This window comes from Gordonia sp. LMA484, assembly GCF_058129505.1.
Map to the genome: position 1 here is coordinate 3,564,039 of NZ_CM176700.1, position 57,284 is coordinate 3,621,322.

54 protein-coding genes and 1 pseudogene (1 of these 55 only partly in view) are annotated in these 57,284 nt (G+C 66.7%); 25 read left to right on the forward strand and 30 right to left on the reverse strand.

All coding sequences use genetic code 11. The features are described from left to right. Nucleotides 1–49: 49 nt before the first annotated feature. The 3 genes from AC4AMJ_RS15695 (at nt 50) to AC4AMJ_RS15705 (ending at nt 4,671) form a co-directional block, all read left to right on the forward strand. Complete coding sequence (locus AC4AMJ_RS15695; protein WP_489913179.1) at nt 50–1,177, forward strand: DUF5938 domain-containing protein; 1,128 nt, start codon at nt 50–52, stop codon at nt 1,175–1,177. Nucleotides 1,178–1,184: 7 nt separating this feature from the next. Then, entirely contained in the window at nt 1,185–2,729 is a 1,545-nt protein-coding gene (locus tag AC4AMJ_RS15700; RefSeq protein WP_489913181.1) for an AMP-binding protein, read from the forward strand. A 556-nt stretch (nt 2,730–3,285) separates the two neighbouring features. After that, nucleotides 3,286–4,671: an alpha/beta hydrolase family protein gene (locus AC4AMJ_RS15705; protein WP_489913183.1), complete on the forward strand. Its 1,386-nt coding sequence runs from the start codon at nt 3,286–3,288 to the stop codon at nt 4,669–4,671. A gap of 9 nt (nt 4,672–4,680) precedes the next feature. Here the strand turns inward: AC4AMJ_RS15705 and AC4AMJ_RS15710 are convergent, their stop codons facing one another. Then, entirely contained in the window at nt 4,681–5,355 is a 675-nt protein-coding gene (locus AC4AMJ_RS15710; protein ID WP_489900211.1) for a winged helix-turn-helix transcriptional regulator, read from the reverse strand. Between the two features lie 86 nt (nt 5,356–5,441). Here AC4AMJ_RS15710 and AC4AMJ_RS15715 point away from each other — a divergent pair, with 86 nt between their 5' ends. Both AC4AMJ_RS15715 and AC4AMJ_RS15720 read left to right on the forward strand, forming a co-directional pair. Next, entirely contained in the window at nt 5,442–6,251 is an 810-nt protein-coding gene (locus AC4AMJ_RS15715; protein ID WP_489913185.1) for a methyltransferase domain-containing protein, read from the forward strand. Nucleotides 6,252–6,319: 68 nt separating this feature from the next. Next, nucleotides 6,320–6,544 (forward strand): hypothetical protein, encoded by a 225-nt coding sequence (locus tag AC4AMJ_RS15720; RefSeq protein WP_489900209.1) that lies wholly within the window; start codon nt 6,320–6,322, stop codon nt 6,542–6,544. A gap of 7 nt (nt 6,545–6,551) precedes the next feature. Here AC4AMJ_RS15720 and AC4AMJ_RS15725 read toward each other — a convergent pair whose 3' ends face one another. Continuing rightward, the gene (locus AC4AMJ_RS15725) at nt 6,552–7,466 is read right to left on the reverse strand and encodes an alpha/beta hydrolase (protein ID WP_489900208.1); all 915 of its coding nucleotides are present in this window, start codon (nt 7,464–7,466) and stop codon (nt 6,552–6,554) included. A gap of 74 nt (nt 7,467–7,540) precedes the next feature. Here AC4AMJ_RS15725 and AC4AMJ_RS15730 point away from each other — a divergent pair, with 74 nt between their 5' ends. Then, nucleotides 7,541–8,719: an MFS transporter gene (locus AC4AMJ_RS15730; protein ID WP_489913188.1), complete on the forward strand. Its 1,179-nt coding sequence runs from the start codon at nt 7,541–7,543 to the stop codon at nt 8,717–8,719. On the opposite strand, the gene AC4AMJ_RS15735 is transcribed toward AC4AMJ_RS15730, so the two are convergent. Together AC4AMJ_RS15735 and AC4AMJ_RS15740 are read right to left on the reverse strand one after the other, a co-directional pair. After that, on the reverse strand, nt 8,708–9,844 hold the full coding sequence (locus AC4AMJ_RS15735) for a TDT family transporter (protein ID WP_489900206.1): 1,137 nt from the start codon (nt 9,842–9,844) through the stop codon (nt 8,708–8,710). The two genes, AC4AMJ_RS15730 and AC4AMJ_RS15735, sit on opposite strands and share 12 nt — an antisense overlap. 102 nt (nt 9,845–9,946) lie before the next feature. Beyond that, nucleotides 9,947–10,267, reverse strand: a complete 321-nt coding sequence (locus AC4AMJ_RS15740; RefSeq protein WP_489900205.1) for a putative quinol monooxygenase — start codon at nt 10,265–10,267, stop codon at nt 9,947–9,949. Nucleotides 10,268–10,429: 162 nt separating this feature from the next. On the opposite strand from AC4AMJ_RS15740, the gene AC4AMJ_RS15745 reads away from it, so the two are divergent. Further along, the gene (locus tag AC4AMJ_RS15745) at nt 10,430–11,854 is read left to right on the forward strand and encodes an aldehyde dehydrogenase family protein (protein WP_489913190.1); all 1,425 of its coding nucleotides are present in this window, start codon (nt 10,430–10,432) and stop codon (nt 11,852–11,854) included. Nucleotides 11,855–12,290: 436 nt separating this feature from the next. Here AC4AMJ_RS15745 and AC4AMJ_RS15750 read toward each other — a convergent pair whose 3' ends face one another. Together AC4AMJ_RS15750 and AC4AMJ_RS15755 are read right to left on the reverse strand one after the other, a co-directional pair. Continuing rightward, entirely contained in the window at nt 12,291–13,712 is a 1,422-nt protein-coding gene (locus AC4AMJ_RS15750) for a carotenoid oxygenase family protein (RefSeq protein ID WP_489913192.1), read from the reverse strand. A gap of 71 nt (nt 13,713–13,783) precedes the next feature. Next, a complete protein-coding gene (locus AC4AMJ_RS15755) occupies nt 13,784–15,064 on the reverse strand; it encodes a lipase family protein (RefSeq protein WP_489913194.1) in 1,281 nt (426 codons plus the stop codon). Nucleotides 15,065–15,222: 158 nt separating this feature from the next. On the opposite strand from AC4AMJ_RS15755, the gene AC4AMJ_RS15760 reads away from it, so the two are divergent. Then, nucleotides 15,223–16,776: an alpha/beta hydrolase gene (locus AC4AMJ_RS15760; RefSeq protein WP_489913196.1), complete on the forward strand. Its 1,554-nt coding sequence runs from the start codon at nt 15,223–15,225 to the stop codon at nt 16,774–16,776. Between the two features lie 15 nt (nt 16,777–16,791). Here AC4AMJ_RS15760 and AC4AMJ_RS15765 read toward each other — a convergent pair whose 3' ends face one another. Together AC4AMJ_RS15765 and AC4AMJ_RS15770 are read right to left on the reverse strand one after the other, a co-directional pair. After that, nucleotides 16,792–17,625 carry an alpha/beta hydrolase gene (locus AC4AMJ_RS15765; protein ID WP_489900802.1) on the reverse strand — a complete coding sequence of 278 codons (834 nt, stop codon included), beginning with the start codon at nt 17,623–17,625 and terminating at the stop codon, nt 16,792–16,794. A 26-nt stretch (nt 17,626–17,651) separates the two neighbouring features. Beyond that, a complete protein-coding gene (locus AC4AMJ_RS15770; RefSeq protein WP_489900199.1) occupies nt 17,652–18,056 on the reverse strand; it encodes a hypothetical protein in 405 nt (134 codons plus the stop codon). Between the two features lie 129 nt (nt 18,057–18,185). Here AC4AMJ_RS15770 and AC4AMJ_RS15775 point away from each other — a divergent pair, with 129 nt between their 5' ends. Both AC4AMJ_RS15775 and AC4AMJ_RS15780 read left to right on the forward strand, forming a co-directional pair. Further along, a complete protein-coding gene (locus AC4AMJ_RS15775; RefSeq protein ID WP_489900198.1) occupies nt 18,186–19,157 on the forward strand; it encodes a pirin family protein in 972 nt (323 codons plus the stop codon). A 26-nt stretch (nt 19,158–19,183) separates the two neighbouring features. Further along, entirely contained in the window at nt 19,184–19,648 is a 465-nt protein-coding gene (locus AC4AMJ_RS15780; RefSeq protein ID WP_489913198.1) for a MarR family winged helix-turn-helix transcriptional regulator, read from the forward strand. A gap of 437 nt (nt 19,649–20,085) precedes the next feature. Here the strand turns inward: AC4AMJ_RS15780 and AC4AMJ_RS15785 are convergent, their stop codons facing one another. Beyond that, a complete protein-coding gene (locus tag AC4AMJ_RS15785) occupies nt 20,086–21,015 on the reverse strand; it encodes an LLM class F420-dependent oxidoreductase (protein WP_489913200.1) in 930 nt (309 codons plus the stop codon). Nucleotides 21,016–21,041: 26 nt separating this feature from the next. Continuing rightward, nucleotides 21,042–21,953, reverse strand: a complete 912-nt coding sequence (locus AC4AMJ_RS15790; protein WP_489900801.1) for a cation diffusion facilitator family transporter — start codon at nt 21,951–21,953, stop codon at nt 21,042–21,044. A 181-nt stretch (nt 21,954–22,134) separates the two neighbouring features. Between AC4AMJ_RS15790 and AC4AMJ_RS15795 the strand changes: the two genes are divergently transcribed. From AC4AMJ_RS15795 to AC4AMJ_RS15810, 4 genes are read left to right on the forward strand one after another with little or no spacing between them, the layout of a single operon-like run. After that, entirely contained in the window at nt 22,135–23,043 is a 909-nt protein-coding gene (locus AC4AMJ_RS15795; RefSeq protein ID WP_489900195.1) for an ABC transporter ATP-binding protein, read from the forward strand. 51 nt (nt 23,044–23,094) lie between these two features. Continuing rightward, nucleotides 23,095–23,853 (forward strand): ABC transporter permease, encoded by a 759-nt coding sequence (locus AC4AMJ_RS15800; protein WP_489913202.1) that lies wholly within the window; start codon nt 23,095–23,097, stop codon nt 23,851–23,853. Between the two features lie 20 nt (nt 23,854–23,873). Continuing rightward, nucleotides 23,874–24,992, forward strand: a complete 1,119-nt coding sequence (locus AC4AMJ_RS15805) for a sensor histidine kinase (RefSeq protein ID WP_489913204.1) — start codon at nt 23,874–23,876, stop codon at nt 24,990–24,992. Then, on the forward strand, nt 24,989–25,603 hold the full coding sequence (locus AC4AMJ_RS15810; protein WP_489900192.1) for a response regulator: 615 nt from the start codon (nt 24,989–24,991) through the stop codon (nt 25,601–25,603). The genes AC4AMJ_RS15805 and AC4AMJ_RS15810 overlap by 4 nt, the downstream gene beginning before the upstream one ends. 13 nt (nt 25,604–25,616) lie before the next feature. On the opposite strand, the gene AC4AMJ_RS15815 is transcribed toward AC4AMJ_RS15810, so the two are convergent. Next, nucleotides 25,617–26,120: a mycothiol transferase gene (locus tag AC4AMJ_RS15815; protein WP_489913205.1), complete on the reverse strand. Its 504-nt coding sequence runs from the start codon at nt 26,118–26,120 to the stop codon at nt 25,617–25,619. A 49-nt stretch (nt 26,121–26,169) separates the two neighbouring features. After that, nucleotides 26,170–26,955, reverse strand: a complete 786-nt coding sequence (locus AC4AMJ_RS15820; protein WP_489913207.1) for an alpha/beta hydrolase family protein — start codon at nt 26,953–26,955, stop codon at nt 26,170–26,172. 115 nt (nt 26,956–27,070) lie between these two features. Between AC4AMJ_RS15820 and AC4AMJ_RS15825 the strand changes: the two are divergent. Then, nucleotides 27,071–28,476, forward strand: a pseudogene (locus tag AC4AMJ_RS15825) (YibE/F family protein). Between the two features lie 58 nt (nt 28,477–28,534). Here the strand turns inward: AC4AMJ_RS15825 and AC4AMJ_RS15830 are convergent. Then, nucleotides 28,535–29,440 carry a serine hydrolase gene (locus tag AC4AMJ_RS15830; protein WP_489913209.1) on the reverse strand — a complete coding sequence of 302 codons (906 nt, stop codon included), beginning with the start codon at nt 29,438–29,440 and terminating at the stop codon, nt 28,535–28,537. Nucleotides 29,441–29,586: 146 nt separating this feature from the next. Next, nucleotides 29,587–30,294, reverse strand: a complete 708-nt coding sequence (locus AC4AMJ_RS15835; RefSeq protein WP_489900187.1) for a hypothetical protein — start codon at nt 30,292–30,294, stop codon at nt 29,587–29,589. On the opposite strand from AC4AMJ_RS15835, the gene AC4AMJ_RS15840 reads away from it, so the two are divergent. Then, entirely contained in the window at nt 30,293–30,526 is a 234-nt protein-coding gene (locus tag AC4AMJ_RS15840) for a hypothetical protein (protein ID WP_489913211.1), read from the forward strand. The two genes, AC4AMJ_RS15835 and AC4AMJ_RS15840, sit on opposite strands and share 2 nt — an antisense overlap. On the opposite strand, the gene AC4AMJ_RS15845 is transcribed toward AC4AMJ_RS15840, so the two are convergent. Next, the gene (locus tag AC4AMJ_RS15845; RefSeq protein WP_489913213.1) at nt 30,520–32,010 is read right to left on the reverse strand and encodes a serine/threonine-protein kinase; all 1,491 of its coding nucleotides are present in this window, start codon (nt 32,008–32,010) and stop codon (nt 30,520–30,522) included. The genes AC4AMJ_RS15840 and AC4AMJ_RS15845 overlap by 7 nt on opposite strands. Before the next feature lie 61 nt (nt 32,011–32,071). Next, nucleotides 32,072–32,755, reverse strand: coding sequence for a TetR family transcriptional regulator (locus tag AC4AMJ_RS15850; protein WP_489900184.1), 684 nt, complete (start codon nt 32,753–32,755; stop codon nt 32,072–32,074). A gap of 172 nt (nt 32,756–32,927) precedes the next feature. Here AC4AMJ_RS15850 and AC4AMJ_RS15855 point away from each other — a divergent pair, with 172 nt between their 5' ends. From AC4AMJ_RS15855 to AC4AMJ_RS15875, 5 genes are all read left to right on the forward strand, one after another. Next, on the forward strand, nt 32,928–34,007 hold the full coding sequence (locus AC4AMJ_RS15855) for a ferredoxin reductase (protein WP_489900183.1): 1,080 nt from the start codon (nt 32,928–32,930) through the stop codon (nt 34,005–34,007). A gap of 3 nt (nt 34,008–34,010) precedes the next feature. Further along, the gene (locus AC4AMJ_RS15860) at nt 34,011–35,219 is read left to right on the forward strand and encodes a fatty acid desaturase family protein (RefSeq protein ID WP_489913215.1); all 1,209 of its coding nucleotides are present in this window, start codon (nt 34,011–34,013) and stop codon (nt 35,217–35,219) included. Nucleotides 35,220–35,257: 38 nt separating this feature from the next. Next, nucleotides 35,258–35,680, forward strand: a complete 423-nt coding sequence (locus AC4AMJ_RS15865) for a hypothetical protein (RefSeq protein WP_489913217.1) — start codon at nt 35,258–35,260, stop codon at nt 35,678–35,680. A gap of 26 nt (nt 35,681–35,706) precedes the next feature. Beyond that, a complete protein-coding gene (gene recQ / locus AC4AMJ_RS15870; protein WP_489913219.1) occupies nt 35,707–37,527 on the forward strand; it encodes a DNA helicase RecQ in 1,821 nt (606 codons plus the stop codon). 66 nt (nt 37,528–37,593) lie between these two features. After that, nucleotides 37,594–38,103, forward strand: a complete 510-nt coding sequence (locus AC4AMJ_RS15875; protein WP_489913221.1) for a DUF4395 domain-containing protein — start codon at nt 37,594–37,596, stop codon at nt 38,101–38,103. 84 nt (nt 38,104–38,187) lie between these two features. Here AC4AMJ_RS15875 and AC4AMJ_RS15880 read toward each other — a convergent pair whose 3' ends face one another. From AC4AMJ_RS15880 to AC4AMJ_RS15915, 8 genes are all read right to left on the reverse strand, one after another. Continuing rightward, entirely contained in the window at nt 38,188–39,801 is a 1,614-nt protein-coding gene (locus tag AC4AMJ_RS15880) for an HNH endonuclease signature motif containing protein (protein ID WP_489913223.1), read from the reverse strand. 97 nt (nt 39,802–39,898) lie between these two features. Next, the gene (locus AC4AMJ_RS15885) at nt 39,899–40,456 is read right to left on the reverse strand and encodes an RES domain-containing protein (RefSeq protein ID WP_489913225.1); all 558 of its coding nucleotides are present in this window, start codon (nt 40,454–40,456) and stop codon (nt 39,899–39,901) included. Continuing rightward, on the reverse strand, nt 40,457–40,849 hold the full coding sequence (locus AC4AMJ_RS15890; RefSeq protein WP_489913227.1) for an antitoxin Xre/MbcA/ParS toxin-binding domain-containing protein: 393 nt from the start codon (nt 40,847–40,849) through the stop codon (nt 40,457–40,459). It lies immediately after the preceding gene. Between the two features lie 54 nt (nt 40,850–40,903). Then, nucleotides 40,904–41,860, reverse strand: coding sequence for a Ppx/GppA phosphatase family protein (locus AC4AMJ_RS15895; RefSeq protein ID WP_489913229.1), 957 nt, complete (start codon nt 41,858–41,860; stop codon nt 40,904–40,906). Beyond that, the gene (locus AC4AMJ_RS15900) at nt 41,857–42,399 is read right to left on the reverse strand and encodes a DUF501 domain-containing protein (RefSeq protein WP_489900172.1); all 543 of its coding nucleotides are present in this window, start codon (nt 42,397–42,399) and stop codon (nt 41,857–41,859) included. The genes AC4AMJ_RS15895 and AC4AMJ_RS15900 overlap by 4 nt, the downstream gene beginning before the upstream one ends. After that, nucleotides 42,396–42,938: an FtsB family cell division protein gene (locus AC4AMJ_RS15905; RefSeq protein WP_489913231.1), complete on the reverse strand. Its 543-nt coding sequence runs from the start codon at nt 42,936–42,938 to the stop codon at nt 42,396–42,398. Before AC4AMJ_RS15905 ends, AC4AMJ_RS15900 begins: the two co-directional genes overlap by 4 nt. Nucleotides 42,939–43,095: 157 nt before the next feature. After that, nucleotides 43,096–44,379, reverse strand: coding sequence for a phosphopyruvate hydratase (gene eno / locus AC4AMJ_RS15910; protein WP_489900170.1), 1,284 nt, complete (start codon nt 44,377–44,379; stop codon nt 43,096–43,098). A 121-nt stretch (nt 44,380–44,500) separates the two neighbouring features. Further along, entirely contained in the window at nt 44,501–45,253 is a 753-nt protein-coding gene (locus AC4AMJ_RS15915; RefSeq protein WP_489900169.1) for a lytic transglycosylase domain-containing protein, read from the reverse strand. Between the two features lie 177 nt (nt 45,254–45,430). On the opposite strand from AC4AMJ_RS15915, the gene efeU reads away from it, so the two are divergent. Genes efeU through efeB form a run of 3 tightly spaced genes read left to right on the forward strand, consistent with a single transcriptional unit; the run spans nt 45,431 to nt 48,863 of the window. Then, nucleotides 45,431–46,345, forward strand: coding sequence for an iron uptake transporter permease EfeU (efeU, locus tag AC4AMJ_RS15920; protein ID WP_489913234.1), 915 nt, complete (start codon nt 45,431–45,433; stop codon nt 46,343–46,345). 35 nt (nt 46,346–46,380) lie between these two features. Further along, nucleotides 46,381–47,550: an iron uptake system protein EfeO gene (efeO, locus tag AC4AMJ_RS15925; protein WP_489900800.1), complete on the forward strand. Its 1,170-nt coding sequence runs from the start codon at nt 46,381–46,383 to the stop codon at nt 47,548–47,550. Next, nucleotides 47,550–48,863, forward strand: coding sequence for an iron uptake transporter deferrochelatase/peroxidase subunit (gene efeB / locus AC4AMJ_RS15930; RefSeq protein ID WP_489900167.1), 1,314 nt, complete (start codon nt 47,550–47,552; stop codon nt 48,861–48,863). Before efeO ends, efeB begins: the two co-directional genes overlap by 1 nt. A 114-nt stretch (nt 48,864–48,977) precedes the next feature. On the opposite strand, the gene AC4AMJ_RS15935 is transcribed toward efeB, so the two are convergent. The 5 genes from AC4AMJ_RS15935 to AC4AMJ_RS15955 form a co-directional block, all read right to left on the reverse strand. Further along, a complete protein-coding gene (locus AC4AMJ_RS15935) occupies nt 48,978–49,901 on the reverse strand; it encodes a nucleoside triphosphate pyrophosphohydrolase (protein WP_489913236.1) in 924 nt (307 codons plus the stop codon). Between the two features lie 156 nt (nt 49,902–50,057). Further along, nucleotides 50,058–53,648 (reverse strand): transcription-repair coupling factor, encoded by a 3,591-nt coding sequence (gene mfd / locus AC4AMJ_RS15940; RefSeq protein ID WP_489913238.1) that lies wholly within the window; start codon nt 53,646–53,648, stop codon nt 50,058–50,060. Between the two features lie 34 nt (nt 53,649–53,682). Beyond that, nucleotides 53,683–54,180, reverse strand: a complete 498-nt coding sequence (locus tag AC4AMJ_RS15945; protein ID WP_489913241.1) for a GNAT family N-acetyltransferase — start codon at nt 54,178–54,180, stop codon at nt 53,683–53,685. Nucleotides 54,181–54,308: 128 nt separating this feature from the next. After that, nucleotides 54,309–55,358 (reverse strand): phosphotransferase family protein, encoded by a 1,050-nt coding sequence (locus AC4AMJ_RS15950; protein ID WP_489913243.1) that lies wholly within the window; start codon nt 55,356–55,358, stop codon nt 54,309–54,311. 3 nt (nt 55,359–55,361) lie between these two features. Further along, nucleotides 55,362–56,477, reverse strand: a complete 1,116-nt coding sequence (locus AC4AMJ_RS15955) for an Rv3169 family protein (protein WP_489900162.1) — start codon at nt 56,475–56,477, stop codon at nt 55,362–55,364. An 89-nt stretch (nt 56,478–56,566) separates the two neighbouring features. On the opposite strand from AC4AMJ_RS15955, the gene AC4AMJ_RS15960 reads away from it, so the two are divergent. Beyond that, a complete protein-coding gene (locus AC4AMJ_RS15960) occupies nt 56,567–57,169 on the forward strand; it encodes a TetR/AcrR family transcriptional regulator (protein ID WP_489900161.1) in 603 nt (200 codons plus the stop codon). Between the two features lie 45 nt (nt 57,170–57,214). Here the strand turns inward: AC4AMJ_RS15960 and AC4AMJ_RS15965 are convergent, their stop codons facing one another. Further along, nucleotides 57,215–57,284, reverse strand: partial view of a TetR/AcrR family transcriptional regulator gene (locus AC4AMJ_RS15965; RefSeq protein WP_489913245.1) — the end only. The gene runs 626 nt beyond the window's last position; 70 of the gene's 696 nt are visible here — the last part of the coding sequence; its start codon lies beyond the right edge, outside the window; its stop codon occupies nt 57,215–57,217.

Below are 57,284 nucleotides of genomic sequence, written 5' to 3' on the forward strand. Positions count from 1 at the left end.
CCACCTCCCCACCAAGCAGTCATCCCACCAGACCCAGGAGAGATCAGTCATGTCCACCGACAAGCGCGTCGTCGTCTACGGAGCCTCCGGATACACCGGCCGACTCATCTGTGAATATCTGCGCGAGTACAACATTCCGTTCCTCGCCGCCGGCCGCAGCCATGGACGGGTGAAAGGAGCCGTCGATGCGGTCCCCGGAATCGACACCGTCGATCACGAGATCGTCGAGGTCGAGCACACCGCAGCCGCTCTCGCCGAGGCCTTCCGCGGCGCCGACGTCGTACTCAACACCGTGGGACCTTTCGCGCGGTGGGGGCATGAGGTCGTCGCGGCCTGCCTCGAGGTCGGTGCACACTACACCGACACCAACGGCGAACAGAACTGGATGATCGATGCCGAGGCCCGCTACGGCGCCGACTTCGCCTCGCGCGGACTGCTTCTCACACCCGGCCTGGCACAGATGTACTCGATCGGCGAGATCGCCGCCAACATATGCCTGGAGAACCCGGGTCTGGACACCCTCGACATCCAGGTCTTCTGGAAAGGTCATCCGACGGTCGCGTCGACCAACACCATCCTCACCAATGCCGCCTTCGCCAAGGCGTATTACCTCGAGCAGAACGAGTACGTCGAATGGCCTGCGGAGGAGGGGCTCTACACCGTGAGCGTGCCCGGTCAACACGAGCTGGGCCTGGCACTTCCGTGGGGCGGCACGTCACATCCCGTGTGGTTCAAGAACGATCCGCGCGTGGCGAACGCGAAGGCACTCGGCGGCGTGTTCAACCGTCCACTCATGCAAGGGGTCCCGCTGCTCGTCGCCGCCGCGCTCGAGCAGATGGAGGGCAAGTCGGAGGAGGAGAAGTACCGGATCATCGACGAGCAGTCGGCGGCCATCCGGAGCGAGATGCCGCCCCGGGAGAACCCGCGGATCAACACCTCGCTCGACTCCGTCTACGCGTCGGGTCCGCTGGGACGCGCGCATTGCGTGATCCACGGCAACTGCAACTACAAGCAGACGGCCCTGCTCAATGCGCACGCCGCCGCCGAATTGCTGCAGGGTCCGCCACGAAAGGTCGGATTCGCCTCGAGCTGCCAGGCATTCGGGCACCGCGAACTGCTGGGCACCCTCCGTGCCTTCGGGCTCGTACTCGAGCCGATCACGACGATCCACCGCTGAGCCGACGATGCGCCTCGCGGACTATCTCGACAAGGGCGCCTCGTTGGGCCGCGAGGCCCCCTGCCTCACGACCGGCGGGGTGACCGCGACCTACGATGAGGTTCAGGACCGGTCGGTGCGGATCGCCGGCGCGTTGCAGCACACCGGGATCACCGCGGGTGACCGGGTGGCGGTGCTGTCGGCCAACGATCCCCTCGCGCTCACCTGTGTCTTCGGGATCTCGCGGGCCGGTGCGGTGTGGTGTCCGGTCAACCCGCGCAACGAGGCCGACGAGAACCGGCAACTGTTCGATCTCTTCGGCTGCCGGTTTCTGTTCTTCCAGGCAAGGTTCGCCGAGCTTGTCGATCGGATTCGACGGGACCTGCCGCGGCTGGAATGGCTGGTCTGCCTCGACGACGAGGTCGATTGGGCCACCCCGTTCGCGGATTGGTTGTCGGAGAATCGGGCCGAGCCCGACGAAGAACGGCGGCCCGAACGCGGGCTGTGCATGCTGGCGGGGACCGGCGGAACCACCGGAAAACCGAAGGGAGTCCGGCTGACCGAGGACAACATGATGACCTCGACCGCGCTCGCGTTGATGAGCTACCCGTTCGGCGATCGGCCTCGCTATCTCGCCCTCGCCCCGCTCACCCATTCGGCCGGGGTGCTCACATTTCCCATCCTCAGCCTGGGTGGTGAGGTGGTGATCATGCCCGCGCCGGACATCGGTGAGTTCCTCCGACTCATCGAACATCACCGCATCACACATGCGTTCCTGCCGCCGACGGTGATCTACGGCGTGCTCGATCATCCCGACCTCGACGCACGTGATCTCTCGTCGTTGCGCTGCCTCTGGTACGGGGCCGCACCGATGTCGCCGACCCGCCTCGAGGAGGCGTTGACCCGGATCGGACCGGTGTTGGGTCAGTTGTTCGGACAGACCGAGGCCCCCAACATGATCGCCACCCTGGCGCCGGCCGACCACTTCCGGTCCGACGGAACCGTTGCCGCCGAACGACTCTCCTCGGCCGGCCGGCCGACACCGCTGACGACCGTGGCGATCATGGCCGCCGACGGCTCGCTACTGCCCCACGGCGAGCGTGGTGAGATCGTCGTCCGCGGACCGCTGGTCATGGACGGCTACCACGAGAATCCCACGGCCACAGCCGAGGTCAATGCCTTCGGATGGCATCACACGGGCGACATCGGCTATCTCGACGACGACGGTTTCCTGTTCGTCGTCGACCGGGCCAAGGACATGATCATCACGGGCGGGTTCAATGTCTACTCGGCCGAGGTCGAGCAGGCGCTGCTCGCCCATCCGGCGGTGAAGGATTCCGCGGTCGTCGGACTCCCCGATCCCAAGTGGGGTGAACGGGTCACGGCGGCGGTCGAGTTGCGTGCCGGACAGGATGCGTCGACCGAGGAGATCATCGCGTTCGTCAAGCATCGGATCGGTAGCGTCAAGGCGCCCAAGGACATCGAGATCTGGACCGAGCTCCCGCGGTCGAAGGTCGGCAAGATCCTGAAGAACGAGGTACGGGGCACCCTGCGGGACGCGCAGACCGGCTGAATCGGCGATTATCCCGCCGCACACCGTGACCAAATGCTCGACACCCGGCGGTGTGCGTGATCTCACAGCGAGTCGTCAGTGAGTGCCATGACTCCGATTCCCGGTCGCGATCACAGCTCGAAAACCATTGCGCACGCATACTTGTGCCGGGTTCGGGAAGTGAACACAGAGAGTTCGTCTACCCGAAAATGCCTCTCGCAGAGACTATTACGCAGGGTCGCCTAACTGGATCCGCGCCGGGAAACACGGGAGGATTCAACTATGCCGAAGAAAATTGGTGAAGTTCAACCCCCTTCACCAACGGTGCCAGTCCGGCGGTCATAGCTGCTACGACACATTACTCGACATGTAATCAACTGCGATGCAGCATGATCGGCGCCCGTCGATCATACTGCCGACCAGGCATCCGGGGATACATTCTCGACACTTGTCGAACACAGGCGTGCGAGCACGCCGAAAGGAAGTGGTAACAGTGGGCACGAGAGTCGGCAGGCACCGCGTGAACACCCGACGGGGAGCGCGCCGTGTGCGCCGCTCGCGGGTCACCATCACGACGATGGCCACCTGCGCGATGTGTCTGGGTATCGTCGTCCCCGCGGCCGTTGCCGGCGCCGGCACCCCGTCGGCGGTCGACCGCCTCATCGAGGACGGTACGGTCTCCGACGCATCTCAGCCGGACAACACGCTCGATGACTTCAGTTCCCTTGCCCCCGAAACGATCATGGTCCTGACACCGGGGACCGACGACACGACCATGTTTCCGCGAAGCAATCCCTTCATCGGAACTCGGCAAACACTGGTCGTCACCTATCCCGAGTCCATGTGGCCGATCATCGCCGGCAAGTCTGGCACCCTTCCCTTCTTGTCGCCCACGTACGACGAATCCAAACAACTCGGCACCGAGCAGACCATCACGACCATGAACGCCCTCTCGGCGAAGGACACATCCGGCCCCACCGTCGTCTACATCGGATACTCCCAGGGGTCCGACGCCCTGGGCAACGCCGTCGAACAAGCACACAGCGACATCGACCCGAGCCGGACCCAGGTCATCCTCGCGTCCGATCCGCGCAGCCCGTGGGGGATCAAGGCCTGGGCAGCCGACGTGCCACTGCTTCCTCAGGTCGCGTCCCTGATCGGGATCACCGTCGACGGCGCCCGCGACCCCGATGCGTCCGGGGACGTCCCGGTGACCTCGCTGATCATCGTCGGCGATCCGGTGTCGAACTTCCAGTGGGTGTGGTATCGGCCGATCGCATCGCTGATCGTCGATGGCGCCGGATTCATCACGATCCACTCGGGCAACGGAAGTCAGACCTATGGCGACCTCGCCTCACTCGGCGATCCCACGGTGTACACCAGCGCCGGCACCACCTACGAGATCTACCAGGGGCGTCATCCGTTGACGCTGCTGACGCAGCTCATCTTCGACGAGTTGGGGCTGCCCTACACTGAGGCCGACCTCGACACCTGGGATGCATCCGCCGAGGCATTTTACCCTATTCAGACACCCACTCCTGCGAATGCGGCTGTGCCCGTGCAGGATCGACCGGATCTTGCGTCCCCGGCTACCTCGCCGACGACCACCGTCGACGACGTCGCGCAGACCGCGCCGTCCGACTTCGGCGCGGACTCACCGGTACCCGCGGCCACGCCTGAGCCCGAAGACCCCGTGTCCGCCGCGGTCGCCGGCACTCAGCCGAGCGGGAGCGTGAACCAGGACGCATCGCCGGTACCCGGTGACGACGAGAGCGTCGTCCGCTCCGAATCCGACTCCGACTCCGCATCGGCGCCACCGGCGAGCACCGATGATAAGCCCGATACTCCGACCGACGTGGGCAACACAACCCCTGACGACGTCGACCTCGACACGACCGATGGGAACGCTGCAGACACAGGTGCCACCGGGTCGTCCTCTGAACCCGCGTCGAGCATCGCGTGAGCCCTGCGCCTACCCGGACCTTGAGAACCGTGGTTCGTGCAGATTCCACGACGGCAGTTTTCGGGCGACCGTGGCGTCACCATGCACCTCGATACGGCCTGTTCGCAGCGCGTGGCGCCACGAGAGCGCACCCCGGTGCCAATCGATGAAGGCCGCCGACTCCGCACGGACGTGCACAGCCGGCTCGCCACCCGGATCCGTGTAGCAGACCTCGGCGGCACCGTTGTCCACCAGAAGCCAGAACCGTTGGTTGCCCCTCGGCTGATCCGGGAAGACGAAGGCGATCACGAGGCGCTCGTCCGGCAGTGCTGCGTGATCGAGTTGAACCTGGCACCAGGCCCACAACGCGAAACCGGGATCAGTGTGCTGGGGGCCGATGTCGACCCATCGCTCACCCCACTCGGACAGGGCCGAGACGACGTCCGACAGGTCCCGGCCCGCCTCGGTGAGTCGGTACAGATTTCCCCTCCCGGCGGGTTTGGGAGTCACGGTGATCACGCCGGCACGTTCCATCTCCTCGAGACGCGTCACCACCATCGAACGCGACATCTGGGGAACGCCTTCGGCGATCGCGGTGAAGGTGTCCGCGCCGAACATGAGGTTACGGACGAGCAGCGGGGTCCACCGCTCCGCCAGGATCTCCGATGCACGTGCGATCGGGCAGTACTGGCCGTAGGTGCGCACACTCTCATTGTCGGTCTGGCCATCGGTGCATGTCGAGTTCGAATTCCGGACTTCCTCTGCAGTGCACTTCCGCCGACGCTTGATACATGATGAGTGAAGCGGACACGGGACAGGTGACGCCAGAGGCGGCAGAGTTGTACGAACAGTTCTTCGTACCCGCCCTTTTCGATCAATGGCCACCGTCACTACTCGATCTCGCCGAGGTCGAGGTCGGTCATGAGGTTCTCGACGTCGCGTGCGGTACAGGCATTCTGACGCGACACGCGCGATCACGGGTCGGCCCCACGGGCCGCGTGGTGGGGCTGGACGTGAACCCGGGCATGCTGGCCGTCGCCGGTCGCGTCGACCCTGAGATCTCCTGGGTTCCCGGACGTGCCGAGTCACTGCCGATGGCTTCGCACACGTTCGATCGCGTGCTCTGCCAGTTCGGTCTGATGTTCTTCGAGGAGCCGCCCACCGCTGTGACCGAGATGGCGCGCGTGGTCCGACCCGGAGGGCGGGTCTGCGTAGCGACCTGGGCAGGCCTGTCGGAGACCCCCGGTTACGCCGCGATGATCGCCCTGCTCGACGAGCTGTTCGGTGCTGCGCCGGCCGAGGCCCTCACGGCCCCGTTCACCGTCGGCACCACCGATCGGCTCCGCGACATCGTGGCGACCGGATTCGCCGATGTCGAGATCCATCGCCTTCAGGGGCTGGCGAGGTTCTCGTCCATCGATGCATGGGTCACGACCGACGTGCGCGCCTGGACCCTGCGCGACCTGATCGACGATGAGCAGTTCGACGAGCTCCGGCGGCATGCACAGCAGAGGCTTCGGGTCTTCTGCGACGAGTCCGGGGCGGTCACCTTCGCCGCGCCGGCCCTGGTGGCGGTGGCCACGCACCCGCTGACCCACTGACCACACGAGCCGCAGACCGAATCGGCCCTCGGGTCCGACCGCGTCTCCGGGCCTGATCTACTCGTGGGATGACCACCCTCCACCCGACGACGGTTCTGGCGATGGCGGATGCGGATGCCGCCGTCCTCACCCTGGGCATCGCCCTGTACGCCGCGGTCATCCTGGTGGCGATCGGTGTCGGACTGCATGCGGTTCAACACCGGCGTCGCCATCGCGCGATCGTCGCGGCGGTCATCGTCGGCCTACTCGTACTCGCCGGCGTCGTGGTCGCGGTCCTCAGCAGTATCGCCTAGCGCGGCGCTATTTCCGCACGTCGGCGAAGGCCGCGCGCACGGCGTCCGCCTGCATCCGGAAGAACTCCTTGGAGACCGGGGCCTGCGCCTGAACGAGATCGAATCCGTGGAAGGCGCCGTTCACCACCTCCACCGCACAAGCCACCCCGGCGGCCCGCAGTCGCTGTGCATAGGCCAGATCCTCGTCGTGGAACAGATCGAGGTCGCCCACCCCGATCCACGCGGGCGCCACCCCGGTCAGGTCCTCGCACCGCGACGGTGACACCTCGGCCGGGTCCGCATCCCCGAGGTAGGACGCCCACCCGAATCGGTTGGAACTGCTGTTCCACATCCGGAAGCGACTCTCGATGCCCGAACGTCCGTCGGCGCCGGTTCGGTCATCGAGCATCGGGTAGACCAGCAGCTGCAGGACGGGGGCGTCTTCCCCGCGATCACGAATCCGCAGGGCGAGCTGCGCGGCGAGCCCACCTCCCGCGCTCGCGCCACCGATCGCGATCCGTGTGGTGTCGACGCCGGCGAGGCCACGTGCCACGTCGAGGGCTGCATGGCAATCGTCGAGCGCTGCGGGGTAGGGATGCTCCGGTGCCAGCCGATAGTCGACGGACACCACCACGGCGCCGAGGTTCTCACTGAATCGCCGGCACAGCGCGTCATCCTGCGCAGCCGAGCCGATCACATAGCCACCTCCGTGAATCCACACCAGCGCAGGCAACGCACCGGCGACGCCCGCGGGGCGGAAGATGCGCACACCGCCGCCCGAGGACAAGGGACGTACGTCGACGCCTTTCGTTCGCTGCAGCCGCATCATGCCGTTCTGGAGGAACCGGATCACGGGGAGGACCCGCGGCCCCACCAGGCTCCGGGGCAGGAACCGTGCCGAACGCTTGAGATCCGGGTGAAACTCTCGCTGGAGCGTGGTCATCGACGACGCCTCCCTTTCGGAATCGTGGTGGCGGATTTCGTTCGGCAAACATATAACCGGCAGAATCTCGCTCGATGAGCATCCACGAAAACGGCCCGAAACGGCTTGCGCTACCAGCGGTCCTCCTGGTGCTGTTCACGACAGGATGGGGCGCCAACCACTTCGCGTCGATGATCCCGGTCCTCAAGTCGGACGAGGGACTGTCGGCGACGGTGCTCGACGGCGCTTTCGGCATCTATGCCCTGGGATTGCTGCCGGGATTGTTCGGCGGCGGGTCACTGTCGGATCGGGTCGGCCGACGCCCCGTCGTGCTCAGCGGCGCCATGCTGGCCGGAATCGGGAATCTCATGATGGTCGGATGGCACGACCAGGCCGGCATCCTCGTCGGCCGGCTCATCGTGGGCCTCGGTGCCGGTCTGACGATCAGCGCGGGCACGGCATGGGCGGCCGACCTGCGCGGTCGCGCCGGAGCGACACTGGCCGGTGTCGTGCTCACGATCGGATTCGTATTGGGTCCGGTCATCACCGGTCTGCTGGCCGAGTTCGCTCCCCACCGGCTCGCACTCTCGTTCGCGGTCAGCGGGATCGCGTCGATCGTGGTCGCGACCGCGGGGGCGTTTGCAACCCCCGCGGACCCGCCGCACCGCGCCGGCGCCGTGATCGACGACGCCGACGACAGTGGACGCTCGATGGCAGTCGCCCTGTCATGGGCCGTACCGATGGCGTTGTGGGTGTTCGCGCCGGTGACCGTGGCCGTGGTGGTGATGGCGGCGCGGATCAGCGACCGCCACGACGGCGCATGGGTCCCGGGCGTAGCGGCCGCATTGTGCCTCGGCTCCGGGGTGGTGATCCAGTTCGTCGTACGGCGGATTCATGCGGGTCCGGTGTCCGGCGTGGTCGGTGCCGCATTGGCGGCGGTCGGGTTCGTGGTGGCCGCGGCGGCGGGCTCGGATCCCGGCATGCCGTTGTTCGTCCTCACCGCGATCGTGCTCGGCCTGGCCTACGGTCTGTGCCTGCGCGACGGGCTGATGGATGTGGAGTCGATGACCCCACCGCGACGTCGCGGAGCGGTCACCGGGGTGTTCTACGTCGCCTGCTATCTCGGGTTCGGCCTGCCGGTGCTGCTGACGAGCATCACTCCGACGGTCGGGGTCGTCGCGCCGATGGTCGTCCTTGCTGGGGTGGCCGCCGTTGCGTCGGTGTCGCGTGCGGTGCGCCTGCGCCGCCGCACGGCGGCGGGGTCACGCTGGTAGGAAGACCCGTCCCCGGTATGCCCCGCGCGCGGTGCGGATGGCGACCACGGCCCACGCGGCCACGAGCACCCCGTACAGCACCACGGCGAGATCGCGGATCGGTGTCGCGCCGAGGGCGATGCCCAGCGCGCTGAGGCCGGTCACGCAGGTCCCCACCGGGAAGGTGAAGCTCCACCAGGTCAGCGCAAACGGCAGACCACGACGAATGGTGCGCACCGTGATCGCGGTGGCCAGCGCGAACATCGCGACGCCGAAGCCACCCATGGCGAGTCCGTACACGATGCCGAAGGCCTTCAGGCCCAGCGCGATCGGCGCATCGTCGCCGGTGAAGACGAGGCCTGCCTGCGCACCGAGAAGGTTTGCCGCGGTGATGGACTGACCGATCATGCCGAGGGTGATCCACACCGTCGGGGCCGACCGGGACACCGGCACGCCGCCGTGGATCAGACGCGTGTAGATCATCGTCATGGTCATCAGACCGAGGCCCAGACTCATCCCGAATAGTGCGTAGCAGCAGGCCAGCATGTCCAGGCGAAGGACGCCTCCGGGCAGATGGCCGACCAGTGCCGCGCCCGTCGCCGCCGACACCATCGGCGGCACCACCGGCATCAACCACGCCGGCAGCGCACCGAGTTCGTGTTTGCGCTCCGCCGTCATCATGGCGAACGGCACCCCGACCGCGGTCAACACACCGATGGCGGAGCCCGCCACCCAGAGCACCGCCCCGGCCCAGAGTGCCACCGTCGAGCCGAGCAACGGCGCCCCGAGATGAACGGCACCGGCGCCGACGGTGAGCATCGCCATCGGCACCGCACCGTAGAACTGCGACATCACCGGATCCGCGGCGTAGCGCCGGGCATTCTCGCCGTGCCGCACCCAATGCGTGACGAACCCTGCGCCGATGGTCAGCAACATCACCGACGCGAGGACCCAGATCGTCGTCGCGAACGCGGTCACGACACCGGACTGCACCGGCAGGGTGATCGCGGCATTCGCGACGATGCCGGTGCCCATCACAGCGGCGAACCAATTCGGGGTGAGATGTTCGAACACCTGGCGGGGATGGTCGAGGTCGCCGAGAAGTCGCCGGGTGGTCGTGGCGCGGCGGTCGAGCGTGATGGTCATGTCTCAACTCTGACCGAGCGGGGCCGATCGCGGCAGATGGCTCGACCTTGTGCACCCACAACGCCGCCTTGTGAGCGGGTGCTGGTCGTGGGGTGCGGCGGGTCAGTCGACTGCCATCTCCCCCAACTCCGACCAGCCCTCCTGATCGATGCTGAAGTTCACGATGTCCGGGGTCCTCTCGAGGTACTTCGGGAGTTCCTTCGTAGCGGTCTGGAAATGGTCACTGGTGACGTGCGCCTGCGCCGAATCGTCGTCGAAGGCCTCGACGAGCACATACGTGTTGGGGTCCTCGAGACTGCGTGACCACTCGAACCATCGGTTGCCCAGCTCGGCACGCGTGGCCTCGGTGAATTCCGCGACGAGCTCAGGCCAACTATCCGCGAATTCGGGCTTGACCGGCCATTTTGCGACGATGAAGATCATGAGCCCAGCCTAGTGCGCAGATTCCGCGGCGCAGCCTAATCACGCGTTAGGGCTTCCCTATATGTGACAACGTAGTTTTTCAGACATGCCGGACACGGAGCGCCTGAACGGGCATAGTGTGGTGTCGACAACACCACCGCGTAGTTACGGAGGCAAGCAAGCATGCGCGAGATCACCAAGTTCTACATCGACGGCACCTGGGTGGAGCCGGCCGAACTGAACATCATCGACGTGATCAACCCGGCCACGGAGAAAGCAGCCGGTCACGTCGCGCTCGGCAACGCCGCCGACGTCGACGCCGCCGTCGATGCCGCACGCAAGGCATTCACCACCTGGAGCCAGACCAGCGTCTCCGACCGCGTCGACGTACTCAACGCCGTCGTCGCCGAATACCAGAAACGGATGGGAGACCTCGCCGCGGCGGTGACCGAGGAGATGGGCGCCCCGAACGGCCTGTCCAATAACGTCCAGGTGCCGATCGGACTGGCCCATCTGATGACCGCGGCTGCTCAGCTGCCCACCTTCAGCTTCAGCGAGGACCGCGGGACGTCGCGGATCGTCAAGGAGCCGATCGGCGTGTGCGGGTTCATCACACCGTGGAACTGGCCGCTGAACCAGGTCATGTGCAAGGTGGCCCCGGCGCTGGCGACCGGCTGCACGATGGTGCTCAAGCCGTCCGAGGTCGCGCCGTTCAGCGCCGCGATCGTCGCCGAGATCTTCGACGCCGCCGGGGTTCCGGCAGGTGTCTTCAACCTGGTCAACGGCGATGGGCCGGGCGTCGGCTCCGCGCTGGCGGCCCACCCCGGCATCGACATGGTGTCGTTCACCGGCAGCACCCGCGCCGGCATCGAGGTCGCCAAGAACGCGGCGCCGACCGTCAAGCGGGTCGCCCAGGAGCTCGGCGGCAAGAGCCCGAACATCATTCTCGACGACGAGGACTTCGCGAAGAACGTCGCCGGCGGCGTGGCCGCGATGATGATGAACTCCGGTCAGTCGTGCAATGCCCCGACCCGCATGCTGGTTCCGGCCGCTCGGATGGACGAGGCGGCCGAGGCCGCGAAGTCGGTGGCCCCCACGCTGACCGTCGGCGACCCGAGCGGGGAGGTCCGGCTGGGCCCGGTGGTCTCCGAACCGCAATTCGAGAAGATCCAGGGTCTGATCAACCGTGGTATCGAGGAGGGCGCGCAGGTGGTGTTCGGCGGTCCCGGCCGTCCCGACGAGCTACCCACCGGTTACTACGTGCGGCCCACCGTGTTCCGCGACGTCACCAACGACATGGACATCGCCCGCACCGAGATCTTCGGACCGGTGCTGGTGATGATCGGCTACGACACGCTGGACAACGCCATCGAGATCGCCAACGACACCGACTACGGCCTGGCCGGCTATGTCTCCGGCAAGGATATCGACGAGGTCCGCAAGGTGGGCTCTCGAATCCGCGCGGGTTCGATCTCGCTCAACGGCGCCCAGCTCGACCCGGTTGCACCGTTCGGCGGCTACAAGCAGAGCGGTAACGGCCGCGAGTGGGGCGACTACGCGTTCGACGAGTTCCTCGAAGTGAAGTCGCTGCTGGGCTACGAAGCCTGACCACGGCGGGTCTCGATACGCGACTCACTTCGTTCGCTGCTACTCGACCAGCGGTAGGAGGCACCCTCCGCTGGCCGAGACCACCCTCCGCTGATCGAGTAGCCGGCGAGCGGCAGCGAGTCGGCGTATCGAGATCACCCGTGCGGCACCCACCGCTGCTCGAGCGGCAGCAGGGGCGAGACCACCCTCCGCTGATCGAGTAGCCGGCGAGCGGCAGCGAGTCGGCGTATCGAGATCACCCGTGCGGCACCCACCGCTGCTCGAGCGGCAGCAGGGGCGAGACCACCGACCGCTGATCGAGTAGCCGGCGAGCGGCAGCGAGTCGGCGTATCGAGATCACCCGTGCGGCACCCACCGCTGCTCGAGCGGCAGCAGGGCGAGACCACCCTCCGCTGATCGAGTAGCCGGCGAGCGGCAGCGAGTCGGCGTATCGAGATCACCCGTGCGGCACCCACACCCCGTGCAGACCGGCGGGCACCCGGATCGGCATGGTGATGGTTGCCAGAGGTCCGGCGGACGGGTCGTCGGCGCTGAGCACATAGAAATACGACGTCATGTCGGTGGGATCGGTTCCGAACGCTCCCCAATAATCGTGTTCACTCCCCGGCATGTAGATCGGCTCGCCGATGGCAACGCCTGGACGCCAACAGGTTTCGCTACCTTTGGCCAGATCGTGGAACCACAGGCTGTCGAGATCGCCGGAGTCGCCGGCGCTCTTGCCGACCGTGGCCACCCGCGAATGTGCCCGCGTGAGTTGCCGGTCGTCGACCCGTGGGAACTCGACGTCGACGCTGCCACCGATGGTCGTGCGCGAAATGGAGCCACGATCGGGATCGAGCACCGCACGCACCAATGACGACGTCGGCGGCTCGAGCAGGTGCGCGAAGCCGCCGGGGTAGGTCCACTCCACATAGTCGACGGTCACGGTTCCGGTGTCGGCGCCATCGGCGTCCTTCGTGTCGAAGGCGTTGGCGAAGTGCCACACCCACATCGGCTCGGAGTCGACCCACCGGATGGCCCCACCGTTGCGGGGGATCAGCGCGATGCGCGTGCCCGACTCCGGCTGCCATTGCAGCAGGGCTCCGCCGCTCATCACCGACGCGAAGTCGAAAGCCAACGGGCACAGAAAGAGCACGACGTAGCGCGATGTCAGCGCCATGTCGTGGATCATCAGGGTCTTGTCCAGACCATCCACCGGGGTCGGCGGCCGGACGGTGCGGCCGTCGGGCCCGATCACCGACCACGTCACATACGGCGCCTCGAAGATGTAGTTGAACAGCACGAGTTCGCCGGTCGTCGGGTCGATCTTGGGATGCGCGGTGCTGCCGACGGCCATCGCGCCGTCGCAGTCGTCGCGGCCGATGGTGCCCAGGTCGGCGGGATCGAGGCGATATGGTTGATCGGCTTCGGCCATGGCGAGCAGTCGACCGCCGTGTTTCACCACGTTGATGTCCGGCAGTTGACGCAACGTCCCGGCCAGGTCGGGACCGACCTCCTCGGCCGAAGGCGTGTATCCGTCGGTGATCCCGGACCAGATCGTGTGCCCGACCTTCTCCTCGGCCAGCACCATGGGGGTGCGGACGAATCGGTTCCGATAGTGCGCTGCGCCGTCGGTGATCTCGAGGCGGTGCACCATCGCGTCGCCGTCGAGTGGAAAGACGTAGGAGCCGATCGGATCGAAGCGCGGGTTGGGCCCGTTGCGCAGATAGCTCCCGGCCAGATCCGCGGGTATCTCCCCGACGAACTCGAGATGTGCGAAGTCCACCTCTTGTCGTTGCGGCGCGAAGACACCGGAAAGGTGGGCGTGATGGGCCATGTCGATAGGGCCGGGACGGGATGATGACGGCGCGACGGTCATGGGATCACCTGGGATCGGAGGGCATCGGTCGTCGACAATCGTCCCCCCGCCGGCCGGTTCGCGTCCTCACTTCACGGAGAACTCCGGTCGTCGTGTCGACAGCCACCGGTCGGCTGTCCGGCGAAGCGCTGGTCGAGGAACTGTGCCGCGTCGCGTTGGAACGGTATGAATGCGGCCCCATGAGCGTCACCGCGATACAGCCGGAATCGCGTCGGCACACCCTGTGCGCAGAAGCTCCGGGCCAGGCCTGCGACATCCGCGGTCACCATGACCCCGTCGCCGATTGCGTCCTTCTGTCCGACCGCGAGCATCATGGGCACCCGTGGCCTGCCCACCGTTCCCATGACGTTGCGCGCAACGGCCGATCGCACGGACGGCACCTGGAGGAACCCGTGGTACGGCGGGCGCACCATCTGCGCTTCGGTCAGGCCCGGATAGTCGTTGGCGAAGTCGGCGATGCACTGATCCCGCACCGTGTTCGCCAATCGAAGGCCGTACGGGGACAGGAATGACGGAAGGTCGATTCCGTACGCCCGTTCGTAGGCGACGAGGAGCGCGGGCATCACGCCCGCCCATCCCGTGCTGCCGCTGACGTAGGGCAGGTTGTGCGCGAGATTCACCGGCACCCCACCGGCGGCGGCACCCACCAGTCCGAGTTCGGGCGCGTAGGTCGGAGCCAGCTCGGCCCCGAAGCCGGTGGGCACCGAACCCCCCGAGTACCCGATCATGGCGACCGGCGTGGACGACGGCATCCGCAACACGCGTTCGGCCGCGCGGACACCGTCGAGCGCCAGATATCCCGATTGCCGGCCGATCGTCCACTCCTGCTGTTGGCCCTCGTAATCCGGTACGACCACGGTGTACCCGGCGGCGAGGTATCCGCCGATGGCGGCCTCCTCGAATCGCGCCGACCGGCTCGGGTTGTTGCCGCGGAGTGTGTACGACGGATCGCACTGTGCCCCCAGCGCGTCGTAGGCCATGTGGAACGAGAGAATGCGGCCATTCGATGTGGCGGGCCGCAAGATCGTTGTCACCCCCGCGATCGGGTCTCCCATATCCCCGGTGCTGCGATAGAGGACCTGGGTCGACGTCACCGGAACCGTCACGCCCTCCGCGACGAACTCGGCCGGGCGGGTGCGTAGGACCGCTCCGGGTTTCCGTGAGCTCAGGTCGGGACCGGGCCGGTAGAAGGGGTCCGCAGTCGGCAGCGGTGTCGCCCACGCCGGGATCGCCGGGCTGCACACTCCGAGCGCGATGAGAACCGCCGCGCCGACCGCCATCAGAATCCGCGCCGGCCCGCCTCGTCGCGCCACAGCAGTCTCCGTTCCGGCCGATTCTCTGCGATCGGCCATGGTGAATCTTCCCATCTCACAGCGATTTCACAGCCAGAACGACGAAGCAGCCGTGTAACACCCAGCGGTCGTCTCACGACAGAACAATCATCACGGAAGTCCTCCGCGAGGGAGGCGCGTGCGTCGGGGGAAATCACGAGCGTGTCAGGAGCCTGTCCATGCCCAACCCACCGGAATCACCGGATTCGACCTTGCTCACCGATGGGTGGCAGATCACCCCGGACGCGCCGGATTCACCACGTCCCCGCCGCCCTCGCCGAAGCCGACGCCGGCGGCTGGCCGGGATCGGCGTCGTCGTCGCGCTGAGTCTGGGTCTGTTCGGGGTCGGTTCCCTGATCTCCGGCGGCAACCAGGCGTCGGCGCTGACCGGCCATCCCGAAGTCCTGCGTGAGGGCTGCACCTGGGACAGTTCGGGCAACTACGTGCAGAACTGCAAGGTCTGGTCGGCGTCGCAGAACAAGTACGTGATCGTGCAGATCCGCGCTTCCAACGGCAGTGACAACGGCGTCTACCTGCTCGACGGCATGCGCGCCGGCGAGGAACGGTCCGCCTGGACCACCGATGTACAGGCCGCGAAGGTGTACGACGCCGCATCCGACACCACCCTGGTCATGCCCGTCGGTGGCGCGTCGTCGTTCTACACCGACTGGGACGGCGGGGCCGGAGACACGAACACCACCATCAAGGAGGAGACCTTCCTCACCGAGGAACTCCCCGACTATCTGGCCGAGAACTTCGGCGTCAGCAAGAGCAACAACGCGATCATCGGCCTGTCGATGTCCGGCGGACCGGCGGTGACCCTCGCTGAACGGCACCCCGAGCAGTTCAAGGTCGTGCAGGCGATGTCCGGGTACTACCAGACCGACAACCCGCTCGGTGCTCTCGGCGTGTTCGCCAGTCAGACGTTGGTGTCGAACTACACCAACGGCATCGTCAACATGTGGGGCGCGCCGGGCAGTCAGCGCTGGACCGACAACGACCCGTCGAAGAATGTCGACAAGCTGAAGGAGAACGGTCAGGTCCTCATCATCTCGTCAGGCAACGGGTTCCTCACCGCGAGCGAGATGGCGAAGTTGTCGCAGCAGGATCAGATCAGCGCCATGGCTCTGGAGATGCTGTCCGCGGTGTCGACGGTGCTCATGCAACTGCAGGCCGCGCAGAGCGGGGCGTCGGTGATCTCGTTGCCCAACTACGGCGGACACACCTGGGAGAACTGGGGCCGCGGATTGGCCGACGGCAAGGACCACGTGCTGGAAGCACTGCGGAGCAACCCGCCGGTCACCGACAAGGTGACGGTGGTCAGCGCATCCGGTAGTCCCGAGCCCGACGGCGCGGCCAAGGCCACCGCGGCCGCACTGGTCGCCGCCAAGACACCCTCGACGCTCGATCTGGCCGCCATCACCGCGGCGTCGGATACCTCGTCGCCGTCGTCGGAGACGGCGAACAGCACAGATCCCGAGTCGAGCGCCTCATCGGCGGTTCCGTCGGCCGGTGAAACGGCGGTATCGGGCGAGGCCCCGTCCTCCCCGGCCGACGACACCATCGTTGCCACGGCACCCGATGCACCGGACACCGACACCGGCTCGCCGTCCGCGCCGGACACCTCCGCAGCTCCCACGACCACGGTGGCCGGCACCGAGGAATCGGTCAGCCCGATCGCCGAGCCGCCGGCGGCGGAGTCGACGACACCGACCACCACACCGGCCCGCTGAACCCGACGCTCGGACTCACGCGGGCGTGTGCTTGGTCAGCCAGCCCAGCACGTCGCCGATCACACGGTCCTGCTCCGGCTCGTTGAAGATCTCGTGGTAGAGGCCGTCGTAGATCGTCAGGGTCTTGTCGTCCGATGCCGCGAGTCGGTCGACCATCTCGCTGCCGGCCGGACTGGTCAGTTTGTCGTCGCCGCCGTGTAGCACGAGCAGCGGCAGGCGCAGTGTCGGCAGTCGACGGGGGAAGGACTGCATCGTGCTCAGCATCGCCGCACCCAGGTCTGCCGGGATCTTGCTACGGATCACCAGAGGGTCGGCGTCATAGTCGGCGACGACCTTCGGGTCGCGCGAGATGCTGGCCGCGTCGAGTGCCGTGGTCGGCAGACCGGGCGCGACACGCGCCAACAGCGGCGCCAGTTTCATCGCAATGGGCGAGAGGTCGTCGCCTGGGACCACCGCGGCACCGGAGAGCACCAGACCGGTCAGTCGGTCCTGGTGGTCGAGGGCATAGTCCAGTGCGATGCAGCCCCCCATGCTGTGCCCGATCAGGAAGGTCGGCGTGTCATCGAGTCGGGCCTCGCCGACGACCGTGTCGAGATCGTCGGTGAATTGCGAGAACCGTTGCAGACGAAGACGTTTCCCACCGGAGCGGCCATGCCCGAGATGATCGGGGACGGCAACCTGGTAGCCGGCATCGACCAGTTTGGCGACGACGTGGCGGTAACGTCGGCCATGTTCCCCGAGCCCGTGTGCGATGACCACCGACCCGCGAACATCGCCTTCGGGTCGGCTCAGGTCGTAGGTGATCGTCTCCCCGTGGGGACCACGAAATGTGCGTTCTTCCACTGACATGTTGGTCATCGTCGTCCTTCGTGTCGTCAGCTGATGAGTCCGAGGCGGGAGGCGACGCTGCGCCCGGCGGATTCGATCGCCCCGAGTGGCCGCATCGCGACCTCGCCGATCCCGACGAGGGCTTCCACCCGACTGACCACCCGCTCCATCCGGTCGACGACGTCTGCCATGACGACAACTGTCGAGTCGACCTTGTCCAAGGTGCCCGACAGCCGCGTCAACGTCGCATCCATGTTGTCGATGGCACCGTCGAGACCGCCGATTGTCTTGTTCATGTCGACGAGGACATCGCCGAGATCGGACAGGATGCCCTCGACCTGGTCAACGGTCATGTCGGCGTTGAGCGCCGCCTGCGCGAGTTTCTTGAAGCGTTGTCGTTCCCCGGGCCGAGCCTCGTCGGTTCCACGGTTTCCGATCCCTTTGTCGGCCATGGTCTGGATTATTCATGGTCGAGGCGTGGGGCGAGCGCGAACGGACCGACGATGACGCGGGAATACCCGCGCTGCGGACCCTGTTGAGGCAGACATAGCTCAAAATTGAGCTACTGAGAGGAGCCCGCCATGCCCGCAGTCACCGCCGACACCTTGACCCTGCCCCGGGTGCGCAGCGCGTCACCCGAGGCGACCGAACGGCCGGTGAAGTCCGTGACCACCGGCCCCCGCGGATACGAGGGTGAAGGGTTTCCCGTCGTCCGGGCGTTCGCCGGCGTGTCCAGCGCCGACCTCGACCCCTTTGTGCACATGGACCAGATGGGTGAGGTCGACTACCAGCCCGGCGAGCCGAGGGGCACGTCGTGGCACCCGCACCGCGGATTCGAGACCGTGACCTACATGATCGACGGCCGCTTCCAGCATCAGGACTCGACCGGTGGTGGCGGTCTGATCGAGAACGGCGCCACCCAGTGGATGACGGCGGGCGCCGGCATCCTGCACATCGAGACCCCGCCCGCGGAACTCGTGGAGTCCGGTGGTCTGTTCCACGGCATCCAACTCTGGGTCAACCTGCCCGCCGCCGACAAGTTCCTGGCACCCAAGTACCAGAACCTGGAGGGCGGACAGGCTGGGCTGATCACCACCGAGGACGGCGGTGCACTGATCCGTATCGTCGCCGGCGACATCGACGGGCACACCGGCCCCGGGTCGACCCACACGCCGATCACCTTCGCCCACGCCACCGTCGCACCCGGCGCACGGATGTCGATCCCGTGGCGGCAGGACTTCAACGCACTCGTCTACGTCCTGTCGGGACGTGGCACGGTGGGCGCCGAGGCGCGACCGGTCCAGCAGGGACAACTCGTGGTATTCGGTTCCGGCGACCGGATCACGGTGACCGCCGATCCGGGACAGGACTCGAATCGCCCGGCGCTGGAATTGCTCGTCCTGGGTGGTCGGCCGATCCGCGAACCGGTCGTCCAGTACGGACCGTTCGTGATGAACACCCGTCAGCAACTCATCGAGGCCATGGAGGATTTCCAGGCGGGTCGCCTCGGCGTGATCCCGCCGGACGCGCTGATGCCGCACACCTCGCGGTGAGTACCGAACGAGCACAACGGAGTTCGATGCGCGCGGATGCGCGACGTGATGCCTGGCAGGTGTTCATCGAGACCAGCGCTCGCCTTCAGAACATCCTCGATGAGGATCTGAAGGCGAGCGCCGGCATGTCGCTGGCCGACTACCAGGTACTCCTGCTCCTGTACAACGCCCCCGGGCGACGGCTCCGCATGCGCGATCTGTCGGAGCGGCTGGTGTTCTCGACGTCACGGCTGTCCTATCAGATCGACACATTGGTGCGCCGTGGCTGGCTGTGCCGCGAACGTGCCGACGAGGACCGCCGCGGCAGCTACGCCGTGCTCACCGCGGTCGGCGTCGACGTGTTCCGCTCCGCCGCGAGGGATCACGCGCGCTGCGTCCGGGCGCTGTTCATCGATGTGCTGTCCGAATCCGACGGCGCCGCGCTGTACGACATCATGACGCGGCTGTCCGAGCACATGCTCGAGGCGGGCATCGCGGCGCCGGGTTCCTGATCGGAAGTGTGGTCGCCGATACGCGAAGCCAATCAATCGCTGAGGGCATGCGCGGACGGCCCCACCAGCCCCTGAGCTGAGAAGCCTGCGCGGATGACCCCACCCGCCCCCTGAGCTGAGAAGCCTGCGCGGATGACCCCACCCGCCCCCTGAGCTGAGAAGCCTGCGCGGATGACCCCACCCGCCCCCTGAGGAGGTCCGAAGCGCTAGCGAAGGACCGTCACGAAGGGCCCTTCGTGACGCTCGCACGCTCGCTCCTCAGGGACCGCACTGGTGACGCTCGCACGCTCGCTCCTCAGGGACCGCACTGGTGACGCTCGCAGGCTCGCTCCTCAGGGACCGCACTGGTGACGCTCGCACGCTCGCTCCTCAGGGACCGCACTGGTGACGCTCGCACGCTCGCTCCCCCGTGACTCTCGGTCCCCTCGGCGAGAAGTTCACGACAGCTGCGGGGCAACCTCTTTCGCGACCACGTCGAGGTGGTCGAGGTCGGCCAGATCCAACGTCTGCAGGTAGACGCGGCTCACGCCGATCTCGCGGTACTGCTCGATCTTCGCGACGACCTCGTCGGGTGTGCCGGCCGCGCCGTTCTCGCGCAGCTCGTCGACGTCACGACCGATCGACTCTGCGCGGCGGGCGAGTTCACTCTCGGTTCGTCCGCAGCACAACACGAGTGCCGCCGAGAACGTCATCGTCTCAGGTCGCCGTCCGGTCTTCGCGCAGGCCGCCCGGACGCGGCCGATCTGATCGGCGGCAACGTCGACGGGAACGAATGCGGAGTTGAACTCGTCGGCGAACCGTGCCGCCAACGCCGGAGTGCGCTTCTTGCCGCCCCCGCCGATGATGATCGGTGGCCGTGGCGATTGGGTCGGCTTCGGCAATGCCGGCGAGTTGACGATCCGGTAGTGGCCCCCCTGGTGATCGAACTGCCGGCCTTCCGGCGTTCCCCAGAGTCCGGTGACGATCTCCAGCGTTTCCTCGAGGCGGTCGAACCGTTCTCCGAGCGGCGGGAACGGGATGCCGTACGCCTCATGTTCGGCATCGAACCACCCCGCGCCGAGACCGAGCTCTACACGCCCCCCACTCATCTGGTCGACCTGCGCCACCGAGATCGCCAGCGGACCCGGGAAACGGAACGTCGCCGACGTCACCAGGGTGCCGAGCCGGATCCGCGACGTCTCGCGGGCGAGTCCCGCGAGGGCCACCCACGAGTCGGTCGGTCCGGGGCGGCCGTCGGCATTCATGGCGAGGTAGTGATCAGACCGGAAAAACGCGTCGAAGCCGAGGTCCTCGGTGGCCTTCGCGACGCGGAGCAGATCGTCGTAGGTCGCGCCTTGCTGGGGTTCGGTGAAGATTCGTAGATCCACTCCCGCCAACCTACGCCACCCCGGTCTCACAGCCGCAGCGACGGTTCGTCCGCGGTGGACAACGTGAGTACCGCCTCGACGATCGAATCGTGTTGCTCCAGCTGACTCTCCAGACGTCGAAGGCGGACCGCCAGATCGTGCTCGGCGAGATCACCGACGATGTCGACAGCCGCCACGAGGTAGTACTGCGTCGGACCGACGTACTCGACGTGCAGGTAGGTGATCCGTTCGATGTCCGGGTGATCGAGGATGCGCCGCAAAATGGCCTGCCGGGTCCGCGGCATCGCCGACTGGCCGAGCAGGAACTCTCCGTTCCGCTTGATCAGGAAGATCGCGATGAACCCGAGCAGAATGCCCACGAGGATCGACCCCATCGCATCCCAGACCGCCGAACCCGTGATCTCGTGCAGCGCCATGCCCAGTGCCGCGATGGCGAGGCCGGTCAGCGCCGCCGCATCCTCGGCGAACACCGCACGCAGCGTGGTGTTGGAGGTTCGATCGACGAACCGGAGCGGATGCATGGACAGGCGCCGGCCGCCCGCGTTGGCCTGCCGGATGGATTGGATGAACGAAATAGACTCCAGCACAGCAGATACCGCGAGAACCACGTAGCCGACGAGATAGTTGGCGTCCGGCTCCGGCTCGGTCAGCGCGGTGATACCGTGCATCACCGACACGGCGGCCCCGACGGAGAACAATCCGAATGCCGCGAACATCGACCAGATGTAGGTTTCGCGACCGTAGCCGAACGGATGGCGACGATCACGGCCGCGCGAGCCGCGACGTTCGGCGATGAGAAGAAACACCTCGTTGCCCGCGTCCGCCCAGGAATGCGCGGATTCGGCCACCATCGACGCCGATCCGGTGATGGCGGCGGCAATCGTCTTGGCCACTGCGACGAGGACGTTCATGGCGAACGCGATGACGACGGTCAGCATCGAGTCATTCGATGTGGCCGACTCGGAGTCCACCGGTGACCCGGCTGCCACCGATGATTCGGTGTCACGATCGCTCATCTCCCGATCGTCTCACGGTGACGACACCACCATGACATCCGTCATGGCGGATCGATGACATCTCCTCCGGGTTCGCCGGTCGATGTCCGCGCATCGTGGACACATGACATCGATCGCTGTTCGCGCACATGATCTCACCAAGACGTTTCGGGGTCCCGGCCACAGGGCCGTGGCCGCGGTGAACCGGCTCGACCTCACGCTCGCCCCGGGAGAGGTGGTCGCCTTCCTCGGACCCAACGGCGCCGGCAAGACCACGACCCTCGACATGATCCTGGGGATGTCGACGCCGGACAGCGGCACCATCGAGGTGTTCGGGATGGCCCCACAGCGAGCCGCTCGTTCGGGCCGCATCGCTGCGGTGATGCAGACCGGCGGCCTCCAACCCGACTTCACGGTCGAGGAAACGGTTCGGATCGTCGCTGCGCTGCACGGCCGCGACGCGGATGTCGACTCCGTGATGGCCCGCGCCGAACTGAGTCACCTCGCCGGGCGCATCGTCTCCCGATGCTCCGGCGGTGAGCAGCAGCGTCTCAAGTTCGCCCTGGCGCTGCTCCCCGACCCGGACCTCATCGTCCTCGACGAACCCACGGCCGGGATGGACGTCGAGTCACGCCGCGCGTTCTGGGCGACGATGCGGGCCGATGCCATGGGCGGCCGGACCGTTTTGTTCGCCACCCACTACCTCGAGGAGGCGGACGCGTTCGCCGACCGCATCGTGATGATCTCGGGTGGTCGGGTCGTCGCCGACGGGACCATCGGAGACATCCGGACGCGGGCCGGCGGTCGCGTGGTGTCGGCGGTCCTGGGCGACGACGATCTGTGCCGGGCCCTACGATCCGCACCGACCACCGTCGAGCTCGAGAAGCGCGGTGGACGGGTCTTTCTCGGCACCGACGACTCCGACGCACTCGCGCGATTCCTGCTGACCCACACCGCAGCCCGGGAGGTGGAGATCAGTACCCACAACCTCGAGGACGCCTTCCTCGCGCTCACCGCCCACGACGCCGCCTGACACCCGCGCTCGACCATCGATCTCGACCACGACCACGAAACGGAATCCACGATGACCACGGTTCTCTCCCCCACCTATTACGCGCTCGACGTCCGTCGGGTACTGCGCAACCGTCGCGCGATGATCTTCACGATCGCGGTACCCGCCCTGCTCTACCTCGTGTTCGGCGCGACGCAGGGCCATCGCGGCGACACGATCGGCTCGGGCGACGTGGCGTTCTACGTACTGGTCGGCATGGCCGTCTACGGAGCGATCCTCGCTGCCGCCACCAACGCGGCAGCAGTGTCCCTCGAGCAACAGAGTGGCTGGACACGCACCCTGCGCATGACACCGCTGAGGCCGCGCGGCTACGTCGCGACAAAGGTCGCCGTGGCCTTGACGATGGCAGCACTGCCCATCGTCGTACTGGCGATCGTCGGTCTGCTGTCCGGCGCGTCAGCGCCCACCGGCGTGTGGATCGGGTGCCTTGTCCTCGGCTGGATCGGTGCCGCCGTGTTCGCCGCGGTCGGGTTGACCGTCGGCAGCGCACTGAAGTCGGATGGGGCCATGCAGGCGCTGGGCGGCGTTCTGGCGCTGCTGGCCTTCGCCGGCAACGTGTTCGTGCCACTGCAGGGCACCATGCTGACCGTCTCCGAGTTCACCCCGATGTTCGGGGTCGTGTCCCTGGCGCGGTACCCGCTGACCCATGGGGTCACCGTCTACGGCGAAACGGTCCCGCTGGTGGTGTCCCTGATCAACATCGCCGTCTGGGGAACGATCTTCGCCGCGACGGCAGGCGTCTTCTACAGTCGCAGTACGGCCCGACGGTGAGCGAGGGAGGTGACGAGTCGATGTCCTACCCGCGCGGATGGTGGGCACCCTGGCGTGATCTGCGCTGGGCATTCGCCGCCGTCTGGCTGATCTTCCTCATCTATCCGTTCGTCGCGGTCGCCACGGGCAGCTTGTCGTCGACGCAGAGGGCATTCGGGTACGTCCTCATCGCCGCGTTCGCGGTTGTCTACGTCCTGGCCTGCGTCTATCTCATGATGGGGCGCGGAGACCACGTGGCACTGCGTTACCGACTGGGAGCATTCGCCGTCCTGACGGCCATCGGGGCCGGTCTCATACCGGTCATCGGTGGCGAAGCGTTCGGTATGACACCGTTCCTGATGGCGTTCGCGGTCTTCGCTCTGCCCGCCACCTACGCCGTCGTCACCGTCATCACGTTGATCGTCGCAGCGTTGCTCATCGGTGAATGGCTACCGGCCCACGCGGTCGATCCCGGCACCATCGTCGTGATGATCGCGGTCGGGGCGACGATGCTGGGTATACGCACCCTTCGAGCCCGCGAGATGGAACGCGACGCGGCCGAGGAACGGCAGCACGAACTCAACCGGCAGCTCTCGGTGGTGGCCGAACGCGAGCGGGTCGCACGCGATGTCCATGACATCCTCGGCCATTCGCTGACCGTCATCACTGTCAAGTCCGAACTCGCCCAACGCTTGATCGACATCGACCCGGATCGCGCGAAACGCGAACTGGCCGAGCTGAACAGCTTGTCGCGACACGCACTCGACGAGGTGCGTGCCACCGTCGGCAATCTGCGCTCGCCGGATCTGGCCACGACGCTGCCCGCAGTCCGCAGCGCGCTCGACGCCGCGGGGATCAGCGCGTCGGTGCCGACCGCGAGCACCGCCGACCCCGCTGTCGACGTGCTGTTCGCGTGGGTGTTGCGTGAGGCGGTGACCAATGTCGTCCGCCATTCCGCGGCAACCGAGTGCACAATCACCCTGGGCGACAACGCCATCGAGATCCATGACAACGGTAAGGGCATGAACGGCCAGGGCGCCGGGCGCACCGCGTTCGGCAACGGCCTACGGGGGCTGGCCGAACGGGTCGAGGATGCCGGGGGCACCTTCATCGTCGACTCCACCCTCGGCGGCACCACGGTCCGGGCGGTGATGAGGTGACCGAGACCATCCGGCTGCTCCTCGCCGATGACCAGGCACTGGTCCGCGGAGCGCTCGCAGCACTGTTGGAACTGGAAACGGATCTCGAGGTCGTCGCACAGGTCGGACGTGGCGACGAGGTCGTCGGGGCGGCACGTGAGAGCAACGCCGACGTCTGTCTGTTGGACATCGAGATGCCGGGAATGGACGGAATCGAGGTCGCCGCCGCGCTGCGCGCCGAACTCGCCGACGTGCGAAGCCTGATCGTCACGACCTTCGGGCGCCCCGGCTATCTGCGTCGCGCGATCGATGCGGGGGCATCCGGGTTCGTGGTCAAGGACACGCCGGCCTCACAGCTGGCCGACGCGGTCCGTCGTGTCCGGCAGGGCCTGCGGGTGATCGACCCGATGCTGGCAACCGAGAGCCTGACCAGCGGCGAGAACCCGTTGACGCCCCGCGAGACCGAGGTGCTGCGGGTCGCACTGACCGGCGCGACCGTCGCCACCATCGCCGCCCGGGTCCACCTGTCCCAGGGCACCGTGCGCAATCACCTCTCGTCGGCCATCGGCAAGACCGGGACCAGCACCCGCGCCGAGGCCGCGATGGTCGCACGCGAACGAGGGTGGATCTGAGTTCGGGTGTGTGTCAGCTCAACAGGCCGCGAACATAGGCGGCCTGGCCCACGTGCTGGGCGTCGTCGTCGAGGACGCTCACCAAGCGGACCCCGAGCGTCACCGGCGGATCCCAGTTCTCGTCGATCACCCGGTCCAGATCGCCGTCGGACAAGCCACCGAGGTACTCGAGCGTGACCGCGTGAGCGGCGTCGTAATAGTCGGCGAGCAGGGCCGGGTCGGTGACGACCACGAGGGCCACTTCCTCTGCCGACTGGCCGTATCCGGAGGTGGATGACGGAAACGGCAGGTCGAAGCGCCCGTAGTACCCGGACGACGTCCAGACCTCCTCGGTGCCGGCGACGTCGGCAACGTGCGAATCCTGCACCCGGGTGAGGTGCCAGATCAGCCAGGCGATGCTGTTGGCCTTCGGGCTGGGCCGATAGGTGAGTTGATCGGCCGTGACGCCGTCGAGGACCGCGTGCACATTCTCCGACACCCGACCGAAGCCGTCGATCAATACGTCGATGGATCGCATATCTCCACTTGTACTCCGATCTGCCCGCGCGGACAGCGGGTTTGGACTCCTACATGTACCGAGCGACCGCCGACGCGGCCAACGCAATCGCGTTGACCCGGCCGGAGCTGTTGTACCACTGGGCTTTTCCGTAAGCCGTTGTATGCTGGCCGTCGAACAGGTAGCCATGCAGCCAGGCCGGCGCCTCGGCATACGCCTGCCAGAACGCGGGCTCGAACCAGTGGGCCTGTACCTGCGTGGCCTGTTGCCCGTCGAGTTGGGCGAGCATGTCGTTGAACCAGGCCACGGCACCCTGTTGGGTCACCGAGAACTCGCGGATCTTGTCCGCGAACACCCGCCACGGCGAGTTGGCCGGCGCCGAGGTGATCCCGTCGACCGGGTTGGCGATCTCGTAGACGGCGATCCCGGTCGGCCATGGTCGGTGTTGGCCGTCGAGGCCGAACCCGAAGGACGGGAGACCGTAGGAGTAGCCCGCGCGTCGGCTCGGGTTCGCGATGTTGACCACCGCGAGCACCTCACAGTCGCCGAATGCACCGTTGGCCTTGGCAACCAGGAAGTCCGAGACCACCAGTGCGCCCAGGCTGTAACCGGACAGCACCGCCAGGTGCGGCGTGCGGCGAATCGCGGCGGCCAGGTTGACGACACCCTGGCGACGCGACTCCGCCTCCGAAACACCGGAGATGTCACCGTAGGGGTTGAAGCAGGCAATGGACGCCGGATAGTCGAGGTCGTCGTGGATCACACGATCACCGAGCAGTCCGGCCACCTGGTTGAGCATGTTGCCGGGGCGTCCGGGATGTTCGGCGGTGCCACACACCGTGATGTAGGTGATCACAATGTCCGATCCAATTCTGTGTCGGTCCCCGACCTCACCCTCGAACTCGAGGGTAGAGCAGTCATTGTCGTCACACATCGGAATCGTCGGTGCATCGACCACATAGGCTCACGGCGTGAGCCAACCGAATGACAAACGGCAGCGCGGACATTCCCACGGCGGACATTCCCACAACCTGTCCGAGATCCCCGCGGTCCTGTCGCCCTTCGCGCGATGGATCGTGATCGTGAGCCTCACCGTCATCGGCGTCGGGGTCGCCGTCGGCGCCGTGGTGTTGTGGCCTTCGGGTGGCGAGCACGCGATTCCGATGCAGTTCCGGTCCGCCGACGGCGGTTCGATCCGCACCGTCGACGGACAGGTGGTCGAGCAGGTGCGTGCAGATTGTCTGAATCCCTTGGCCGGAACCGTGCAGGACGGCGCCGGGTTCCAGATCGAAGGGGTGGCCGAGGACGGTCCGTGCATCCAGAGCACCGTGCGGTTGGGCAGTGGGCAGGACAAGGGCAGGCACACGTTGTTGGAGGTGCCGACCAACCGTGCGCAGTCTGGCACCGAACCCGGTGGCTCGCCCCCACCGCAGGAGTCACTCGACCAGCCACAGGCCGGCCAGCCGACATTGCATGTCGGCGACCGGATCAAGCTCGGTGTCGTGCCGGGACCGGACGGGAACCCGCGGTACACGTTCTTCGACTTCCAGCGAACGGTCCCGACCATGATCTGGGCGTTGCTGTTCATCGCAGCCGTCGTTCTCGTCGCCGCGTGGCGCGGCTTCCGGTCGATCATCGGCCTGGCGTTCGCGTTCCTCGTGCTGGGCGTGTTCACGCTGCCGGCCATCCTGGACGGCGAGTCGCCGGTCGCCGTTGCCGTGGTGTCGTCGGCCGCCATCCTCTTCGTCGTCCTCTATCTGGCCCATGGCGTGAGTCTGCGCACCAGTTCGGCTTTGTTGGGCACGTTGATGTCGTTGCTGCTGGCCGGGTTGTTGAGCTGGTTGGCGATCGACACCATGCACCTCACCGGCCTGTCGGGTGATCAGACCACCAATCTGCAGGTTTACCAGGGCAGTATCTCGATCAGCGGCCTCCTGCTCGCCGGCTTCATCATCGGCACCCTCGGCGTGCTGAACGATGTGACATCACACAGGCGTCGGCAGCCTTCGAACTGGCGGCCGCCGGGGAACCCACCCGGCTGGCGACATTTCGCGCCGCGATGCGCGTCGGCCGCGACCACATCGCCAGTACCGTGTACACGCTCGTGTTCGCCTATGCCGGCAGCGCGCTACCGCTCCTGCTGCTCTTCTCGGTGGCACAGCAGCCGTTCGGCAACCTGATCACCACCGACGCCGTGGCCGTCGAACTCGCGCGGTCCTTCGTCGGTGGCATCGCAATTGCACTGTCGGTGCCGTTGACCACCGTGATCGCGGCTGCGCTCGCGACGCCGAGCGGGGCACGCACGGCTGTGTCGTCGCCGTCGCCCGCACCGTCGAGCGAGCCTCGGGTGGGGCGCCACTCGAGGGGAGACGACTGACCTCTCGACACTGCCGCGTGGTCAGCGCTCCGACGCCGCTGCGGAGGTGTCGCGGTACTCAGCACCGTCCCATCGGAAGATCAGAGAGGTTGCGGCCCAGCCAATCTCCCACCTTGTTGAGCATCTTGGTACCGGAGGTGAACGAACCGCTGCGCGGCAGCGCCGCCATCGACACGGCCACCTGACCCCGTCTGGTCGTGACGATGCCGAGCTGGCGGACGAGATAGGCACCCGACGCAGAAGTGGCCGGTCCCCAACCACCCTTCACGGCTGCCACCGCCCCGTCACGCTGCCCCGTTTTCACAGCCCCCCACTGCTGGTTCGCCGCAACATCGCTCATCAGTCGAATCAGGTTCTCGCTGTCGGGCATACACGGCAGGTGTGCGCCAAAGCGGGCCTGGTCGGCCAACGCCCACGGCGTATACCCCGGATACGACGGCGGATCGTCGGCTTCCGACGTCACCTGGGTCTTGACGTCGTGGCCTTCACGCAGCACGTCGGTCACGGCATCGACAGAACTCTGGCCACCCCCGAGCGATCCCCAGAGCTCGCCCGCGGCTTCGTTGTCGGAGAACTTGATGGCCTTGTCCTCCTTCACGGCGACGGCGGCACCGTTCTTGCGTTGCGCGGCGAGTGAGACCGGGACCTTGAGGGTGGACCAGGCACGACCGGTCGGGAGATTGCCCATGGTGATCGGGCGATCCGAGCCGATCGGCACGATCGCCAGACCCACCTTCCCGGGCAGTGACCTACGCATCGACTTCTGCAACGATGCGAAGCTCTTGGTCAGCTTCTTCTCGGTCGGCACCGGCGGCTCGAACAACTTCGCGATCTCCGGCGGCAGGGGCGGAAGCTGCGGAGGCCACCACGACGGCGAGGCTGCGGTCGCGGTGGCCGTACCGAGCAGCACCGAGGCCGCGATCGACAGCGCGGTGAGCCGCACGATCCATTTCACACGTGTCACTTAGATCTCCCTGGTCACTTCTGTAACATTGACCCTAGGGCGTCCGCAGATCAACGACCAGCCGCGATGCCAACTTGTAGCCATAGAAAGCGACAAACCCGACATATCGTCTCTTGGCATGCCGGACGCGCAGCACGACCCGGGCGTCACGACCCGGCCCGGCACCGCCCCCTCGGCAGACGACCGATTCTCGTGTCCAGCCAGTCCGCGACCCTGTTCAGAGCGGCGATCCCGTCGGTCATCGAGCTGCCGACCGCGCTCATGACCAGTGCCGTGCCGCTGCCGTCGCGATAGGTGATGAGTCCGATCTGCCGGACGAGATAGCCACCGGCAACGCCCGGCCCCCAGCCGCCCTTGACCGCCGTTGCCACCGGTCGCGTCATCGTCTCGACGCCCCACTGCTGGTTGGCGGCAACCTCGCCCATCAGATCGACGACGTGTCGGGTACCGGGAAGGCAGGGCAGATGCGCGGTGAACGTCGCGGCATCCGGCAACGACCACACGGTTTGGCCGAACACGGTGAAACCCGGCCTCAATTGTTGCGTCGGCACATCGGTGTTCTCATCGCCGCCCTCGCGCAGGACCGCGGTCACCGCCGCCGACGCCTGATCGGCCGAGCCCAGCGACGCCCACAACTGCTCGGCGGAGGCATTGTCCGAATTGACGAGCGCCGCGGACTCCGCGGACGACGACCCGGTGGCCCGTTCCGCGGCCACGGCCAGCGGGACCTTGATGGTGGACCACGCGACCCGGGCGTCACTGTCGCCGACGGTGAGCGCCGCTACGGCGGTGCCCGCGACGGGTGCCACCGCGATACCGACAGGCATGCCGATGGACGCGGTCAGGCGACCCATGGCCGCTCCGAGAGATGCGTACGGCACCCGGGCCGCAGCGGTCGACGAGTGCGACACCAACGGCGAGGCCGGCAGCGACATCGACGGAGGTGTCGACGTGACCGTGATCGTCACCGGCGAGATCGCCGGTGTGCCATCCGTGACGTCGCAACCGGGCAGCACCATCAGCGCGACACACATGGTGCTGACCGAGACCAGCCTGTACCTCATGTCCCGGCGAGCCCCTCAGTAGATGTAGACGACGGCATCGTTACCGCCGCGACAGGCGACCAGGCCGCCTTCGGGGACGCATGCCATCTGGTAGGTGGTTCCGGTGACGGGGCTGTAGGCGACGATGACGCGCGACGCACCCATCGGCCCGGTGCGCAGGTATTCGTCGCGGACCGAGACGGCGAACGGGCAGCTGGTGATCGATGTTCCCGCCGCGACACCGACGCCACACTCCGACGAGCCCTGCGGCGGCGCGGTCACCGTCGTGGTCTCTGTCGGTCCGGCCCCCGCCTGAGGCGGCGTCACCACCTGGGTGACGGTCGGGGTCGTGGGTGTCGACGCGGCGCTGTCGTCTGATTGCCGTGCGAGCAACCAATAGCCGCCGAGGGCCAGCAAACCGATCAACGCCGCAGCGATCACGCCGACGAGCACCGGCAGCGCGATACTCCGGTTGTGCCGGGGCTGGGGCATGACCGGGTACGCGGGCGGCGGATACGCCGCAGGCGCAGGCCCGGGCGGGGGTGGCGGCCCCGCCCCGTACCAGGGCTGCGGCCCTCCGGGCGGCGCCGTGGGCGCCGACGCCGACACCGCGGAGTCCGCAAAGGGCGGAGCGGTGAGCATCGCCGTCGGCGTGACGCCCTCGACATTGCGGTTCTCTTCTCGAGCCCCGGGCACTTCGCCCTGCAATGCGCGTCGAGCGTCGACGGCGAGGGCCCTCGCCGAGTGATATCGGATTGCCGGGTCCCTGTGCAATCCGCGTTTGATCACCTCATCGAACGCGGTCGGGACGTCGTGCCGCGTCGCACTGAGCAACGGAGCGGGATCGATGATCGCTGCTTTGATCGCGGCACTGATCGTGTTCGCCGGATGGGGAACCTGGCCGGTCAGGCATTCGAAGAGGACACACGTCAGCGCATAGATGTCGGACGCCGGCGACACCGCATCGGAATCGAACAATTCCGGTGCCATGTATGCGACGGAACCGATTGTTGTGCCGGTTTGGGTCAAACGCAGGTCGGCGCCACTGTGCGCGATACCGAAATCGACGAGATAAGCGAAGTCGCCATCTGTCAGCAGAATGTTCTCCGGTTTCACATCACGGTGAACGAGGCCCTCGCGATGTGCCGCATCCAGAGCGGAGGCCACCTGCTCGACGATCGTCACCGCACGCGCAGGCTCGAGCGCACCGCTCTGCCGCAGTGCGCCACGTAGATTCGGACCCTCGACGAACCGCATGTCGATGTAGAGCAGTCCATCGATCTCGCCCCAATCGTGAATCGGGATGACATGTGGTTCACCCAACCTCGCCGCCGCATGCGATTCACGACGGAAACGCTCCTGATATACGGGGTCATCGGCCAGATTCGGCCTGAGCAATTTCAGCGCGACAACACGATTCTTCGCCGTGTCATACGCACGGAAAACCTCACCCATACCGCCGCGGCCCAGCAATTCCTCGAGCCGATAGGGCCCTATCCGACTGCCGATACCGCCGATATCCGACATGCAGATGAGCATATGAGTGACCGCCGAGACATTTCGGACAACGACCGAGAATTCGTCCGAATCACTCAGTCCGGGTGCGCCAGCGACCCATCCCGAGGAAAACCATCACCAACTGCCGTTCGGTGCGTTCCACGACCTCGTTTTCGGCGCCGCGGCCACGGTAGTCGTGGTCCAGGAGGTCGGCCACGGCGGTCAGCATGATGATCACGATGAGTTCGGCCGCGATCTCCAGATCCTCGGGGAGCCATCGCGCCAGATCGGGTAGCCGCGACAGGTCGATCGCGAGCTCTTTGGAGAACAACCGCAATTCGGTGTCGATCGCCCGCCTGATCTCTGCGATGCCGCCGTGCTGTTCACGAATCAGGAAACGGAACTGCGCTTCGTTGTCGTGCACGTGGCGCAACAGGATCGCCAGGGAGTTCTGCGCGGTCGGCAGCGCCTGTCGCGCAGCGAGATCGCGGCGCCCTTCCCGCAGGGTGCGACGTAACACCCGCATCGAGTCCTCGACCAGGGTGACACCGAGATCTTCCATCGACGCGAAATGACGATAGAAAGCGGTCGGCACGATACCCGCGCCGCGCGCCACCTCGCGCAGGCTGATGCTCGCGAAGCTGCGTTCGGCGACGAGTTCCATCGTTGCGTCCAGCAGGGCCTGCCGGGTCCGGTTCTTACGCTCCGCCCGACTCTCCGAATCACCCGGGCCACGCGGCGAGCGCGGGCGGCTGGAATGTCGGGACCTGGTCACGGTCCGAGTCTAGGTGGCGCGCCCGGCTCGATCTGCGCGCCCGTACCCACCGGCGGGCCCGCGTGACTGCTGTCACAGCGATTTCCGCTTGACGACCCGGCCCGGAACTATGCAACACTTGTTGGTGTACAGATGTTCACTCAAATCCTGTACCCACGAACGGAGCCAACCCATGAGCATCCGCATCCCCACCCTTGTCGGCTCGATCCTCGAGGCCGCACTCACCCCACATCCGGTCGACCGGTACCTCGAGTTGGTCGATCCCATGATCACCTGGAGCGACCTGCGCGCCAAGGTCGTCGCCGTCGACCACCCCACCGCGCGAACCGTCCGGCTGACGTTACGCCCGACGCGCCAGTGGGACGGACACCTGGCCGGACAGTATGTGCAGCTCAGCACCGTCATCAACGGCGTCCGACACACCCGCTGCTTCTCGCCCGCCAACGCATCCGACGCCGGCGACGGCGATCTGGAACTGACCGTCACCGCCCACGAGGACGGCTTCATGTCGACCCATCTGCGCGACCACGCTCACGTGGGCATGGTCGTCGGGCTGAGCCAGGCACGCGGCGAGTTCACCCTACCGGATCGGCGAGGGTGGTCGGCGGTCTTCATCAGCGGCGGAAGTGGCATTACACCTGTACTCTCGATGTTGCGTACGCTCGTTGCCGAGAACCATCCCGGCCCGATCACCTTCGTGCACTACGCGCGGACGCCGGAGGACGTCGCATACCGAACCGAACTCGCCGCCCTCGCGGCCGCGCACCCCGACATCGACGTGCGTCTGCACTACACCCGCGGGGACACCCCCGGTCATTTCGCCGGCGACCATCTCGATGACATCGCCGACATCGAGTCCGCGCACCTGTTCGTCTGCGGCCCGCCGGCCCTGATGGACGCCGTCAACGAGCACTACGACGCGACCGGGATGACCCAGCGACTTCACAGTGAGGCATTCGTGCTCGCCGCACCGACCGCCATCAACCCCGATGCTCCGGTGGACGGCGAACTGACCTTCTCGAGGTCCGGCAGATCCGCGGCCAACGACGGTCGCCCCATCCTCGACCAGGCCGAATCGGCCGGGCTGAGCCCGGAGTCGGGCTGCCGGATGGGTATCTGCTTCTCCTGCACCGCCATCAAGAAATCCGGCTGCACCCGCAACGTGTTGACCGGCGACACCGACACCGAAGCCGACACGCAGATCCAGCTCTGTATCAACGCCCCTGTCGGCGACGTGGAAATCGAGGTATAGACCATGACCACCACCAGCACCCACACCCCGGAGACGGACACCACCGCCGACATCGTCCCCGCCGACGCCACCGCGATCGCCGGGACAGTTGTCGACCCCAAACACATCACCCTGAGTTACGAGCAGGTCGAGAGCCTCGGACGTGAACTCGACGAGCTGAAGGCCCGCATCGTCGCCGACCTCGGCGAGAAAGATCGCGAGTACCTGTACAAGATCATCCGGGCCCAGCGTGGCTTCGAGATCGCCGGCCGTGGCCTGATGTATCTCGGCTTCTTCCCGCCGGCGTGGATCGCAGCCGTCGGCGCGCTGTCGGTGTCGAAGATCCTCGACAACATGGAGATCGGCCACAATGTGATGCACGGCCAATACGACTGGATGCGCGAGGACACCTACAATTCCCGCCAATTCGAATGGGACACCGTCTGTCCCTCCGATCAGTGGCGGCACAGCCACAACTACATGCACCACACGTTCACCAACATCGTCGGCGAGGACCGCGACATCGGGTACGGCATCCTCCGGATGGCCCGAGACCAGAAATGGCATCCCTACTACCTCGGCAACCTCGCCTACGCGACGGGACTGATGGTCCTGTTCGAGTGGGGTGTGATGCTGCACGACCTCGAGGTCGAGAACATCCTCGCGGGTAAGCGCAAGTGGTACGACGTCAAGGGCCTCGTGAAGGGCATGTGGCGCAAGGCCGGTCGCCAGGTACTCAAGGACTACGTGGTGTTCCCTGCGCTGACCGGACCGTTGTTCGTATCGACGCTGCTTGGTAACGCGTCAGCCAACCTGGTCCGCAACCTGTGGACGTTCTCGATCATCTTCTGTGGTCACTTCCCCAGTGGCGCACAGACCTTCACGCCCGAGGAGTGCGCGAATGAGACGCGCGGCCAGTGGTATCTGCGACAGATGCTCGGCTCGGCCAACATCACCGGCAGCCCACTGTTCCACATCATGAGCGGGAACTTGTCACACCAGATCGAGCACCACCTGTTCCCCGACATCCCGGCCGGCCGCTACCCGGAGATCGCCGGAGAGGTCCGCGAGATCTGCGAACGTTACGGTTTGCCGTACAACACCGGTTCCTTCCGCCACCAGCTGTTGTCGACATGGAAAAAGATCGCCAAACTGTCGCTGCCGAATTTCCTGACCCGCGACGACGATGACCTGGTGGTGACCGTGGAGCGCTCGGCCTCGGCCGCCGCGTGAGTCACGGCGCGTCCGGTCCGGTGGCAGAATACGGAATCATGGTCGACAGCATCGAACGCAACAAGGATCTCGTCCAGGAACTCGTGGAATCGACGGCCACCCATGTCGGACGTATCGCCACGATCATCACCGGAGCGGTCGCCGACGTCGCACGCGAGATCGGTGACCTGGTCACCGACGGATTCGAGATGCGTGACGCCGCGAAACGCGCCCGCGAAGATGAGGAGCGCGGCATCCTCGACGTCGAGGAGCACGATGTCATCGAGGCTCCCGATCCAGCCGACGTTGACACGAGCGACGCCGACACGAACGACGTGAGCGACGACGACTTCAACGACGACATCGGCGATCCGGTGGACCTCGGCGAACTGCCCGCCGCCGAGCAGGCGGCGCTGCCCAGCGCGGATGAGGTCCCCGAGGAGCCGGTCGACATCGGTGAGCTACCGGGCGAACAGCCCTGACGCAGGCCGCCAGTAACCTTGTGCCCATGTCCGACATGTGGCACGTACTGGAGTCGACCTTCGGATACGAGTCGTTCCGCGGCGATCAGGAAGAGATCGTCGGGCATGTGGTCGACGGTGGAGACGCCGTCGTCCTCATGCCCACCGGCGGCGGGAAGAGTCTCTGCTATCAGGTGCCCGCCCTGGTGCGCGACGGGTGCGGGGTGGTGGTCTCCCCGCTGATCGCGCTGATGTCCGATCAGGTCGCCGCACTTCGCGAACTCGGTGTCCGCGCTGCGTATCTCAACTCCACCCAGATGCCCGACCAGCGTGCCGAGGTCGAGGACGCCTTCCGGTCCGGTGAGCTCGACCTCCTCTATGTCGCGCCCGAGCGCCTCAACAGCCCCGGCACCCGCGCACTGCTGCAGCAGGGCACGATCGCGCTCTTCGCCATCGACGAGGCGCACTGCGTCTCCCAGTGGGGTCACGACTTCCGGCCCGATTATCTCGCCCTCGGCGAGCTTGCCGAGATCTGGCCCGATGTCCCGCGGATCGCTCTGACCGCGACGGCAACGCGCCGCACCCACGCCGAACTCACCGAGCGCCTGCACCTCGGTGGGGCTCGGCATTTCGTTGCCGACTTCGACCGTCCCAACATCACCTACCGCATCGTCCCCAAGTCGGAGCCGCGTAAACAGCTCCTCGACTTCATCCGTACCGAAGGTGTCGTCGACGGGCAGCCGGCCACCGGCATCGTCTACGCGCTGAGCCGGGCGTCGGTGGAGAAGACCGCCGAGTTCCTGGTCGCCAACGGGATCGATGCGATGCCATATCACGCGGGCCTGGATCGCAGGGTCCGCCAGCACACTCTCGAGCGTTTTCTTCGTGCCGACGGCGTCGTGGTGGTCGCGACGATCGCCTTCGGCATGGGCATCGACAAACCCGACGTGCGTTTTGTCGCCCACATCGACCTGCCGAAGAGTGTCGAGGGCTACTACCAGGAGACCGGACGAGCGGGACGCGACGGACTTCCGTCCGTGGCGTGGATGACCTACGGCCTCGCGGATGTGATGCAGCAACGTCGCCTGATCGACTCCTCCGATGGTGACGCCAATCACCGTCGTATGCAGCAGCAACACCTCGATGCGATGCTCGCGCTGTGCGAGACAGTCGACTGTCGCCGCGAGCAGCTACTCCGCTATTTCGGCCAGGACACCACGCCGTGCGGCAACTGCGACACCTGCCTGAACCCACCCGAGACGTGGGACGGCACCATTCTGGCTCAGAAGTTGCTGTCCACCATCGTTCGGCTCCAACGCGAGTATGGCCAATCCTATGGCGCCGGCCATCTTGTCGATATCCTGCGCGGCGCGGACACCGCCCGCATCCGGGAGCAGGGCCACACCCGTCTGAGCACCTACGGCATCGGCACCGAGCTCGACGCAGGCGGCTGGCGTGGCGCGATCCGGCAGCTCGTTGCGTCGGGAGTCATTGTTCCGCAAGGGGATTACGGCGTCCTGACGCTGACCGAGAAGAGCGGCCCGGTGCTGCGCGGCGAGACCGCGGTGATGCTGCGAACGGACCCCGTCCGAGCGGTCACCCGTACCCGGACCGCGAAGCCGGCCGCCGACCTCCCCGAGTCCGATCGGGGCCTGTTCGAGCACCTGCGCGCCTGGCGCAAGTCGGAGGCGTCACAGCGAGGGGTACCGCCGTACGTGGTGTTCAACGACGCGACCCTGCGGGAGTTGGCGGCCAGGCGCCCGACGACACACGAGCAGCTGCGGACCGTGTCGGGAATCGGTGACGCCAAACTCGAGCAGTACGGCGACGACGTGCTGGAGACGATCGCGACTTTCGAACCAGCGTGAGGGAAAGGTTTGTCCGTAGTCACCGGACTGACTAGCCTGGTCGAGGTTGTCCCCAGGAGGTATCCCGTGTCTCGTTCGCTGCCGTCAGCGCTGACCTTCCCCAATCCCGTCAACGACTACGCCGCGCGCTCGACCGCGGGCCTGGTGATCCTGCTGGCGATCGTCGCGATCGCGGTGGACCATCCGGCCGTGTACGCGCTCCTGGCCCTCGGATTCGCGCTACGAGTGATGGCAGGCCCACGGTTCTCCCCCTTCGGCCAGTTGTCGGTTCGGGTACTCGCACCCAAGGTCTGGCGGAAGACCAAGCTCGTCCCGGGCCCGCCGAAACGATTCGCGCAGACCATCGGGCTGGTCTTCAGCGCCACCGCGCTTGTCCTGTCGCTCCTCGGCCTCGGACTCGCCGCCCAGATCGTGGTCGGTGCGCTGATCGTCGCGGCCACGTTGGAGTTCGCCCTTGGCCTCTGCCTCGGGTGCGTGGCATTCGGATTTCTACAGCGTCACGGGATCATCCCCGAGACGGTCTGCGAAGCCTGCAACAACCTGTCACTGCGCAACACCGAGCCGACCGCCGTTTAGCATCCCGACCACCCGGGCCGGAAGATTCGGACGCGAGGTGGCCCGGACGGGCGCATCAACCCTCACGGCCGGACGGTCTCGCCCTCAGCGGTGGGTTGTGAGCAGCGCGAGTGCGAGGCGTGCTTCGATGACCGAGATCGGTGTGGGGATCGTCTCGGTGAGATGCAGGTGCGGGCCGTCGTCCGGCGGCGGCGCGTCTGGTTGCGGTGGTGGGTGCAGGCGTGCGCGAACCTGTTCGAGGTGCTGCGCATACAACACCGCGATGTCGGGGCGCCGGTTGAACTCCTGCGGGTTCGGCGGTGCGCCGTCGGCGCTGTTGCGGCGCCACCAGGTGCGGCCGGTGTGGGGGCCGTCCTCGTAGATGCCGGTGGTGAATTGGCCGATCCCGGGTCCGACCATCCGGTTGTGTTTCGGGCACGCCGGGGTCAGATCGACGATGTCGGTCAACCCGCCATCAGCGAAGTCACGGCGGGCGTGATGCAGTTCGACGTGGGAGGCCGGCTGATCACAGCCGGGTGCCGAGCACACCTCCCCATCCGGGCGGGCGAACGACGCCAACCGTTGAGCCCGGGTGGCACACCGTTTGGCCTGCCCGAAATACAAGGGCTGCGGGCTCGCATCGGCGAACACCGCCAAATACTGTTGGGCCTCGGCAGCCAACCGGATCACATCGGTGATCGGCAACAGCGACCCGGTGGCGGTGGTGCCGAATCCGGTCTCCCGGATCAGATCATTCAGCTCGGCCTTGACGATCAACTGCACCGGCAACCCCCGATGGGACTTGCCCAACAACCCATCGGCAAACACCGCCCGCAACAACGCCGCCAACGCATCATGATTGCGCTGCGCCTGGGTGCGGGTGTCACGGGCGGCGGCCGCCTTCACCGCCTCGGGGTCGGCGTCTTCTTCGGCACCCGAAGGGGCGTCGGGATCCTCGGGGTTGTTGAGACCAGGTTTGGCCCACGCGGCCAGCATCATCTCCAGCAACGCCCGGGTCTCCGGATCCAGATGGCCGGTCAGTTTCGACATCTGCTGCGCGTTCTGCCGATTCAGCCACAGATTCCGCTTACGTTTCCGATCACTGTCGTCGGTCAACTCGCCATCCGGATCCAGATGCGCCAACACCCGCTGACCCAGGATCACGATCTCATCCGGGGTGTGCTTGACCGCCAACTCGGCCAACGACGCCTCCGCGGCCACCTTCTTGTCGTGGGGCGCCTGCTGCGGGATCGTCTCCAGAATGTCGATCACCGTACTCAGATGCGCCGGGCCGACCTCACCGCGCGCGAACGCCGCCGCCAACTCCGGAAAGCGTGGCTCGGCGCACTGCCCACCCAACTGCCGCATCCGCCCGGTCGCCGCGATCTGATCCTTCCGCCGACCCGGTTCGGAGACCCGCACCTCGACATTGAGGAAGTTCGTCAAACTCCGAAACCCCATCGCCCGCGGCACACCCCGATCCGACAACTCCAGAATCTGGCGATTACCCTCGAACAACTGCCGATTGACCGCCCGCTCCGAGGCCCGCGCCACCGCCAGCACCTCCGCATCACTACAGCGCGTCAGATCCGCCGCCGCCAACCGATCCAACACCGCATGCAACTCGGTGAGCAGACCCGGCACCTCCGACAACGACTCCTGTGCGTTCAGCGTGTCGTGCGTGTTCGGCTCGGCCATACCCACCCCCCAGCGGACCATCGTTCGAATATACGTTCGAGAGTAGACGAGATTCACGACAGCCGCAACCGGCACCTGCGACCGTGCGTGCGGGGCACTCCTCCCACGCCTCACCCCGTCACCGATCCACCGGCCGCAGCAATGCGTCGGCGGCATCGATGATCGCCGGGTGATCGAGATCCAGCGTTTCGACCGCCACCACCTCGGGGCGCGTCCAGGACGCCAGCACGCTCCACTGCGGCCGGTGATATGACCACCACGACACCGCGTCCCACGCGCGTTCACCATTCGCGTCGATCTCGGTGTAGATCTGATGACCCCAGCGTTGGGTGACCGTCAGATTGCGGATCACGACATGCGACGGCCGCAGCCCCAATCGCACCAGCTGCACCGGGTCGTCGAGGTCGAGGATGCGCAGGTCGTCGGGCACACGGAAGGTGCCCAGTGCGCGACGCGCACCGGGCAGCTGTGGGAAGTCGAACATGTCGTCCACCCATTCGCGGAGGTTGCCGAAGCTCTCACCGCAGGCGGCCTCGGCATGTCGCGACAGGTACCAGACGTAGTGATCGGGGTGATCTACCCGGCCACCGAGTTGGGGCCGGTGCTCGTACAACGGATGACCGGGACGTCCGGGCGCCGCGGACTCCAGATACGGGAAGACCCGGTAGACGAGCAATCAGGCCGCCCCGCCCCATGCCTCGGCATCGAGCGCGGTCAGCACCGCGGCCGCACCCGACAACCGCAGGGCGTCGATCGGCCGCGCCCCGCCGAGATGGGCATTCTGGCTGGTCAACCAGGTCTGTGCAGCGTCGGGTCCCCAGATGAGACGGGCGCGGGCATAGATGTGTTCGAGATCGATGAGCAGCGGGCCGGCGATCGGGCCGGGGTATTCCTCACCGGAGATCCATCGGGTCGGTTGCGACCGGCTCACCCCGATCAGCTGGGCCAACCCCGCCTTGCCGAAGCTGTCGGCGAGATAACTGACCCGGCTGGGCGCGAGCGGATCGGCCGGATCGCCGGAACGTGGCCGACGGGGCCCGGGGATGTCGCGCACGCGTGCTGAGGTCACGGACTCCAGCCTACCCAACAATCTTGTTGGGCGGTCAGCGGAGAGTGGTGAGCGTCAGTCGAGCAGTCCCATCGCGATGCCGTCGAGGATGTCGTGCTCGCTGACCACGAGCTCGTCGATCGACGTTCGGTCGGCCAGTACGCGGGCGAGTTCCATCGTGACCAGGGCACCGCCGCCGATCACGTCGACACGACCCGGATGCATGGGACCGAGCGCCGCCCGTTCGGCGCGGGTCATCCCGATCAGCCGTTCACAAACCGCGGCGAGGTCCCCGAGTGAGATCCGGGAGAGATGAATGATGTTCGGGTCGTACTCGGTCAAACCCGCACCGACCGCCGACAACGTCGTCATCGTGCCGGCCACCCCCACCCACGTGTGCGCACCGTCCACCGGCACCGCCGCGAACGCGGGCGCGAGGCGCTCACGAGCGAAAGAACGTGCAGCGGCGACCTCCTCGGCAGTGGGCGGATCCGAGGGCAGACACCGTTCGGTGAGTCGGACGCAGCCGATGTCGGCGGAGTACGCGGCGGTGACGCCGTCTCGGTGGCCGACGACGACCTCGGTGGAACCCCCACCCAGATCCGTCACCACGAAAGGGCCACGTGCGGGATCGAGTTCGCCGACCGCGCCACGAAATGACAGGCGGGCCTCCTCGTCGCCGGTGATCACCTCGGCCCGCGCGCCGTCCACCACCTGCCCGAGGAGTTCGGCGGTCATCGCGAAGAAGTCGTCGCGGTTGGCGGCGTCGCGGGTCGCCGACGTCGCCACCATCCGCACCCGCTCCGCCCCGAGGGAGGCCATGATCTGCACGTAGTCGGCCAGCGCCGCACGCGTACGTTCGATCGCCTCGGGCGCGAAACGGCCGGTCGCGTCAACTCCCTGACCGAGGCGCACCACACGCATCTCGCGGTGCAGGTCCATCAGGCCGGCGGAATCCGCACCATCGGAAATCCGGGCGACGAGCAGTCGGATCGAGTTGGTGCCACAATCCACGGCGCCCACAACGGTCACTGCGTGGTCTCCTCAGGGTCGTCGTGGGTGACGGCCGGCCAATCCGCCGGTATGGCGGTGCCTCGCAGCGGACCTTCGGCAGCGAGTGCGACCGCCTCGTCGCCGAGCGGATTCACTCCCGGCCCCTTCGCCAACGAATGTGCCATCAGGACATGCAGGCACTTCACCCGATCGGGCATGCCGCCGCCCGAGAAGTCGGTGCCCAGCGATTCGATCGCGTCGCGTTCGGCGAGATACGACTCGTGCGCACGCCGATAGGCCGCGGCCAGCTCGAGGTCGGTGCCCAGGCGAGCGGTCATCGACTTCATCACCCCTGCCGACTCGAGCCGACTCGCCTCGGCGGTCAAACGTGGGTCGGTCAGGTAGTACAGCGTCGGGAACGGCGTACCGTCGGGCAGCCGGGGCGCCGTCTTGACCACGGCGGGTTGCCCGTCCGGAGTGTGATAGCTGACCTCGATCACCCCGCGAGGCTCTCGCCCCAGCTGGGCCGCGATCGTGGCGAGATCCGTTTCGGACGCGCCTGGGTCTTCAGCGCTCACTTCGCGTTCGGTGGGGTCGACACCGACTCCCACAGGTTGCCGTACCACGGACTGCGGGCGCGCTCGGCGGCCTTCTTCTGCTCGGCGATCCGTGCGTCGTCGCCCGGGAACATCATCACCAACGCCTTCTCCCCCGGCCGCACGAACTGTAATCGCTCCCGCGCCTTCGCCTCGATGTACGCGGGATCGCCCTGCTCGTTGACCTTTTGCTGATAGTCGGTCACCTCCGACTGCAGCCGATCGTTGCTCGCACTCAGTTGCTTGAACTCGGCGCGCTGGGCGAAGTACGTGCGAACCGGCATCGCCAACGTCAGCGCGACGACGCTGATCACCAGCGCGAGCACGATCGCACGTTTCGCATCGAGGCCCTCGATCCGGGCGAGCAGATACGAACGATCGAAGCGTGACCGCCCTTGACGTATGCGCCGACGAGACACCTGACTCCCACGTCGCGCATCCCGATCGACCACGCCTTCGCCGTCGGCGACAGCGGGATCGAGGTCGGCGTCCGTGATCTCCTGCTCGCCGGTCTCGGTCACCGAGATCTTGTTCGGACGAGTCGGCCCCTGGCTCGCGCCCGGCGAACGGGGACGGGCGGACCGTCGCGTGGTCGTGCCACGACGGTCCGCCTGCGACCGATGAATTCGCCCGGCGCGAACCCCACGAGACCCGCTCGATGTCATGGGGTCCAGCTAATCACGAACCGAACGAGAAACGTGGGAAGGCGAGGTCCCCTGCGTACCGTGCCGCGTCCCCGAGACCTTCCTCGATACGAAGCAGCTGGTTGTACTTCGCGACACGCTCACTGCGGGCCGGCGCGCCGGTCTTGATCTGCCCACAACTGCAGGCCACGGCGAGATCGGCGATGGTGGTGTCCTCGGTCTCACCCGACCGGTGACTCATCATCGTCTTGTAACTGTTGTTGTGCGCCAACGCGACCGCGTCCAGGGTCTCGGTGAGCGAACCGATCTGGTTGACCTTCACCAGCAACGCATTCGCGACTCCTTCGGAGATGCCCCGCTCGAGACGCTCCGGGTTGGTGACGAACAGGTCGTCGCCGACGAGCTGCACCTTGTCGCCGATCGCCTCGGTGAGTGCGGCCCATCCGGCCCAGTCGTCCTCGGCCAACCCGTCCTCGATCGACACGATCGGGAAGTCGGTGACCAGCTTCTCGAAGAACGCGATCATGTCGGCCGACGAGCAGTCCTTGCCCTCGAGCTTGTAGACGTCGTTGGAGAAGAACTCGGTGGCCGCGGCATCGAGCGCGACGACCACGTCCTGGCCGAACTTGTATCCGGCCTTCTCGACGGCCTCACCGATCGCGGCCAGTGCGGCCTCGGTGTTCGGCAGATCGGGGGCGAATCCACCCTCGTCACCCAACGCCGTGTTCATGCCCTGTTTGCCCAGCACCGACTTGAGCGAGTGATACACCTCGGCACCGCAGCGAAACGCCTCTTTGAAGGTCGGTGCGCCGATCGGCGCGATCATGAACTCCTGGAAGTCGATACCGTTGTCCGCGTGCTCGCCACCGTTGATGATGTTCATCATCGGCACCGGCAGGATGTGCGCATTCGGTCCGCCGAGGTAGCGGAAGAGCGGCAGGCCCGCCGACTCTGCCGCACCCTTGGCCACCGCAAGGGACACACCGAGGATCGCGTTGGCGCCGAGACGACCCTTGTCGGGGGTTCCGTCACAGTCGAGCAATGCCTGGTCCACCAGACGCTGGTCTTCGGCCTCGAGACCGATGACGGCAGGCGCGAGTTCGCCGAGGACGCCCTCGACGGCTTTGGTCACGCCCTTACCGCCGTAACGTTCGCCGCCGTCTCGCAGCTCGACGGCCTCATGCTCACCGGTCGAGGCGCCGGACGGGACCGCGGCACGAGTGAAGGTGCCATCGTCGAGTACGACCTCGACCTCGACGGTCGGATTGCCTCGTGAATCGAGAATCTCGCGTGCACCGACCTGCTCGATCATTGCCACAGCTCTAGCCCCTTATCACCTCGACTGGTCGACGCCGTTCGACGCCGACAGGTTCAGCTCAAAGACTAATCGTTGCGCGCATCGGACACTCGACAAGGGACGGACTGGTCTCGACCGTCGGTCAGTAACGGACGTTGATCGAGTACGCGTTGGCCCGATCCCGCACGTCGAGCACGTACGCCATCGAGTTGTTGTAGACCTTGACGGCCTTCTCCCAGCCCTGCGGCGTGGTCATGTCACCACCGGACGAGACGCAGAGATACCGGGCCGCGGACAGCGCGGCGTCGTCGATGTTGTCCGGGTCGGCCTTGCCGTCGCCGTTCGCGTCGACGCCGTAACGCTTCCAGGTCTCGGGAATGAACTGGAAGGGGCCCATCGCACGGTCGTGGGTGGTGTCGCCGTCCATCTTTCCGCCGTCGGTGTCGTGGATCTGCATGTTCCCGCGCGTCCCGTCGAGCGCCACACCGCGAATCGGGGGCGAGGTGTCGCCGTTGGGCGCGATGTTGGTGCCGTGGTGGGTGCCGTGCTTGCTCTCCACCGCGGCCACACCGGCGAGCGTGGTCCAGGCGAGGCCACACTCCGGATGCTGCTGCCGCTGGATCTCGGCGGCGTTTCCGTACGCCTCGAGGGCGATGAGCGGGATGCCCGTCGGGTCCGCGATCGGCTCAGCCCAGGTGCGCATCAGCTCGGCGGTGCGGCCGGGGGCGTTGATGTCGATGTAGGGCGTCGGCGCACCGGCGCCCGGCGGGATGCCGTCCGGGATGTCGGGACGGTTCAGCGTGGGCAGGTGGATACATGCCGATGCGAGCAGTGCCGTCGCGAGGACGATCGTCGGAGCGAGCACCAGTCGTCTCCCGGCTGTGCGCCGCCCCATCTTCCGCCCTCCACTCTCTGCCGCCGTCTGGGTTTTTGGACCCGTCTTCAAGACAACTTTGCGACCACGCTTTCGGTTCCCGCGCATCGGAGGCTACTGTCACATGGTTAGCCTCACCAAACCTCGCGACAACGCGGTGGATGACGAGCGCGACGGAGACGAGACAGAGAGTTCGGCATGGAGTACCTGGCTGCGGGTGGCGCGCCCTCGATTTTTGCGCAGATGTTCGGCAGCGGCCTCATCGGACTACGCGAAGGCCTCGAAACGGGCATCGTGGTCATGGTCCTGATCGCGTTCGTCGTGAAGGCGGGCCGTCGGGACGCACTCAAGTGGATCTGGGCGGGAGTCGGCGCCGCGGTCGCGATGGTGCTCGGAATCTTCCTGGTCATCCACCTCGGTACCTCGACGGTGACGTCACTGACCGCCGAACTGATCGCGGGGTTGGCATCGCTCGTGGCGGTCGCCATCGTCACGGCCATGGTGCTGTGGATGAGCAAGGCGGCCAAACACATCTCGTCGGACCTGAAGGAGGGGATGTCGGACGCACTGCTCACCGGCGCCGCCTCGGTCTTGGGACTGTCGTTCCTCGCGGTGGGCCGTGAAGGCTTCGAGACCGCTCTGCTGATGGTCGGCTACGCGGAAAGCGTGTCCGGCGGACTGTGGCCGCTACTCGGTCTGCTGCTGGGCATCGTCGTCGCGATCGTGGTCACCGTGCTGCTCTATCGCGGTGCGGTGCGCCTCAACTTTCACGCATTCTTCCTGTATACCGGCATCTTCCTGATCTTCGTGGCCGCCGGCATCCTCTCCTACGGCATCCGCGCACTGCAGACGGTCGGCTGGTTGCCCGGTGGCAACGCCCTCGCCTTCGACATCAGCACGTACTACGACCAGTCGTCCTGGTACGGGACGGTGCTCGCCGGCATCTTCAATTTCCGGCCCGATCCCACCGTGCTCCAGGTCGTCGCGTGGTGCCTGTACGTCGCCATCGTCCTCACGCTCTTCCTCCGCGCGAACCGGCAACCACGGCCGGCCGACGCGCCCGCTGACACCCCGGCGACTACCGAGCCGGTATCTGAAAGGAATCCCAGGTGAACTCGAGAAGTACCACCGCTGTCGCGCTGCTGTCGATGGCCGTGGCCACGCCGCTGTTGCTGGCGGGCTGCACCTCCAAGGAGAGTGCCGACGGCGCGATCGCGGTCACGTCGACGAACGACGCCTGCGACCTCGACGGCACGGACGCGCAGACCGGTGACGTGAACTTCAAGGTCACCAACAACGGTTCGAAGGTCACCGAGTTCTACGTGTACGGCAACAACAATCGCGTGCTCGGCGAGGTCGAGAACATCGGACCGGGACTGTCGGGCAACCTGACCGTCGAGGTCACCGATCCGGGCACCTACACCGTGGCGTGCAAGCCGGGCATGGTCGGCACCGGCATCCGCCAGGAGATCAGCGTGTCCGGCGACAAGAAGGCGAAGGAAGAGGTCCCGGCCGACGTCAACGCCGCGAAGGCCCGCTACCTCGACTACGTGCGCGGTCAGGTGAACGGCCTGGCCGCCCAGACCCAGATCTACGTCGACCACATCAAGGCCGGGGAACTCGACGCCGCGCGCGCGATGTTCGGTCAGGTTCGCACCTTCTACGAGCGCATCGAACCCGTCGCCGAATCCTTCCCTGATCTCGACCCCGCGATCGACATGCGCTGGGACGACACCGAGGGCGGCACGCAACCCTTCACCGGTTTCCACCGCACCGAGCGTTTCCTGTGGCCGCCCCAGCCGCAGGAGGTCGGTGAGGCACCCGGGCAGATCGCTCCGGACGATGCAGCCGACGCCAAGGCCAACGACAACCAGGCGAACATCGACAAGGCCGCTGATGAACTGCTCGCGAATGTCACCGAGCTCAAGACCGAGGTCGACAAGTCCGACTTCACCTTCGAGACCCGCCAGTTCGTGCAGGGTCCGCAGGCCTTGATCGACGAGATCGCGGCCACCAAGGTGGGCGGCGAGGAAGACCGCTACTCCCACGCAGATCTCTGGGATTTCGCGGCCAACGTCGACGGCGCGGAGACGTTGATCGCGGAGATGCAGCCGATGATCTCGGCCAAGGACCAGGCGCTGATGGACAAGATCACCGCCCAGTTCGCCGACGTCCGCAACGCGATCAACCAGTACCGCGACGGCGACGGATACGTGAGCTACACGCAGGTCACCGAGGACCAGCGCAAGGATCTGTCCAACAAGATCGACGCCTTGTCCGCCTCCCTGTCCCAGGTTCCCGGGCTGGTGCTGGGCTGATGACCGAACCCACCCCGACTCCCGCCGAACCCTCCGGACGACACCGCTTCTCGCGGCGCGCGCTGCTGGGCGGCGCCGGTGTCGGGGTGGTCGCGGCCGCCGCCGGTGGTGTCGCGGTCGGTCGTGCGACGGCAGCCGAGGAGACCGCCGATTCCCGAGGCGTCGTGCCGTTCCGCGGTGACCGCCAGGCCGGCATCATCACCGCCGCGCAGGATCGGCTGCACTTCGCGAGCTTCGACGTGATCACCGATTCCCGCGAGGATCTCGTCGAGATGCTCAAGAAATGGACATCGGCCGCCGAACGGATGACGCGCGGTGAGGAGACGGTTGCGGAGGGTGCCGTCGGCCTCGGCGACTACACGCCCCCGGCCGACACGGGTGAGGCGCTGGGACTCAGCGCCGCCAATCTCACGCTCACCATCGGCTTCGGGCCCGGACTGTTCGGGCCCAGTGCATCCGATCCCGACCGGCGCGACCGGTTCGGCATCGCCGACCGCAAACCGGCGGCGCTCGTCGACCTGCCGGCATTCGCCGCCGAGAAGATCGAGGCGTCCCGGTCCTTCGGCGACATCTGCATCCAGGCGTGTGCCGACGACCCGCAAGTCGCTGTCCATGCCATCCGCAATCTCGCCCGGATGGGGCTTGGCGTCGTCGCGGTGCGGTGGTCGCAACTCGGGTTCGGGCGGACCTCGTCGACCACGAAGTCCCAGGAGACACCGCGGAACATGTTCGGGTTCAAGGACGGAACCGCCAATCTCCGCGCCGAGCAGACCGATCTCCTCGACCGGTGGGTGTGGGTCGGCCGGGAGGACAATCCCCCGGCGGCCCAGTGGATGACCGGCGGCACCTATCTGGTGGCGCGGCGCATCCGGATGGACATCGAACCGTGGGACCGGGCCAATCTGCTGGAGCAGGAGCAGATCATCGGGCGGCTCAAGTCGTCGGGCGCTCCGTTGGGCCAGCAGAACGAGTTCGACACCCCCGACTTCAACGTCACGTCGTACGGCGCACCGATGATCCCGCGGACCGCACATGTGCGGCTGGCACACCCCGACAATCTCGGCGGAATCCAGATCCTGCGTCGCGGCTACAACTTCACCGACGGCTCGGACGGATTCGGCCATCTCGATGCCGGACTGTTCTTCATCGCGTTCAATCGCGACTCCGGAAAACAGTTCGTGCCGATGCAGCAGGTTCTGTCGCGCCAGGACGCGATGACCGAATACCTCATCCCGAACGGATCGTCGCTGTTCGCCATCCCACCCGGCCTCAAACCCGGCGAATGGTGGGGTCAACGGTTGTTCGAGGGCTGAGGGCGGGCGTCGTCACTCGCCTCGCCCACCACCGCTCACTCGACGAAGGCCACTTTCTCGACCACCGCGCACACTTCTGCGGGGCTCACTTCTGCGGGCTCACTTCTGCGGGGCTCAGTCTGCGCCGTTCGCTTCCGCTCGGGTCGCACCCATGGCCGCCACCCACGCCGCCGCCGTGTCGAGGGTGAGGCCCTCGGCATCGGCGCGCTTCTCCGCGTCGCGGACACGCGACATCAAGGATCGGACACGTTGTCGGGCAATCTCTTCGACACTGTCACCACCCGCCTGCACTGCGACGGAAGTGATGGCGGGATCGATGATCTCCAGCGGGAAACCAGCTGCCGCGAGTCGCTCGAGGACCTTTTGGGTCAAGGCCAGAGCCGGGGCAGTCGTGGCCACTCCGTCGAGCACCGATCCGCGATTCTTCTCTGCCGCCTTGCGTTCCTCCCACTCGCGGATCTGGGTCTCGAGGTCTGCGTGCGCGCCGGACAGGACACCGGGTGTGCGTCCGGTGACCTTGGCGGTGAAACTGCGGGCGACGTCGTCGATGTCGAACGGACGATCGGGGTCGTCGGCGGCGATCCGGGCATGGAAGAGGACCTGGAGGAGCAGATCTCCGAGTTCCTCGCGGAGCAGGTCACGATCGCCGTCGTCTATGGCGTCGAGCAGTTCGTAGCACTCCTCGAGGAGATATCGCCGCAACGAGGGGTGCGTCTGAGTGCTCTCCCATGGACCGTTGCGACGCAGCGTGTCCATCAGCGCGACTGCTTCGAGGAGCGCAGCACCGGGCACCGGCCGAGCCTCCACGACCTCCTCTCCCCCGTCGATCCTGGCCCGCACGAACGGGTGCGCACGATCGCTCGAAAGCAGGGTCGCCCCGGGATCGTCCACTTCCGCCCAGGACGCCGACGTCTTACCCAACTCCCACAGCGTGGACGGATGGACATCCTCGGTGACGACGACAGGCCCGTCGAGCAACGCGAGTCCACGCAGCGGGATCACGTCAGGGCGAAGCGGATCGAGAAGCACGACAGCCACGGGCGACGACCTCCGTTCGGGGTGCGGACGTCATGACGTTATCCCAGCGTCCGCGTGAACTCGCTGTGGACACCGGGCAGGTTCGACGACGACCCAGCGCGCCGGCGGAGAGCCCGGATCGAACCGCGCGGATCCGGGCTGCTCGGCCGGTGTGCGTCAGTCCAGGTCCGGGTTCGGCCGCAGGGCCAGCAGGAACTTCGTGAGGTAGTCGATGAGTTCCTCGTCGCGAACCCGCGCCGACCCGACTCCACCGGTCCGTGGGATCGGCAGCGTGATCGCCGACGTCGTCGCCCGATAGCTCGCCGACGGGTACAGCCGCTTCAACCGCACCTGTTCGCTGTCGAGCAGTGTCATCGGTGAGATCTTCACCCCGCTTCCGGCCATCCCGACCTCCGAGACCCCCCGTTCGCGGGCGCGCAAGCGGAAGCGCGCGATCGCCGCGAGCCGGCGGGTCTCCTCCGGCGGCTCGCCGTAACGGTCGGAGAGTTCTGCGAGCACGCCGTCGACGGCCTCGTCGTCGGTGGCGGCGGCGAGCTTGCGATAGGCCTCGAGCCGGAGCCGGTCGGAGTCCACGTACTCGACGGGGATATGCGCGTCCACCGGCAGATCGATACGCACCTCGGTCGGCTCACTGGTCGAGACCGTCTTGCCGTCGGCCGCCGCGCGGTAGGCCTCGACCGCCTCGCCAACCAGCCGTACATAGAGGTCGAATCCGACGCCGGCGACGTGACCGGACTGCTCCGCGCCCAACACGTTTCCGGCACCACGCAGCTCGAGATCCTTGAGCGCCACCGCCATGCCGGCCCCGAGTTCGTTGTTCTGCGCGATGGTGGCCAGTCGGTCGTAGGCGGTCTCGGTGAGCGGCCGCTCGGGACTGTAAAGCAGATAGGCGTACCCACGTTCCCGGCTGCGTCCCACGCGGCCACGGAGCTGATGCAGTTGCGACAGGCCGAAATTCTCCGCACGGTCGACGATGAGGGTGTTGGCGTTCGAGATGTCGAGGCCGGTCTCGATGATGGTCGTGCAGACGAGCACGTCGTATTCGCGATTCCAGAAACCGGCGACGGTGCGTTCGAGCTGATCCTCGTTCATCTGACCGTGCGCCACGACGACCCGCGCCTCGGGGACCAGCGCGGCGATGTCCCGTGCCGTCTTGTCGATCGTCGACACCCGGTTGTGCACATAGAACACCTGACCGTCACGCAGCAGTTCGCGACGGATGGCCGCCCCCACCTGCTTCGCCGAATACCCACCGACGTAGGTGAGAACGGGATGACGTTCCTCGGGCGGGGTCAGGATCGTCGACATCTCGCGGATGCCGGCCATCGACATCTCCAACGTGCGCGGGATCGGCGTCGCCGACATGGTCAGCACGTCGACGTGTGTGCGCAGGGACTTGATGTGTTCCTTGTGCTCGACGCCGAACCGCTGCTCCTCGTCGACGATGACCAGCCCGAGATCCTTCCAGGTGACGCCGGTCTGCAGCAATCGATGGGTGCCGATCACGATGTCGGCCTCACCGGAGGCCATCGCGTCGATGATCTCCTTCGACTCCTTGGGGTCGGTGAAGCGCGACAAACCGTGTACCCGCACCGGGAAGCCGGTCATGCGCTCGGTGAACGTCTGCAGATGCTGTTGCGCCAGAATCGTTGTCGGAACCAGCACGGCGACCTGTTTGCCGTCCTGAACCGCCTTGAACGCCGCGCGCACGGCGATCTCGGTCTTGCCGTAGCCGACGTCCCCGACGATCACCCGGTCCATCGGGACCGGCCGTTCCATGTCCGACTTCACCTCGGCGATGACGGTGAGCTGATCGACCGTCTCGGTGAAGTCGAAGGCGTCCTCCATCTCGCGCTGCCACGGCGTGTCGGGGCTGTAGGCGTAACCGGGTGCGGCGTGACGCGCGGCGTAGAGCTGGACCAGCTCACCCGCGATCTCTCGCACCGCCTTGCGCGCTTTGCGTTTGGTGTTCTGCCAGTCCGACCCACCCAGTTTCGACAACGACGGCTGCTCGCCGCCGACGTACCGGGACAGCTGGTCGAGTGCATCCATCGGCACGAACAGACGATCGGCCGGTTGCCCCCGCTTGCCCGCCGCGTATTCGAGGACCAGGTACTCGCGGCGCGCACCCGAGACCGTGCGTTCGATCATCTCGACGAACTTGCCGATGCCGTGCTGGTCGTGCACCACCAGATCGCCTGCCGTCAGGGCCAGCGGATCGACCTGGTTGCGGCGCTTGGCCGGCAGCTTACGACCGTCCCGCACGCCGGCGACCCGATTTCCGGTCAGATCGGTCTCGGTGACGATCACCAGACGCGCGTCGGGGCAGACGAGCCCCGCGCGCAGCGTGCCATGGAACACCGAGACCTGTCCCGGTTCCGGGCGCGTCCCCGGCTCGACGATGACGGCGGGCACCTCTGCCTCGGCGAGACGCTCGCCGACACGATGCGCGGTTCCCTTGCCCGCCACCACGATCGCGGCCGACCCACCCGCAGTGACATGGGCACGCAGATTCGCGAACACGGTGGCGATCTCGCCCTCGTTGCCGCGCGGCGAGGGCCCGGCGGTGAGGTCGAGCTCCACTTCGTCTCCGCTGCCCGTGGCGAGCGGACTCATCGTCCACCAGGAGCGTCCGGCCGACAGCGTCGTTCTCGCCACCTCGTCCAGCGAGCGATACGCACTAGCCTGCAGATCGATCGTCGAGGCATCGACCGGCGCGTCACCGCCGAGCGCCGCGGCCGTCCACGACGCCTCGAGGAACTCGGCGCCGGTCTGCGCCAGGTCCGCGGCCCGGGTGCGGATCTTCTCCGGATCGAGCAGCAGAACTCGCGTCCCCGCGGGGACGACCTCGGTGAGCATCTGCATCCGGCCCTCGACGAGCATCGGGATGAGGGCTTCCATGCCTTCGACGGGGATCCCGCCGGCCAGCTTGGTGAGCATCTCGGCGAGGACCTGCTCGCCGGCATGATCGGTGGCGAGATCGGCGGCGCGCGCACGGACCTCCGGCGTCAGGATGATCTCTCGGCCCGGATGAATACGGACCACCGACACGTCGATCTCGGGCTGGCTGCGCTGGTCGGCGACCGAGAAGGCCCGCATCTCGGAGATCTCGTCGCCCCAGAACTCGACGCGCACCGGGAAGTCGGCGGTGGTCGGGAACACGTCGAGGATGCCGCCACGGACCGCGAACTCACCTCGACGGCCGACCATGTCGACTCGCTCGTAGGCCATCTCCACGAGGTCGGTCAGCAGTACCTCGAAGTCGAGTTCCAGGCCTTCGGCCAGCGAGATGGTCCGGGCGGACCCGAGGCCCGGCGCCATCGGCTGGACCAGCGAACGCACCGTGGTGACGACGACGCGTATGGGTGTCCCCTCGTCCGGGTGGGCGAGCCGGTGCAGAACCGCGAGCCGTTGCCCGACGGTGTCGGCGCTGGGCGAGAGCCGCTCGTGCGGCAAGGTCTCCCACGACGGGAACTGCGCCACCGAGGCCGGGTCGTCGAGCAACTCGGCCAGTTCTGCGGTCAGGTCGTCGGCCTCGCGTCCGTTGGCCGAGACCACCAGGAGCGGCGCCGTGGTGGCGTCATCGCCCGGCGCGGCGGCAGCAAGGCACGACACGATGAAGGGCCGGGCGGCGTCGGGGGCCGTGATATCGAGACGATCCTGGTCCCGCCGACGAACGAGGTCCGCGATCGCCTTGTCTGCACACGTGACCGCGGCAAGCCCGTGCAGGGCGGGGGTTGATGACACTCCGACGATTGTAGGCAACGCCGATTACGGTCGGTCAGGGCAACGCACGCTGCATGTAGATGCAGTCGATCCACTGATCGAATTTGTACCCGACGCGGGGGGTCCGGCCGACCTCGGCGAAACCGTGCTTGGCATGGAGCGCGACCGATGCCTCGCCGCCGGTGGCGGCGATCACCGCGATGACCTGTCGCACGTTGTCGGGGTCGGCGGCGTCGAGCAGCGCCCCGAGAAGCCGACCGCCGACGCCCCGACCTCCGGCGTCGGGGTGCAGGTAGATGGTGTCCTCCGCGGTCCGGTCATAGGCCTGTTTGTCCCGGAACGATCCCAGGTAGGCGAAACCCTGCACCGTCTCGCCGCCGACGGCCACCAGAAACGGCCGCCCCGCCTTCCCTATGGTGGTGAGCTTGGACTCCCAGTACTCGACCGGTGGCGCCGCGTAGTCGAACGTGGCGACGGTGTGCTCGACATAGTGCCGGTAGATGTCGGCGATGGCCGGGCAATCGGCCGCGGCCGCGGAACGGATGGTGACCATGCCGACGATGATGCCGGATGGACATGCGCCTGCGTGTCCCGGAGCGTCGTGGCGGCGAGGAACAGTCCTGATCCCTGCGAGCTCGCACTCCGATCCCGGACGACCCGGTGGTCGGATCCGGGTCGGTGTCATTGGCTGAACACATGGTCGAGGCGTGCGACACAGATCTCGGCGAGGTCGACCCCGTCGAGATCCAGGATCTGGTTCAGTCGGAGCAGCGGGATCGCCAAGAGGAGCGCGGCACTCACGTCGTTGAAGAGCATGTGGTCCAGACGCAGCCGGGTGAGCCGACGGTAGCGATCCAGGGTTTCCTCGCGGGAGGGGGTGCCCGGCGCGCAGGCCCGATCGGGCAGCGGACTGCTCACCCAGTCCGTCGCGAACATCCAGGCGAGGTCCGCGCCCGGATCACCCAGATAGGCGATCTCCCAGTCGAGCGCGGCCACCGTGCCGAAGTCGTGGTCGTACAACACATTCGACATCCGGCTGTCACCCCAGCAGAGTCCCACCCGCTCGGGCTCGTAGAGATTGTCGTCGAGCCAGTCCAGTGCCCGGACGAGAGATTCGGCCACCGGACTCGGGTGGCTCGCCCAGGTGAGTGCATATCGGAGGAATCCGGCCAGCCGCTGTGGCGCCGACGACCCATACGCCCGCAGGTCGAGGAATCCGAGCCGTCGCGCCACCGGGTCGACCGTGGCTGCCTTCGCGATCAGGTCGACACACCCGTTCCACAACGTCGCCCGCCCGGCGGCGTCCGCGTCGGCGAAGATGCCCGCCTCGTGATAGGGCGGGACGTCATTGACCGTGACCACATCGTCGATTCGATCCATCACGAAATAGGGTGTACCCAGATCACTTGCCTCGGTGTCGATCCAGCGCATCACGGGTACCGGAACCCGGGTGTCGCGCAGCCGATCCATCGTCAGGTACTGACGGCGGAGGTCGAAGTCGGGCAGCACCGGGATCACCGGCGGGCGACGGAACACCAGCCCCAGTGGTTCGTCACGCCCGTCGACACCGATGAGGTCGAACAGGAACGTCTCCGTCGAGAATCCCTGGGTCGCCGGACGCCAGTCACCGACGCGGGCCCCGGATGCACCCGGAACCCTTCTGCGGACGACGGTTTCGATCGCTTCCGGCAACAGGTCCGGCGCGATCCGGACATTCGGCGTCCTGGCCACGACTCACCAGCCCGTGTATCCGTACCGCGGATACGCACCGAGGAAGACCATCTCCACCAGCCCGTGTCCGATCTTGCCGTCCATGCGTACCTCGCAGAGCGTCTCGCTGAGGAACGTGACCGGTGCGATCGTGTCGGGATCACTCACGTCGACCGTGAATCCATCGATGAAATCCCTTCCCCGCCAATACCCAGATGCGTACCCGCGGTACTCCTGGTAGCCGGCCAGACCGGGCCAGAAGTCGCAGATGGGTGTGACGTCGACGACGCTGGTGGTCCGGTCGTCCCGATGCACGGTGAACGTGCCGCCGCTGATGACACGGAGTCCAGAGCGGAACTCGAGGTCATGTCCGACGTCGATGATCGCCGACGAACCACCACCGGTCGACAAAGGCCGCAGCACCTCTCCCTCGAATTGGGTGCGTCGTCCACGACTGTCCTCGCGCTGCGCGAAATGCACCAGTTCGTCGTGGAATTCGAAGATGCCCATGTAATAGAGGACGCCGTCCGGGATGTCACCCGGTTGCAGCTCGGTTCCTTCCGGGAGGCTGCCACCGCCGGGCCCGTTGCGAATGCCCCACGAGTGGTCGCGGCCGAACCACCATCGGTTCGGATCGAGGTCGATGCGCTCACCGTCGAGCACGATGTGACCCTTGACGGTTCCGTTCTGATAGAAGCGACGTGCGTTCTCCTGCACCCTGCCCCGGGACCGGTGGAATGCGGGCGTCTGTTCGTAGGCCGGGAACACCCCGGTGAGGGTCAGATCCAGTTCGAGCCCGTGATCGTTGGCCGCCAACACGGCACGCGTCGACAACAGCGGCTCGCAGACCCGATACGTATAAGGGCCGACCGCGTAGGTCCCCACACCGACCGGCGCGGAATCGATCTGGGAGGAGACCCGTACGACGCGGGTCTGGCCACCGCGGCGCGTGACCATGGCATACGCGTCGGTGACGTTGCGGTTGGGATAGCGCGCCAGCCCGGTCATCACCGTCACGTCGCCCGAGCGGTCGAATCCGTACATCACGATCCGTTCGACCCAGCGCAGATCGCTCTGCTCAGGATGATCGAATGTCGTGGCCATCTGATGGCAGAGCAATTCGTCGTGCGCGGTCAGCATGACGCGGTCCTCCTTGTCGCCGATGCGATGCCGCCATTACGTTACGGGCAATAACGTAAATGGTCGAGAGATTCGGTAACGTTCATCCGGTGTCCGAGCCGCACCGACCCGCAGCCGGCCGTCCGCGTGACCCGGAGAAGGACTCCGCCGTACTCGCGGCGGCCCGCGAGCTCCTGTCCGAAGGCGGCTATGCGTCCGCGACCATCGTGGCGATCGCGCGGCGTGCGGGCGTCGGCACACCGACGATCTACCGGCGCTGGGCCGGTCGGGAGATGCTGATCGAGGATGCCGTCTTCGGGTCCCGGGAAATCTACCCGCCGATCGCGACCGGCGACCTCGAGCACGATCTGCACGCGTGGGTGACGGTGTTCCTCGGCCACCTCGCCGATCCGGCGACCCGCGCCGCGATACCCGGGCTGCTGGCCGCCTACCAACAGGACGAGCAGCTCTATGGATTGCTGCTGGCCCGGATCGAGCGCGGGGTCCGCACGGATTTCACCGACACCGTCACACCCGCCCTCGACTCCACGCCGACTTCGCTGCGCAGTGCCAGGGCCGACGCCCTCTTCGACATGCTCGTCGGCGCGACCATGGTTCGCGCGCTGACCGTCGGCATGCGTGACGCCGAGACGTTCACCGCGCAGACCGCTGACGCGCTCACCGCACTCGCACGCTCGACCTGGACTCGGTGACGCCGGACGTCCGGACACCGGACTGACGGACCGCCGATCCGCGGATCACTCTTCGGGCGTCGTCCGATCCCGCTCCTCCACGTACTCGGGCCCCACCAACTCGGGATGCGGATCG

What these genes read in the sequence shown, in the direction of transcription:
- efeB (WP_489900167.1), top strand. Translation starts at nt 47,550, where the DNA reads ATGACCGAACCCACCCCGACTCCCGCCGAACCCTCCGGACGACACCGC.
- AC4AMJ_RS15855 (WP_489900183.1), top strand. Translation starts at nt 32,928, where the DNA reads ATGAGCATCCGCATCCCCACCCTTGTCGGCTCGATCCTCGAGGCCGCA.
- AC4AMJ_RS15880 (WP_489913223.1), bottom strand. Translation starts at nt 39,801, where the DNA reads ATGGTCCGCTGGGGGGTGGGTATGGCCGAGCCGAACACGCACGACACG.
- AC4AMJ_RS15735 (WP_489900206.1), bottom strand. Translation starts at nt 9,844, where the DNA reads ATGACCATCACGCTCGACCGCCGCGCCACGACCACCCGGCGACTTCTC.
- AC4AMJ_RS15730 (WP_489913188.1), top strand. Translation starts at nt 7,541, where the DNA reads ATGAGCATCCACGAAAACGGCCCGAAACGGCTTGCGCTACCAGCGGTC.
- AC4AMJ_RS15835 (WP_489900187.1), bottom strand. Translation starts at nt 30,294, where the DNA reads ATGGGTCGCCTGACCGCGTCCATCGGCATGCCTGTCGGTATCGCGGTG.
- AC4AMJ_RS15700 (WP_489913181.1), top strand. Translation starts at nt 1,185, where the DNA reads ATGCGCCTCGCGGACTATCTCGACAAGGGCGCCTCGTTGGGCCGCGAG.
- AC4AMJ_RS15815 (WP_489913205.1), bottom strand. Translation starts at nt 26,120, where the DNA reads ATGCGATCCATCGACGTATTGATCGACGGCTTCGGTCGGGTGTCGGAG.
- AC4AMJ_RS15865 (WP_489913217.1), top strand. Translation starts at nt 35,258, where the DNA reads ATGGTCGACAGCATCGAACGCAACAAGGATCTCGTCCAGGAACTCGTG.
- AC4AMJ_RS15795 (WP_489900195.1), top strand. Translation starts at nt 22,135, where the DNA reads ATGACATCGATCGCTGTTCGCGCACATGATCTCACCAAGACGTTTCGG.
- AC4AMJ_RS15845 (WP_489913213.1), bottom strand. Translation starts at nt 32,010, where the DNA reads ATGTCGGATATCGGCGGTATCGGCAGTCGGATAGGGCCCTATCGGCTC.
- AC4AMJ_RS15705 (WP_489913183.1), top strand. Translation starts at nt 3,286, where the DNA reads ATGGCCACCTGCGCGATGTGTCTGGGTATCGTCGTCCCCGCGGCCGTT.
- AC4AMJ_RS15770 (WP_489900199.1), bottom strand. Translation starts at nt 18,056, where the DNA reads ATGGCCGACAAAGGGATCGGAAACCGTGGAACCGACGAGGCTCGGCCC.
- AC4AMJ_RS15860 (WP_489913215.1), top strand. Translation starts at nt 34,011, where the DNA reads ATGACCACCACCAGCACCCACACCCCGGAGACGGACACCACCGCCGAC.
- AC4AMJ_RS15775 (WP_489900198.1), top strand. Translation starts at nt 18,186, where the DNA reads ATGCCCGCAGTCACCGCCGACACCTTGACCCTGCCCCGGGTGCGCAGC.
- efeO (WP_489900800.1), top strand. Translation starts at nt 46,381, where the DNA reads ATGGCCGTGGCCACGCCGCTGTTGCTGGCGGGCTGCACCTCCAAGGAG.
- AC4AMJ_RS15755 (WP_489913194.1), bottom strand. Translation starts at nt 15,064, where the DNA reads ATGGCCGATCGCAGAGAATCGGCCGGAACGGAGACTGCTGTGGCGCGA.
- AC4AMJ_RS15840 (WP_489913211.1), top strand. Translation starts at nt 30,293, where the DNA reads ATGGCCGCTCCGAGAGATGCGTACGGCACCCGGGCCGCAGCGGTCGAC.
- AC4AMJ_RS15780 (WP_489913198.1), top strand. Translation starts at nt 19,184, where the DNA reads ATGCGCGCGGATGCGCGACGTGATGCCTGGCAGGTGTTCATCGAGACC.
- AC4AMJ_RS15765 (WP_489900802.1), bottom strand. Translation starts at nt 17,625, where the DNA reads ATGTCAGTGGAAGAACGCACATTTCGTGGTCCCCACGGGGAGACGATC.
- efeU (WP_489913234.1), top strand. Translation starts at nt 45,431, where the DNA reads ATGGAGTACCTGGCTGCGGGTGGCGCGCCCTCGATTTTTGCGCAGATG.
- AC4AMJ_RS15740 (WP_489900205.1), bottom strand. Translation starts at nt 10,267, where the DNA reads ATGATCTTCATCGTCGCAAAATGGCCGGTCAAGCCCGAATTCGCGGAT.
- AC4AMJ_RS15750 (WP_489913192.1), bottom strand. Translation starts at nt 13,712, where the DNA reads ATGACCGTCGCGCCGTCATCATCCCGTCCCGGCCCTATCGACATGGCC.
- AC4AMJ_RS15945 (WP_489913241.1), bottom strand. Translation starts at nt 54,180, where the DNA reads ATGGTCACCATCCGTTCCGCGGCCGCGGCCGATTGCCCGGCCATCGCC.
- AC4AMJ_RS15760 (WP_489913196.1), top strand. Translation starts at nt 15,223, where the DNA reads ATGCCCAACCCACCGGAATCACCGGATTCGACCTTGCTCACCGATGGG.
- recQ (WP_489913219.1), top strand. Translation starts at nt 35,707, where the DNA reads ATGTCCGACATGTGGCACGTACTGGAGTCGACCTTCGGATACGAGTCG.
- AC4AMJ_RS15790 (WP_489900801.1), bottom strand. Translation starts at nt 21,953, where the DNA reads ATGCTGACCGTCGTCATCGCGTTCGCCATGAACGTCCTCGTCGCAGTG.
- AC4AMJ_RS15695 (WP_489913179.1), top strand. Translation starts at nt 50, where the DNA reads ATGTCCACCGACAAGCGCGTCGTCGTCTACGGAGCCTCCGGATACACC.
- AC4AMJ_RS15955 (WP_489900162.1), bottom strand. Translation starts at nt 56,477, where the DNA reads ATGCTGACCGCGCACGACGAATTGCTCTGCCATCAGATGGCCACGACA.
- AC4AMJ_RS15720 (WP_489900209.1), top strand. Translation starts at nt 6,320, where the DNA reads ATGACCACCCTCCACCCGACGACGGTTCTGGCGATGGCGGATGCGGAT.
- AC4AMJ_RS15800 (WP_489913202.1), top strand. Translation starts at nt 23,095, where the DNA reads ATGACCACGGTTCTCTCCCCCACCTATTACGCGCTCGACGTCCGTCGG.
- AC4AMJ_RS15715 (WP_489913185.1), top strand. Translation starts at nt 5,442, where the DNA reads ATGATGAGTGAAGCGGACACGGGACAGGTGACGCCAGAGGCGGCAGAG.
- AC4AMJ_RS15745 (WP_489913190.1), top strand. Translation starts at nt 10,430, where the DNA reads ATGCGCGAGATCACCAAGTTCTACATCGACGGCACCTGGGTGGAGCCG.
- AC4AMJ_RS15805 (WP_489913204.1), top strand. Translation starts at nt 23,874, where the DNA reads ATGTCCTACCCGCGCGGATGGTGGGCACCCTGGCGTGATCTGCGCTGG.
- AC4AMJ_RS15915 (WP_489900169.1), bottom strand. Translation starts at nt 45,253, where the DNA reads ATGGGGCGGCGCACAGCCGGGAGACGACTGGTGCTCGCTCCGACGATC.
- AC4AMJ_RS15725 (WP_489900208.1), bottom strand. Translation starts at nt 7,466, where the DNA reads ATGACCACGCTCCAGCGAGAGTTTCACCCGGATCTCAAGCGTTCGGCA.